Annotated in this window: 52 protein-coding genes (2 of these 52 only partly in view); 25 read left to right on the top strand and 27 right to left on the bottom strand. The window is 40.6% G+C overall.

The features are described from left to right. Window positions 1-53, bottom strand: the 5' end (the start) of a protein-coding gene (locus AACW90_RS03355; protein ID WP_390230738.1) for an SH3 domain-containing protein. Its footprint begins 601 nt before the window's first position; 53 of the gene's 654 nt are visible here — the first part of the coding sequence; the start codon lies at window positions 51-53; the stop codon falls past the left edge of the window. A gap of 364 nt (window positions 54-417) precedes the next feature. Between AACW90_RS03355 and AACW90_RS03350 the strand changes: the two genes are divergently transcribed. After that, complete coding sequence (locus tag AACW90_RS03350; protein WP_390230736.1) at window positions 418-2,298, top strand: methyl-accepting chemotaxis protein; 1,881 nt, start codon at window positions 418-420, stop codon at window positions 2,296-2,298. 824 nt (window positions 2,299-3,122) lie between these two features. On the opposite strand, the gene AACW90_RS03345 is transcribed toward AACW90_RS03350, so the two are convergent. Further along, on the bottom strand, window positions 3,123-3,842 hold the full coding sequence (locus tag AACW90_RS03345; protein ID WP_390230733.1) for a FadR/GntR family transcriptional regulator: 720 nt from the start codon (window positions 3,840-3,842) through the stop codon (window positions 3,123-3,125). 471 nt (window positions 3,843-4,313) lie between these two features. On the opposite strand from AACW90_RS03345, the gene AACW90_RS03340 reads away from it, so the two are divergent. Both AACW90_RS03340 and AACW90_RS03335 read left to right on the top strand, forming a co-directional pair. Then, window positions 4,314-5,030, top strand: a complete 717-nt coding sequence (locus AACW90_RS03340) for a FadR/GntR family transcriptional regulator (protein WP_390230730.1) — start codon at window positions 4,314-4,316, stop codon at window positions 5,028-5,030. Window positions 5,031-5,245: 215 nt separating this feature from the next. Then, the gene (locus tag AACW90_RS03335) at window positions 5,246-5,524 is read left to right on the top strand and encodes an EF-hand domain-containing protein (protein WP_390230727.1); all 279 of its coding nucleotides are present in this window, start codon (window positions 5,246-5,248) and stop codon (window positions 5,522-5,524) included. Window positions 5,525-5,579: 55 nt separating this feature from the next. Here AACW90_RS03335 and AACW90_RS03330 read toward each other — a convergent pair whose 3' ends face one another. From AACW90_RS03330 to AACW90_RS03300, 7 genes are all read right to left on the bottom strand, one after another. Continuing rightward, on the bottom strand, window positions 5,580-6,008 hold the full coding sequence (locus AACW90_RS03330) for a hypothetical protein (protein ID WP_390230724.1): 429 nt from the start codon (window positions 6,006-6,008) through the stop codon (window positions 5,580-5,582). 250 nt (window positions 6,009-6,258) lie between these two features. Next, the gene (locus tag AACW90_RS03325; RefSeq protein WP_390230721.1) at window positions 6,259-7,134 is read right to left on the bottom strand and encodes an L-ribulose-5-phosphate 3-epimerase; all 876 of its coding nucleotides are present in this window, start codon (window positions 7,132-7,134) and stop codon (window positions 6,259-6,261) included. A 12-nt stretch (window positions 7,135-7,146) separates the two neighbouring features. Beyond that, window positions 7,147-7,791, bottom strand: a complete 645-nt coding sequence (locus AACW90_RS03320) for a 3-keto-L-gulonate-6-phosphate decarboxylase UlaD (protein WP_195706249.1) — start codon at window positions 7,789-7,791, stop codon at window positions 7,147-7,149. Between the two features lie 4 nt (window positions 7,792-7,795). Then, entirely contained in the window at window positions 7,796-8,617 is an 822-nt protein-coding gene (locus tag AACW90_RS03315; RefSeq protein WP_390230718.1) for a Cof-type HAD-IIB family hydrolase, read from the bottom strand. Window positions 8,618-8,648: 31 nt separating this feature from the next. After that, window positions 8,649-9,341, bottom strand: a complete 693-nt coding sequence (locus AACW90_RS03310; protein WP_390230716.1) for an L-ribulose-5-phosphate 4-epimerase — start codon at window positions 9,339-9,341, stop codon at window positions 8,649-8,651. A 119-nt stretch (window positions 9,342-9,460) separates the two neighbouring features. Continuing rightward, window positions 9,461-9,925 carry a PTS sugar transporter subunit IIA gene (locus tag AACW90_RS03305; RefSeq protein WP_195706246.1) on the bottom strand — a complete coding sequence of 155 codons (465 nt, stop codon included), beginning with the start codon at window positions 9,923-9,925 and terminating at the stop codon, window positions 9,461-9,463. A 91-nt stretch (window positions 9,926-10,016) separates the two neighbouring features. After that, window positions 10,017-11,795, bottom strand: a complete 1,779-nt coding sequence (locus tag AACW90_RS03300; protein ID WP_195706245.1) for a PTS ascorbate-specific subunit IIBC — start codon at window positions 11,793-11,795, stop codon at window positions 10,017-10,019. Window positions 11,796-12,186: 391 nt separating this feature from the next. On the opposite strand from AACW90_RS03300, the gene ulaR reads away from it, so the two are divergent. From ulaR to AACW90_RS03265, 7 genes are all read left to right on the top strand, one after another. Continuing rightward, window positions 12,187-12,942 (top strand): HTH-type transcriptional regulator UlaR, encoded by a 756-nt coding sequence (ulaR, locus tag AACW90_RS03295; protein ID WP_195706244.1) that lies wholly within the window; start codon window positions 12,187-12,189, stop codon window positions 12,940-12,942. A gap of 40 nt (window positions 12,943-12,982) precedes the next feature. After that, window positions 12,983-14,050 (top strand): L-ascorbate 6-phosphate lactonase, encoded by a 1,068-nt coding sequence (gene ulaG, locus AACW90_RS03290; protein ID WP_347999277.1) that lies wholly within the window; start codon window positions 12,983-12,985, stop codon window positions 14,048-14,050. Between the two features lie 419 nt (window positions 14,051-14,469). Beyond that, entirely contained in the window at window positions 14,470-15,417 is a 948-nt protein-coding gene (locus tag AACW90_RS03285) for a LysR family transcriptional regulator (RefSeq protein WP_390230711.1), read from the top strand. Window positions 15,418-15,714: 297 nt separating this feature from the next. Continuing rightward, window positions 15,715-16,194 carry a hypothetical protein gene (locus AACW90_RS03280; protein ID WP_390230708.1) on the top strand — a complete coding sequence of 160 codons (480 nt, stop codon included), beginning with the start codon at window positions 15,715-15,717 and terminating at the stop codon, window positions 16,192-16,194. Between the two features lie 10 nt (window positions 16,195-16,204). Further along, on the top strand, window positions 16,205-17,131 hold the full coding sequence (locus AACW90_RS03275; RefSeq protein ID WP_390230705.1) for a tripartite tricarboxylate transporter substrate binding protein: 927 nt from the start codon (window positions 16,205-16,207) through the stop codon (window positions 17,129-17,131). Between the two features lie 65 nt (window positions 17,132-17,196). Then, window positions 17,197-17,652 carry a tripartite tricarboxylate transporter TctB family protein gene (locus AACW90_RS03270; protein ID WP_390230702.1) on the top strand — a complete coding sequence of 152 codons (456 nt, stop codon included), beginning with the start codon at window positions 17,197-17,199 and terminating at the stop codon, window positions 17,650-17,652. Between the two features lie 9 nt (window positions 17,653-17,661). After that, window positions 17,662-19,146 (top strand): tripartite tricarboxylate transporter permease, encoded by a 1,485-nt coding sequence (locus AACW90_RS03265; RefSeq protein WP_390230699.1) that lies wholly within the window; start codon window positions 17,662-17,664, stop codon window positions 19,144-19,146. Window positions 19,147-19,496: 350 nt separating this feature from the next. Here the strand turns inward: AACW90_RS03265 and AACW90_RS03260 are convergent, their stop codons facing one another. After that, window positions 19,497-21,647 (bottom strand): heparinase II/III domain-containing protein, encoded by a 2,151-nt coding sequence (locus AACW90_RS03260; protein ID WP_390230696.1) that lies wholly within the window; start codon window positions 21,645-21,647, stop codon window positions 19,497-19,499. Next, window positions 21,647-23,785, bottom strand: coding sequence for a heparinase II/III domain-containing protein (locus AACW90_RS03255; protein ID WP_390230694.1), 2,139 nt, complete (start codon window positions 23,783-23,785; stop codon window positions 21,647-21,649). The genes AACW90_RS03260 and AACW90_RS03255 overlap by 1 nt, the downstream gene beginning before the upstream one ends. Before the next feature lie 358 nt (window positions 23,786-24,143). Here AACW90_RS03255 and AACW90_RS03250 point away from each other — a divergent pair, with 358 nt between their 5' ends. The 4 genes from AACW90_RS03250 (at window position 24,144) to AACW90_RS03235 (ending at window position 27,566) form a co-directional block, all read left to right on the top strand. Continuing rightward, window positions 24,144-24,485, top strand: coding sequence for a cupin domain-containing protein (locus tag AACW90_RS03250; protein WP_390230691.1), 342 nt, complete (start codon window positions 24,144-24,146; stop codon window positions 24,483-24,485). An 8-nt stretch (window positions 24,486-24,493) separates the two neighbouring features. Then, entirely contained in the window at window positions 24,494-25,432 is a 939-nt protein-coding gene (gene kdgK / locus AACW90_RS03245) for a 2-dehydro-3-deoxygluconokinase (RefSeq protein WP_390230688.1), read from the top strand. Window positions 25,433-25,444: 12 nt separating this feature from the next. Continuing rightward, a complete protein-coding gene (locus AACW90_RS03240; RefSeq protein WP_390230685.1) occupies window positions 25,445-26,068 on the top strand; it encodes a bifunctional 4-hydroxy-2-oxoglutarate aldolase/2-dehydro-3-deoxy-phosphogluconate aldolase in 624 nt (207 codons plus the stop codon). A 181-nt stretch (window positions 26,069-26,249) separates the two neighbouring features. Next, entirely contained in the window at window positions 26,250-27,566 is a 1,317-nt protein-coding gene (locus tag AACW90_RS03235) for a ferredoxin reductase family protein (RefSeq protein ID WP_390230682.1), read from the top strand. Window positions 27,567-27,800: 234 nt separating this feature from the next. Here the strand turns inward: AACW90_RS03235 and AACW90_RS03230 are convergent, their stop codons facing one another. The 5 genes from AACW90_RS03230 to AACW90_RS03210 form a co-directional block, all read right to left on the bottom strand. After that, on the bottom strand, window positions 27,801-29,000 hold the full coding sequence (locus tag AACW90_RS03230) for an enolase C-terminal domain-like protein (RefSeq protein WP_390230679.1): 1,200 nt from the start codon (window positions 28,998-29,000) through the stop codon (window positions 27,801-27,803). Window positions 29,001-29,072: 72 nt separating this feature from the next. Continuing rightward, a complete protein-coding gene (locus tag AACW90_RS03225; RefSeq protein ID WP_390230676.1) occupies window positions 29,073-30,176 on the bottom strand; it encodes an ABC transporter ATP-binding protein in 1,104 nt (367 codons plus the stop codon). Window positions 30,177-30,193: 17 nt separating this feature from the next. Next, window positions 30,194-31,081: a carbohydrate ABC transporter permease gene (locus AACW90_RS03220; RefSeq protein ID WP_390230673.1), complete on the bottom strand. Its 888-nt coding sequence runs from the start codon at window positions 31,079-31,081 to the stop codon at window positions 30,194-30,196. A 2-nt stretch (window positions 31,082-31,083) separates the two neighbouring features. After that, a complete protein-coding gene (locus tag AACW90_RS03215) occupies window positions 31,084-31,950 on the bottom strand; it encodes a carbohydrate ABC transporter permease (RefSeq protein WP_390230670.1) in 867 nt (288 codons plus the stop codon). Window position 31,951: 1 nt separating this feature from the next. Further along, window positions 31,952-33,175, bottom strand: a complete 1,224-nt coding sequence (locus tag AACW90_RS03210) for an ABC transporter substrate-binding protein (RefSeq protein ID WP_390230667.1) — start codon at window positions 33,173-33,175, stop codon at window positions 31,952-31,954. 228 nt (window positions 33,176-33,403) lie between these two features. Here AACW90_RS03210 and AACW90_RS03205 point away from each other — a divergent pair, with 228 nt between their 5' ends. Next, a complete protein-coding gene (locus AACW90_RS03205; RefSeq protein ID WP_390230664.1) occupies window positions 33,404-34,414 on the top strand; it encodes a LacI family DNA-binding transcriptional regulator in 1,011 nt (336 codons plus the stop codon). 102 nt (window positions 34,415-34,516) lie between these two features. Here AACW90_RS03205 and AACW90_RS03200 read toward each other — a convergent pair whose 3' ends face one another. Both AACW90_RS03200 and AACW90_RS03195 read right to left on the bottom strand, forming a co-directional pair. After that, window positions 34,517-34,867 (bottom strand): hypothetical protein, encoded by a 351-nt coding sequence (locus tag AACW90_RS03200; RefSeq protein WP_390230662.1) that lies wholly within the window; start codon window positions 34,865-34,867, stop codon window positions 34,517-34,519. A 99-nt stretch (window positions 34,868-34,966) separates the two neighbouring features. After that, the gene (locus tag AACW90_RS03195; RefSeq protein WP_390230659.1) at window positions 34,967-36,277 is read right to left on the bottom strand and encodes a peptidoglycan DD-metalloendopeptidase family protein; all 1,311 of its coding nucleotides are present in this window, start codon (window positions 36,275-36,277) and stop codon (window positions 34,967-34,969) included. A 298-nt stretch (window positions 36,278-36,575) separates the two neighbouring features. Between AACW90_RS03195 and AACW90_RS03190 the strand changes: the two genes are divergently transcribed. From AACW90_RS03190 to AACW90_RS03180, 3 genes are all read left to right on the top strand, one after another. Further along, window positions 36,576-36,974 (top strand): GFA family protein, encoded by a 399-nt coding sequence (locus AACW90_RS03190; RefSeq protein WP_390230656.1) that lies wholly within the window; start codon window positions 36,576-36,578, stop codon window positions 36,972-36,974. Window positions 36,975-37,232: 258 nt separating this feature from the next. Next, the gene (locus AACW90_RS03185; RefSeq protein WP_390230653.1) at window positions 37,233-38,603 is read left to right on the top strand and encodes a YjiH family protein; all 1,371 of its coding nucleotides are present in this window, start codon (window positions 37,233-37,235) and stop codon (window positions 38,601-38,603) included. Window positions 38,604-38,752: 149 nt separating this feature from the next. Continuing rightward, a complete protein-coding gene (locus AACW90_RS03180) occupies window positions 38,753-39,244 on the top strand; it encodes a pilus assembly FimT family protein (RefSeq protein WP_390230650.1) in 492 nt (163 codons plus the stop codon). A gap of 205 nt (window positions 39,245-39,449) precedes the next feature. Here the strand turns inward: AACW90_RS03180 and AACW90_RS03175 are convergent, their stop codons facing one another. The 3 genes from AACW90_RS03175 to AACW90_RS03165 all read right to left on the bottom strand — a co-directional run bounded on the left by AACW90_RS03175 (window position 39,450) and on the right by AACW90_RS03165 (window position 42,641). After that, window positions 39,450-40,448 (bottom strand): S1 family peptidase, encoded by a 999-nt coding sequence (locus AACW90_RS03175; protein ID WP_390230647.1) that lies wholly within the window; start codon window positions 40,446-40,448, stop codon window positions 39,450-39,452. A gap of 293 nt (window positions 40,449-40,741) precedes the next feature. Then, a complete protein-coding gene (gene gcvT / locus AACW90_RS03170; RefSeq protein WP_390230855.1) occupies window positions 40,742-41,869 on the bottom strand; it encodes a glycine cleavage system aminomethyltransferase GcvT in 1,128 nt (375 codons plus the stop codon). Window positions 41,870-42,017: 148 nt separating this feature from the next. Next, window positions 42,018-42,641: a helix-turn-helix domain-containing protein gene (locus AACW90_RS03165; RefSeq protein ID WP_390230644.1), complete on the bottom strand. Its 624-nt coding sequence runs from the start codon at window positions 42,639-42,641 to the stop codon at window positions 42,018-42,020. A 441-nt stretch (window positions 42,642-43,082) separates the two neighbouring features. On the opposite strand from AACW90_RS03165, the gene gcvH reads away from it, so the two are divergent. From gcvH to AACW90_RS03150, 3 genes are all read left to right on the top strand, one after another. Further along, window positions 43,083-43,463 carry a glycine cleavage system protein GcvH gene (gene gcvH, locus AACW90_RS03160; protein WP_390230641.1) on the top strand — a complete coding sequence of 127 codons (381 nt, stop codon included), beginning with the start codon at window positions 43,083-43,085 and terminating at the stop codon, window positions 43,461-43,463. 60 nt (window positions 43,464-43,523) lie between these two features. After that, complete coding sequence (gene gcvP, locus AACW90_RS03155) at window positions 43,524-46,388, top strand: aminomethyl-transferring glycine dehydrogenase (RefSeq protein WP_390230638.1); 2,865 nt, start codon at window positions 43,524-43,526, stop codon at window positions 46,386-46,388. A gap of 223 nt (window positions 46,389-46,611) precedes the next feature. Next, window positions 46,612-47,088 carry a peroxiredoxin gene (locus AACW90_RS03150; protein WP_390230635.1) on the top strand — a complete coding sequence of 159 codons (477 nt, stop codon included), beginning with the start codon at window positions 46,612-46,614 and terminating at the stop codon, window positions 47,086-47,088. Window positions 47,089-47,519: 431 nt separating this feature from the next. Here the strand turns inward: AACW90_RS03150 and AACW90_RS03145 are convergent, their stop codons facing one another. Continuing rightward, window positions 47,520-47,972 (bottom strand): Lrp/AsnC family transcriptional regulator, encoded by a 453-nt coding sequence (locus AACW90_RS03145; protein WP_390230633.1) that lies wholly within the window; start codon window positions 47,970-47,972, stop codon window positions 47,520-47,522. A gap of 164 nt (window positions 47,973-48,136) precedes the next feature. Here AACW90_RS03145 and AACW90_RS03140 point away from each other — a divergent pair, with 164 nt between their 5' ends. Both AACW90_RS03140 and AACW90_RS03135 read left to right on the top strand, forming a co-directional pair. Beyond that, window positions 48,137-49,027: a DMT family transporter gene (locus AACW90_RS03140; protein WP_390230630.1), complete on the top strand. Its 891-nt coding sequence runs from the start codon at window positions 48,137-48,139 to the stop codon at window positions 49,025-49,027. Window positions 49,028-49,550: 523 nt separating this feature from the next. Further along, window positions 49,551-50,675, top strand: a complete 1,125-nt coding sequence (locus AACW90_RS03135) for a M14 family metallopeptidase (protein ID WP_390230627.1) — start codon at window positions 49,551-49,553, stop codon at window positions 50,673-50,675. A 114-nt stretch (window positions 50,676-50,789) separates the two neighbouring features. On the opposite strand, the gene AACW90_RS03130 is transcribed toward AACW90_RS03135, so the two are convergent. From AACW90_RS03130 to trhO, 4 genes are all read right to left on the bottom strand, one after another. After that, on the bottom strand, window positions 50,790-52,322 hold the full coding sequence (locus AACW90_RS03130; RefSeq protein WP_390230623.1) for a phospholipase D family protein: 1,533 nt from the start codon (window positions 52,320-52,322) through the stop codon (window positions 50,790-50,792). A gap of 143 nt (window positions 52,323-52,465) precedes the next feature. Continuing rightward, a complete protein-coding gene (locus tag AACW90_RS03125) occupies window positions 52,466-53,263 on the bottom strand; it encodes a hypothetical protein (protein ID WP_390230620.1) in 798 nt (265 codons plus the stop codon). Between the two features lie 321 nt (window positions 53,264-53,584). Beyond that, complete coding sequence (locus AACW90_RS03120; RefSeq protein WP_390230617.1) at window positions 53,585-53,929, bottom strand: DUF3316 domain-containing protein; 345 nt, start codon at window positions 53,927-53,929, stop codon at window positions 53,585-53,587. Between the two features lie 275 nt (window positions 53,930-54,204). Next, a complete protein-coding gene (gene trhO / locus AACW90_RS03115; RefSeq protein ID WP_390230614.1) occupies window positions 54,205-55,194 on the bottom strand; it encodes an oxygen-dependent tRNA uridine(34) hydroxylase TrhO in 990 nt (329 codons plus the stop codon). Between the two features lie 266 nt (window positions 55,195-55,460). Here trhO and AACW90_RS03110 point away from each other — a divergent pair, with 266 nt between their 5' ends. Then, window positions 55,461-56,414 (top strand): hypothetical protein, encoded by a 954-nt coding sequence (locus tag AACW90_RS03110; protein ID WP_390230611.1) that lies wholly within the window; start codon window positions 55,461-55,463, stop codon window positions 56,412-56,414. 156 nt (window positions 56,415-56,570) lie between these two features. Continuing rightward, window positions 56,571-57,125: a hypothetical protein gene (locus AACW90_RS03105; protein WP_390230608.1), complete on the top strand. Its 555-nt coding sequence runs from the start codon at window positions 56,571-56,573 to the stop codon at window positions 57,123-57,125. Between the two features lie 178 nt (window positions 57,126-57,303). Here the strand turns inward: AACW90_RS03105 and AACW90_RS03100 are convergent, their stop codons facing one another. Continuing rightward, window positions 57,304-57,671, bottom strand: partial view of a hypothetical protein gene (locus AACW90_RS03100; protein ID WP_390230606.1) — the 3' portion only. 187 nt of this gene lie beyond the right edge of the window; only the last 368 of its 555 coding nucleotides appear in the window; its start codon lies off the right edge, out of view; its stop codon occupies window positions 57,304-57,306.

Genomic DNA, 57,671 nt, shown 5'->3' with positions numbered 1-57,671 from the left:
CCTGCCCCTGCTAAAAGTAGAAGTACTACAATAATTATCACAATTTTCTTCATAAATTACGCCTATTTATACCCACACTTGAGCTTTCGTTTATAGCAGATAATTGTTCATTCAAATCTCGAGTCCGTCTATTTATTTCGGCCACATCTCAAATTACTTTAGTCGGCTAAGATTAGCAAATTAGGCTACCTAGCTTGCTATGTTGTTTAGTATTCAACGTTTTTTCTTTGTATTTTCATTTATTAGCCGTTTGGCCTACTTCTAATAAAACTATCATTAACATGAGCTAGGCTATAAAGTCTCTTAACTAATTTCGACCAAGTTCAATTAGAATGACTACAATTAAGCTTGATTATCGCCACAACATGCAACCCACTAAATCACATATATTTTCTATGATTGAGTACGGACATACTTATGAGTGCAAAAATAAAATTACTTAGCTTTATTGGTATCTTGTTCACCTTCGCCATTCTTTTAGTCACTGCGGTGAGCTTTTTCAATTTCAAATCTACATCTGTTAGCGGCTATACCCATTCACTTGAAAGACAATCTTTTTTGATAAGCAACGCTCTTGACGAAAAAATGCAACGCTATTTTGACAGTCTCAATTTGATGAGTGCTGGTTTGAGTATCGATGACCAAGGCAATATTGAAGTTGAAAGCGTAACAAAAACACTCAAAACCATCGAAAAAGACCTAGGCGTTCTTGCCTCCTATGTTGGTCTTAAAAGCGGTATCACCTACCTACCGAAAGGGGAGATACCTAACTTTAATGCAAAATCATTAGGTAGGGAGTGGTATAAAAGAATATTCGCGGGTGAAAGGAATATAATAACCACGCCTTATACTAGTAGCACTGGAAACTTGGTTATGGCGCTGGCTGTTCCAGTGATAAGAAGCGACAAAGTCGTCGCGACTCTCTCTGTCAATCTTCCCGTCGATGGCATCACTCAATTTATAGAGCATTTATCACACGATAATCAACTTTTTGTGAGTCGAACTGATGGTTTTATACTCGCGGCAAAGTACCCCGATTATATTGGTAAAAACCTATTCGAAATGCGCCCATCATATAAGAAATACCAAGACAAAACCGGAAGCAGCCATTCTTATCAATTTGAAGGTCAAGATTATTTTGTCGTTAACGCTGTTGCGCAATCTCTGGGTTGGAGTGTATGGGCATGGGATACCAGCGGCAATATCAATGCCGCGTCCAACGACAACCTAGTACAAAGCGCCTCGATTGCGATAATTCTTGTGCTTATTTCGTTGGTCGTAGTATATCTACTCATCACAAAATTGATTTATGTTCCAATTGGCGGGGAACCAAAAGAGATCGAGGATTTGGTCCATAAGGTCGCCAATGGTGATCTATCTTTGCAGCATGCTACTACAGGCAACGAATCCGGTGTTTATGCTGCAACCTTGTATATGACCAGTAATTTGAGATCTATTATCCAAAATATTAACCATGCGGCGGAAGAACTTAACACCTCATCTGTTCAAATGTCCTCTTCCGCTAAAGAAGTAAACCTGAGCTCTGAACAGCAAATGATGCAGTTAGAACAAGCATCAACCGCGATGAACCAAATGACAGTCACCGTAGATGAAGTGGCAAGAAACGCATTACAAGCCTCTAGTGCTGCGCAAGAAGCTAACGATTACTCCGACCGAGGAATATCCGTTGTCACTGAGATGAATCAGAATATTAACAAACTCGTTCAAGGAATAGAAAAGGTCGTTGTTGTCACCAACAAACTTGAACAGGAAACGCAGAGTATTGGCCACATTTTGGAAGTAATCAGTAGTATATCAGAGCAGACCAACTTACTTGCACTGAATGCGGCTATCGAGGCAGCTCGGGCAGGTGAACACGGTAGAGGTTTTGCCGTCGTTGCTGACGAGGTTCGAAATCTCGCCAATAGAACCAAAGAAAGCACCAGTGAAATACAAGAAATGATCACTAAACTTCAGGTAGAGGCTAAACAGTCTGTTGAACTAATGGAAGTGAATGTTCATGATGCTCGATCTACATCTGAGAAATCAGATAGCGCTAATGATGCGCTTCAAGCTATCCGCGATTCTGTATCGATTATTTTGGATATGAACAATCAAATAGCCACCGCTGCAGAAGAACAAACTCACGTTGCAGCAGAGATTAACGTTAACGTAGTAGAAATCAATGATATAGCAAAAAGCACCTTTGACCGTTCCAAGAATAATACACGTATGGCCATGCAACTTACGGATATTGCGTCTTCTCTCAATCAATCCGTCGATAGCTTTAAGCTCTAGTTGTTAAGTTTTTATTCTTTAACTCTCTTTAGCAACCAGCTGCCATCATATGTAAACATCCCGCTTGCAGAGCTGGTGGGATATTTACTTTTCGATTAAGAGCACCCCTACCGCCCGCTTAAGCAAAAAAAAACCATAAACTCACGATCCTTCCAGCATCATCTTATGTCTAATTTATTGGTTTTGACTTATTCGGTACAACCTGCCAAAACAACTTTTTTGGTTTCGATAGATTCGCTTTAGTTGAGCCAGCAACAATTCAGCCGTTGCAACAGAATCTATTAACGCCCCATGAGCGTTGTACTCAGGTAAACCGTACCTGTGCCTCGTAGCACACCGTTCTTTAGCCTTTGCTCAACTGAACCAGTCCTGATGATATAAAGATACCTGTTCTCTTTATCTTCCTATCTATCACCTCTCCTATTCCAAGATAAGTAATCTGGATTGTAATGAGAGTTCTCTAACAATTGTGATAGAAAGTTTATCAAAGGGGTCAGTTTGAGCAATAAACTGAACGATGTGAGGTAATAAGGTTTCTGGCATATTAAGTTATCGAACTACGATACTGTTTAATATTATTATATACTCAGATATTCAATTGATCACTAGTGTTACTTTCATGATATCGAGATAATTTATGTACAAAGGATTCGTCACTCACATGAAATACGCAGCCATATCCATTATCATACCCAACATCAATAATATTAAGTTGAATACAAATTGGGCAACACGACGTGTTAAATAGAGTAATAGCTTAATAACATGGAATTTATTCAAAAAAAACCAGTGCTTAAAGCACTGGTTTTTAATAATTGGTTATACTAACTTGTTGCAGGTAAACGGTGCTTATCCGATTGCAAATGTTCTGAAGACACTTTTTTCGCTTTTTCAGCATTTCCAGCCATTATTGCTTCATATATTTCACGATGTTCGCGCAGGCAAACATCCCCTTCTTTTGAAGAGTGTGCAAAGAAGTTGATAAACATCGACTGTAAAATGTTCCCAAATGGCAGATAAAAATTGTTTCCTGTCGAATTGAAGATTAGATTATGAAACCTCATATCTATTTCTATCCAAGCTTGCTGATCAAATTCAGTCGCATTTGCTATCTCACACATCGCTTGAAATGTTTCAGACAATTCTATTCGTTGATCCGCACTTGCGTGTAAAGCAGCTAACGCGCATGCTTCAGGTTCTATTGCCTTACGTAATCCAAGGAATTGCTGACAAAACACGTCAGTATCAATCAATCCGTCCATCCACTCAATTAATTGTGGATCTAAAAAGTTCCAGTGAGCCCGAGTCTTAACCTTGGTACCAATCTTAGGCCGAGATTCTAACAGACCTTTTGAAGTAAGTAATTTAACCGCTTCTCGCAATGCCGTTCTGCTGATACCAAATTCTTCACAAAGAACCATTTCACCGGGTATAACCGAACCTTCAGCCAAATCTCCTGATAAGATTCCACGAGCAATTTCTCTAGCAACTTGAACGTGTAGACTACGTTTTGAACCCGAGATTGAATTAAATGTACTGGCCATGAGACTCTTCGTAATAAGTGATTATGTATTATTTAAGGAAATGTAACATTTTTTACCTTGCTTACCAATGGATAACTGATTAAACGTGATGACCAGCATGTTATTAATCGCAAGCTTTTGTGATATTAACATCCCTATAACTATGTACATCAATATTTTCCATGAAGGTTTGTAATAGCATGTTCATGATCTAATTATTGATAATAATGTTAACTTAACCCTTGCTGCAATTCCTTTATATTGTATGATTATATAACAAATAAATTACTATAATTACCCGTTGTATCACAAACCAAGTACTTGATATCCATGGCAGGCAAATCACACCCTGATTACTTAATCATGGTTAATATCACGCGGAACTAACCTAACACGTGATTAATTTCTCTCATGACCATCGGTACATATAAAATACGACACCATAGCAATTGGAACGGCAAGCGTCATTCGCTCACCCGTTAGGAGTTAACAATGGTCACTTTTACACTCGTAGCTGAATCTAGCAAAAAAATCCATGTGCAAGTCGCAAAGCAAATCGCCAGAAAAATATTGTCCAGCGAACTTGAGCAAGGAACAAAGCTACCAAGCGAACTCGAGTTATGCGAACTTTTCGGGATCAGTCGTACAGCGTTACGTGAGTCGATGAAACTGCTTACCGCCAAGGGGTTAATTACCTCTAGACCGAAGGTTGGAACAAAAGTGCTAACAAAAGAAAACTGGCACTTTCTAGACCCTCAATTATTGGAGTGGATACAAGATATAAAGGGTACGGAGATTTTTTTGCACCAATTTCTTGGACTCCGAAAAGCGATAGAACCTGAAGCTTGTGCCCTCGCATCTATGAATGCGACGATTGAACAAAGAAAAGAGATCTCAGTTTTATTCCAAAATATGAACAAAGCGGCGTTAGAAGATGACGAACTGTCCTGGATTGAAAACGACTTGCAGTTTCATTGTGAGATATTTCAGTCTACAGGCAATAACTTTTTCATTCCTTTTGGTAATATCCTCTCTACTATTTTTAGGCGTTTCATCGACCGTTCAGCTGAAGGCGGTCATTATTGTTTGGATGAACACAGAGCAATATACGAAGCGATCATGGCTGGAAACTCAACACAAGCCAGACTCGCTTCTGTTGCTTTATTGCAAGACCATAATCAACGGCTGGCCGCAGTCTCTGACTGTTAGCTAGTCCGCTTCTTCACCTTTCTATGCCTGTCTCCTATTTCTCTCCATATTTGCTCCTTTATTAGGATTTATATTCGTAGGCAGTAGAGAGCATTGCGACTCTACTTAAATAGACACTCATTTGCGTTTTTCCGCCTAGAGGCACCCTTTCCCTTACATTAAGGAACTCTAGGCGTTTTTTTAACATTTCAATGTATAAGATTAGTGAGTCATATATGAATAAAGTTGTTCCAATCAAAACCGCAATAATGGCCCTAGCGGGTTGCATAATTGGCCTAACCACTCTTTTCTCTTACGCCAATACAGACATGCCACAAAGGCAGATGCCACCAACTTTTGAAGAGATGGATGCAAATGGCGACAATTTGTTGAGCCTAGATGAAGTTAAAGGACCGCTGGCAGATGATTTTGATAAATTTGATAAGAATAGTGATGGCTATCTTGCACAAGATGAGCTTCCGCCGCCACCAGGAAAAGGTCAAAAACCTCAATAAAAGATACGTTTTTTGAGTAGCTTTAACGCTGCTCATTCACGCCCAATTTAACCAATTAATGTGGTTTAGTTTGAATGAACTTCATATAGGCATTGGGTTTTCCATTGACATATTCGGCTGCCGAGTGTGTATTGCTATCCGCATTGCCTATAACACGGTACTCAATGAAGTCTGCGCCATCTTGAAATACAACAAATAAAAAACCCTCCACTATTTTCCAAGATCCTTTTCGTTGCTGGGAACCAAACATATCTTGTTCATAAGCTTTTCCGTTAGGCCTAAGTATCACTTCCGTCGATTCACCATCACTCGTAATTTTCACCCAGGGTTGTAAATGAACCTCAAAATTCAGGATTTTTCTGCGCTTTTTGCACCACGATTCTAACTCCTCTTTCTGTCTTTCCGACAGATGAGGCAGATTATCAAGCGACAGAAGCTTGTACTGATTTTCAACCCAAAAAAGTTGTATGTGAAGAAGTGTCATTTTAGTGCTCAAAAATAACCACAAAATTGTGATTTATATCTAAATATTTTAATCTACTTTGATACAAACCGGTAAGTATGTCAATTAAGCACCGTTGATTGACAACAGGGAACCGTTCAAAACGTATTGGATTTATTGATCAATGGGAAGGTATTGCGTGTAACTGTTTAGGAATCGAATTGAGACAAGTTATTAAAAAACTTTTGCAGCAGAAAGCAAACGCCTATAACTTAATATAGGCGTTTTTTAGTTAGAACAGAGTTGGTAAACCAGCCGCTTCACACGCTTGATTTAGTCTTACTTGGGCCGTTTTAATATTCTCTTCCCATTTCTCATCTTGTGCCCACATCTCAATGACAAGGGGAACGACAATGTTAGACTTTTTAATGGTTTTGAATATGGCGTCAAAATCAACTTCACCCTCACCAATAACAAGGTCACGGAACTGTCCTTTATATCCTTCTTTCACTTTGTAGGTGTCCTTCAAGTGAATCTGAGTGATATTTGGAGCACTTAACGCAAGCTCTGTACAGGTATCATAGTTCCAACCATTAATATTGCCGACATCCGGGTAAGCGGTAAAAAATGGCGAGCAAACCGCTCGATTAAGGACTTCAAACTTACTTAACGAGTTAAGGTATTCGGTGTCCATTATCTCAACAGAGAGCATCACGCCTGCTTTTTCAGCCAACTTAGAACAATAACGCATGCCTTCTATAAAGCGTTTATGTGTCTCTTCATTAGCAGGCTCATAATAAACATCATACCCAGCAAGCTGAATGTTACGCACACCTAACTTATAGGCCAGCGTTATCGCTTTTTGCATATGGAGCGCAGCTTGGTCCCTAACTTCAGATTGAGCGGAACCAAAAGGAAACTTTCGATGAGCGCTTAAACACATTGATTGAAGCGGTATACCATATTGTTCGCACAGATGACGAAGCCCATAGATCTCTTCATCACTCCAATCCAATCGACTGCGGCGCTCATCCGATTCATCTATTGATATCTCAAGAAAATCGAATCCCAACTCTTTGGCTTTCTTGAGCCTACTCTCCCAAGAAAAATCGTTTGGAAGCGCTTTTTCATAAAGCCCAATACGGTGACGTTCTAAGTTATTAAACATACCCTTCCTTACTTACCAGTAACGGTTAATCTGCTTACGCAATGCTTCTGCGGTCTCTCTTCCTTTATCTCCTGCAAGCGCACGGCCGGCAATGAAAGTTTTCGCTTTAATACCTTCAAAAAGATGCAGTTCTTCCGGTACAATGCCGCCCGTAATAGATAGCTCAATACCTAAATCCGATAATGCACGCATTTTGTCTAGGTCAGCATCCGTCCAACCAACTCCAGCGAGTTCTGCGTCACGAGAGCGATGGTAAATAGCTTGCTTAATGCCTAGGTCAACCCACGCCTGTGCATTTTCCATGGTCCAATTACCGTAAATTTCGATTTGAATTTCACCGTTGAACTCATCCGCCACTTTTTTACACGCTGCAATTGTTGCAATATGCGCCGCTGCAGACACTGTTATCCAATCAGCTCCAGCTTCAAAAGCCATACGCGCAAGAATGGCACCGCCATCCGTCGTTTTCATATCACAGACTAAGATATGGTCGGGATGATTCTTTCTCAGCGTTGCAACAGCGGTCATGCCTTCCGCAAAGGCCAGAATAGTTCCTACCTCTATAACATCAACAAAGCTTTCAACGTTATTGGCAACAGCGATGGCACTCGTTAGGTCAGTTTGATCTAGTGCGATTTGAATCATTGGTTTAGTCATAATTTTATCCTTTAATTTTCTCACGAATAAGATGGGCTAGCCCACCTTGGTTGTTATCTGATTGACACACGAGATTAGCGGTAGCTTTAACTGTCTCATCGGCATTGCTCATTGCAACACCTAACCCCGCTAGCGTGATCATGGAAATATCATTGTGGTTGTCACCCACCGCCATTACTTGCTCTGGCAGGTAACCATGTTGCTTTAAATATTCAGCTAATCGGCTGCCTTTTGAATTGCCTTTAGCGGCAAAATCGACCCGATTGGACCAAGAACGTTCTCCGGAAAAGTTATCGCTTACAAAATTTAACGACTCTAATTCGGCGATATTTTTCGGATCTCCTTCGATGACAAATTTCCATATATAATCGGCTTCATCTATCTCTTCTTCGAAAGAATCAACACGTTTGATACTTGGCCGTAGATGTTCGTCAAAACTACCTGCCCAAGACTCTAATGCCGTCATATAGTCAATGGGTTGGTGGCGTGAATAGACCATAGAGTGAGTGGTATAAAGCACAACTTTCATGCCATAACCTTGAGCCAACTGTAAAAACTTTTTCGCGTTTCGTTTGGAAATAGCGTTTTCTATGAGCACTTCATGATTGCGATAATCATAGATATAAGTTCCATTACAACAGATGGCCGGAGTATCCAATTCAAGTTGTTCATAATAAGGTTTTGCAGCAGTATGATGACGACCGGTTACCATCAATACGTGGCATTTTTCCTTCGCTTCTCGAATTGCTTGTACAACATCTGGATGAATACCATGTTGGCTGTTGAGTACTGTTCCATCCATATCGAGCGCAAGAACCTTATACATGACTACTCCTCCTCATTACTGATCGTTAACGTTATCGCTGTCCATAATAAGCATTGGCACCATGTTTCCGGTTGTAATGTTTATCTGATAACTCTGATTGAATTTTAATATCGCTATTGAGAGAACGAGTCGCAAGAGCCATTGCAGAGACCTCTTCTAAAACGACCGCGTTGTGAACCGCATCTTTGGCGTCTTTTCCCCAAGAAAACGGAGCATGACCAGCAACAAGGACACTTGGTACCGCTTGAGGGTCAATATTTCGGCTATGAAACTCTTCAATAATCACATGACCCGTATTTTTTTCGTATTCAACGTCTATTTCTGCAGGCGTTAAATTACGCGTACATGGGACATCACCGTAAAAATAATCCGCATGAGTCGTCCCAAGAGCGGGAACATCTAAGCTAGCTTGTGCCCAAACGGTTGCACTTCGAGAGTGGGTATGAACGACACCACCAATATTTGGAAACGCTTTGTAGAGCTCAATGTGAGTATCGGTATCACTTGAAGGGTTCAAAGTTCCTTCAATTCGTTGACCTTCAAGGTTCACGACAACGATGTCATCAACACCCATATCGTCATATTCCACACCTGATGGTTTGATCGCGATAACACCTAATTTACGATCGATTTCAGAAACATTTCCCCAAGTAAATGTTACCAAACCGTATTTAGGTAATTGCAGATTTGCATCTAATACGCGTTGTTTAAGTGCTTGATACATATCTTTTAACCTTATTCTGGATGTAAAGAATCACTCGGCATCTGCGTTGAGAAGCCGACCTTTACATGAATGATATTGTGGTACTAAAGCCCGATTAAGAGCGCTTTAGCTAATTGAATTTATTCCGCTAACGCGGCATCTATCACTTGATAAACGTCTTCCACTGATTGGCAGGCCAAGAGCTTTTCAACATCAACGCCAGATTCGCTATCTTCATCATCAAGTACTTGAGTAACTTCCATCAGCCCTTCCATATGCTCATCAGATGAGCCTCCTGCAAGTGTTACCATCACTCTGACTTGTTCACCTTCAATATCGAGTGGCGTTGCCAAAGTAACCAATGCGAAAGCCGTTCTGTTTACACCATCTTCAGGGCGAGCATGTGGCATTGCAAAGTCTGGAGCGATACAGATATAAGGGCCTAGTTTTTCAATACTACGAACAATTGCTTTGTAGTAACTGGGTTCAACCGCCCCTGATGCTTCAAGCATATCAGTGCCGATTTTAATCGCTTCACGCCAGTCCGACGTCTCTACATTTAACTTAATTGAATTGTTTTCGATTAGTGATTGTTTAAAACCCATTATACATCTCCAGTAAAAAGGGTTGCTAGAAAGGGCTCCTAGCAACCTTTGTTTCTTATTATTTATTAATATTTATACATTTTAACACGGCTTAGTTGGTTCTTTGAGCCGCAAATGTTTTGTCAATTAGCTCTACCAATTCATCACCAAATGTATTCGGGTTAAGCATATTCTGGACACCTAGAATATATTTGCCTTCACCCACTTCCATTTCGCTTGAAAGGTGTTTAGAAGAAACGATGATATCGGTTGAAGATAATTTCGACTTATAGTCCGATACCGCGCAAGAATCCATCACATGCGGGATACCTTTCTTCTCTAGATATTTACCGATTTTCATTTTCATCATCATTGATGAGCCTTGACCGTTACCGCAAACCGCTAGGATGCTGATAGGTCTAACGCCATCTGATTGTGCGACAGCTTGTTGTACTGCTGCTATCACTTCTGGTGCTTCTTGTTGTAAGTCGTTACCACCATCTTGCGCCTGTGCATCTTCTTCCGCACGTAATTGCTTAGATGCGAAGTAGAAGTATACGAACGCTAATGCAACCAATACCCAGATGAATGATTTAGACGCAGAGATACCAGCAAAGATAGGTGGGAAGACTAATGCCCAATCGGCCATGCCCATCCAACCGCTAAACTCAACACCATGACCACTGATTAATTGAATTGCCCAAGCTGAACCAACCACTTCGATAATACCCATCACGAAGCAGATCTTCATCACGGCTTTCCAACCACCGAAGTGGTTTGCAAAAACACCAATCGTTGCGTTAGAGAAGAACATTGGGATAAAGCCAGGAATAATCATGATTGGCGAGTCAAACGCCAACATAGCAAGTACCGCTGTAAACTGACCAATCGCACCCCACATGAAACCAAACACCATCGCGTTTGGAGAAAATGCATAGATAGCCGCACAGTCAATAGCAAGTACCGCATTTGGAATAACGCGCTCAGAGATACCTTTAAATGCTTCAGACAATTCCGCGACGAACATACGTACGCCAGCAACGATAACTTGAATAGCAACAGCAAACTTAAGACCGGTTTCTAGAATATAGATAGACCAATGCGTTTTGCCAGCCATTGATTGAAGGTTATCAAGACCGAAAGAAAGAAGAATGATACCAAAGAAGACTGTCATTACGATGGCAGTAGCGGCAATACTATCGTGGAAAATATGTAGCCATTTTGGTAACTCAATATGATCTACGCTATCGTTTTTATCGCCTAGTTTCGGAGCAATTTTAACCGCAATCCAAGAGGCAACTTGTTGTTGGTGACCAATAGAGAACCCAGCACCGCCGGTTACTGCTTCAGTGGGCTTAAACATGATGTTGGCTGAAATGCCCCAATATAGAGCCATCAATATTGCTGAGTATATGATGGTTTCCCACATTGTATAATCAAGAATATAGTAGAAAACAGCAACAAGGCCGGCTTGCTGGAACATGATGTGTCCAGTAAGCATGATAGTACGTACGCCTGTGAAGCGGCGGAACAATACCATCACAATATTAAGACCAAGCGCTAAAAGAACGGCGTAACCAACCCAAGAGTAGTCATCACCCATGTTCTCCATTGTCGCCATCATTGTGGTGTATGGGTCGATAACAGAACCAGTCAAACCATGGAATTCAGAAAGTTTTTCTATAACAGGTTTGAATCCCTTAACTAGCGTTCCCGCACCCACTTGTACCAGCATAAAGCCGACAATTGTTTTTATAGTACCTTTAATGACTGTCGTCGTATCACGTTTCAACAGACAGTAACCGATGCATGTTACCAAACCAAGTAGTAACGGTGCTTTCGTCATTACTTGACTGTAAAAAATATAGAATACGTCGTATAAAAACTCCATATTTTTACCCCTTTTCATTTTTTAATAGTTTTGTATAGGACAGAGCTAATTGATCTATTATCTGATAAATTAACTCACGATTGTTTTGCTCACGTCACTAAACATAACAATCATAAATAATCATTCAATGCTCATTCGTGATTATTTTGATTTAAATCAATAGTACTCACCATTGACCATAAAAAATGTTGTTTTGATCCACAAAAATGACCAAAAACAATCACGATCTATATAAAACAATAACTTACATGTTTTTTATGACGAGATTCAAACTTTACAACTAGTATGATTTGACATGACAACCCGTGACCGTTAGACTCATAACGAGTCAAAAGTAATCACGTAGTAATCATTTTGTGATTTGCACTGATAAAATAGTTGGTACCATAATATGAACGAAGTACAACGACACAACGGCATTCTTTCTTTACTTGATGACAAACACGCCATCAAAGTAAGCACTATTATTGATACTTTTAATGTTTCTCCAGCAACAGCAAGAAGAGATCTCTCTAAGCTTGATGATTTGGGAAAATTAAGAAAAGTTCGTAACGGGGCTGAACGTATAGAGAAGCTTAAAAAAGTTTGGTCACCATTAGGCCCTGACAATACTGAGCATTATGGTGAAAAGACGAGAATCGCTGCTGCTGCCGCCGGTTTATGTGATAGAGGTGATAGCGTCGTTATCAACTGTGGCTCAACTGCATTTATGTTGGGACAAGAGTTATGCGGTGAAGACATCAAAATCATTACCAACTACTTTCCATTAGCAAGCTACTTGATTGAACAAGACCACGACTGCGTCATCATTACGGGTGGTCAATACAATAAATCTAAAAATATCTTCTTAAATCCAACACCTGAATTAACAGGAACGTACGCTGGGAACTGGATGTTTACCAGTGGTAAAGGCTTTACCGAACAAGGCCTTTATAAAACAGATATGCTCACAGCGGTCGCTGAACAGCAGATGTTGGAACAAGTCGGTAAATTGGTTGTGGTGGTAGACAGTTCTAAAATTGGACAGCGCTCGGGCATGTTATTTTGCACCACTTCCAAGATAGATATCCTAATCACAGGCAAAGATGCTGATCAAACTGTTATCGCAGCACTGCGAGAGAAAGGCATCGAAGTCATTCTAGTTTAATGAATCAATACGGTTATTAACAAATCAATAGGGTTATACGATGAGCAAAGTAAACGAAATCACTCGCGAATCTTGGATTTTAGACACATTTCCAGAATGGGGCACTTGGTTAAACGAAGAAATTGAAAACACAGAAGTACAACCAAACACGTTTTCTATGTGGTGGTTGGGTTGTACAGGTGTATGGCTTAAAACGGAAGGTAACACAAATATTTCGATGGACTTTTGGTGTGGTGTTGGCAAAAAAACACAAAAAAATAAGTTCATGAAAAATCAACACCAGATGATGCGTATGGGGGGTGTTCGTGAACTACAACCTAATCTTCGTACTTCTATTTTCCCACTCGACCCATTTGCAATTAAAGAAATTGATGCAGTATTGGCATCACACGATCATGGCGATCATATCGATGTTAACGTTGCGGCTGCTGTGCTTCAAAATTGCGGAGATCACGTTAAATTTATTGGACCAAAAGCCTGTGTCGATCTTTGGCAAAGCTGGGGAGTGCCAGAAGAGCGTTGTTTAGTTGCTAAAGTTGGTGACGAAATTCAAGTCGGTGACGCATTAATCAAGGTACTTGATTCGTTTGACCGTACAGCATTAGTAACATTACCTGAAGGTACTTCATCTTTAGATAAAGATATCCTTGACGGAATGGATGATCGAGCAGTCAACTACTTAATCGAAACTACTGGTGGTTCTATGTACCACTCTGGTGATTCACATTATTCAAACTACTATGCTAAGCACGGCAACGATCACAAGATCGACGTTGCGCTGCTTTCATATGGTGAAAACCCACGTGGTGTTACGGACAAGATGACCTCTTCCGATATTCTTCGCGCTGGTGAAGCACTAGATTGTGAAGTTGTTATCCCTTTCCATCATGATATTTGGGCTAACTTCCAAAACGATCCAAAAGAGATAGAAGTCTTATGGAACATGAAAAAAGATAGACTTCAATACGGTTTTGCTCCGTTCTTCTGGCAGGTAGGTGGCAAGTATACTTACCCTACAGACAAAGGCCGTATGCACTATCAACATTTCCGCGGATTCCGTGACATCTATACCGACGAGCCAGAGCTACCGTTCAAAGCGTTTTTGTAAGATACACGTATAGCCAATCTGATAATAAAGCCCTCGTTTACGAGGGCTTTTTGGATCTTACTTTCCACTCCCACATGCCTGTCGACATTAAACCGAAGATAAAATCCAACCTAATTGTAGCTAGAAACGTATTAAAGCGACAAGTCGGAGCTTATGCTACATAATTCGTCAGCAGCTCGCTTATGACGTAATATCGTTTAAAACACGCTCAAAAAATTGAACATGGTTTAGGTTAACCTTACCCAAAGCGTTCCGCGTGTTAGACAAAAATAAAAATGACACTATTTTACCAATGAATTGCGTTGAAAAGCGGATTTGTGGCGTTATTTAACCTAACGATAAAACACTCGATACCTATCAGTCATTCTCATAACAACAAAACTTAATTACCACCAAATTTGATAAAAAAGGAACCGTTAATGTCTATTACCAATCAGCTTTCATTATTTATTGATGTTGTTCAGCAAGGTTCTTTTGCAAAAGCGGCCACACTGCATGACATGGATAACTCTTCGCTTTCCAAGCAGATAAAAAAGCTAGAGATGACGTTAGGTGTTCAACTTCTCAATAGATCAACGCGATCTTTTTCTCTGACATCCGCGGGTGAAGAGATTCTCAAACAGACTCATGTCCTAGTTAACACTTTAAATAATATCCACAACATCGCCGATTCTTATCGTTCTGAGCCAAAAGGTATCATTCGGGTCGCTAGCTCGATCTCTTTTGGACAAGAATATTTACAGCCAGCGATCACCAAATTCATGCTCAAGTACCCCGAAGTGAAAGTGACGCTTGAACTAGAAGATAAAAAAACGGATATTATCTCAAATCAGTTTGACCTAGCATTTAGAGTTGGAAAACTAGCCAACTCTAACCTTATTGCAAAAAAAATTGCCAGCACCAATTTCGCATTGATCGCATCTACGTCTTTTTTAAAAAAATATGGTCATCCGAAAACCCCCGAAGACTTAATCGCCTTACCTGCTGTTGTTTATAGTAACGGAGAGACAACACTAGACTTGATTCAAATGAGCGATTCGCCGCACGGCAGCCAATTGAAGAATTACAAAATGAAGGGCAATTATAAGGTTAGTGATGCCCGAGTTTTGATGAGCGCTGTTAAAGATGGATTAGGGTACTCTATGATTGATCTATTTAACTTAGACCGTCCACTGTCCGAATCCGACCTTGTGCCATTACTTACTGACCATACAATATCTACAATGAACACGGGTATCTACGCAGTCTACCCCCATCGAAAACAGACGATACTTGTAACTGAGTTCATTCAATCGGTTCAAGATCACATTGGCACACCTCCCTTTTGGGAAGCTTACATTTCTAACTATAAAAACCTCTACAAATAAAGCTCAGTTTCTGGTTTAAGGGGCATGCCGCCCCATTGAGTCATGCCTTCCTGAATACCAACAATATTTCTTAATACAATATTTAAAATGCTGCTATCAGAAATTGTCAATGAGCAATTTTGATAAAGTGTGCGAATAATGTATTTAAACGTCGATAAACCTGTTAATAACATGACCTACATCAAGGTTCTGACGAACGTATGTGATCGGGTTATCACTCAGAGATATTCCTCTTTGATGGGCATATAATAATACAATATACTTTTTACATCATTTGAAGACACATGGATTTGAGGTATGAAAAGTCATATAGAGATCGCGAAAGACGCTATTTCAGTTGTTACCCCATCTATCGAAAAACTTTTCGAGCGAACCAATCGTCAAGAGCTTCACATCGTCATTATGGATCCAAGGCTAAGACCGTGGGATAGCACATTTGAAGATGCCATTCTTTATCAAACATCACTAGGTCAGCCTGAGTCATGGACTATTCCATTTGATAAGCTTGCTCGTAAAAAAGCAAAACAAGCGTGGTGCAACAATAGCGCTAACATCCAAACTCAACTAATACACCCCTCTTCGCTCCAAAAAGACGATATTCTCTATTTCGGTTCTTTTGTATATGGAAATGTCGTCGTTGGCTGCAGCGGAGTTCAACAATGGTACGACATGCTCATCAGCGGTTGGATAGCTGTTGCGTTCGAACAACTCGCAATGCATGAGTATCAAACATCAAAAATAAACAACCCTACCCAAACCTACAGAAACTACGAATAAAGGTATAAATATGAGCAAGTTATTAAAATCCTTGATGATCGCCGCGGGTATTCTAGCATCAGCATCGACATTCGCTGCTGATTATCCAAGTAAAAACATCCGACTTATCGTTCCTTTTGGTGCTGGTGGCGGTACAGATGCAGTGGGTCGTACTATCGCAAACAGTGCGAAAGATATTTTAGGTCAAAACTTTGCTGTAATGAACCGCACAGGTGGCGCTGGTGCAGTTGGAATGAGCTTTGGTGCTCAACAAAAACCGGATGGCTACACACTGACTGTCGTTACCCGTGAAATAGCATCTCTTCCTCAAATGGGATTAATGCGCCACTCTGCAGAAGACTTTAAACTTATTCGTTTGGTTAACTTAGACCCAGCAGTCGTCCTTGTTCCTATTGATAGCCCTTACAATACAATCAACGATTTAATCGCAGAGGCGAAAAAGGCCCCTGGTAAAGTTAAATTTGCCTCTACAGCAAAACCTAACTTCTATTTGATGGCACTAGAAAAGCATGAAGGTATCAAGCTTAATGCTATCCCTTACAATGGTTCTTCTGAGGCGATACCTGCCGTACTCGGCGGCCACACTGATGTAACAATGGTGACGCCTGGTGAAGCTATTTCTCAACTTCGTTCAGGCCAGTTGAAAGCGTTGGGTGTAATGTCTAACGACAGAATTTCTTACATTCCTGACGTGCCGACACTTAAAGAACAAGGCGTTGATGTGACAACAGGAACATGGCGTGGTATCGGTGCGCCTAAAGATACGCCAGATGAAGTTATCGAAATTCTTGGTAAAGCGTTTGACGAAGCAATGGCATCAGCTGAATTCAAAGACTTTATGGAAAAAGGCGCAATGACTATCCATAATATGAATGCGGAAGACTTTACTCAATTTGTTAAAGATGACACCAAAGCGCTTGGTTCACTGATTAAATAACTTTCTATTTTGGGGCTGACCATTAGCCCCTTTTCTTTTGCGATATTATTTTAAGGATGGATTCTATGCTAGATAGAAACGTCATTTTCCCGTCCATAGTTATTCTTTTAAGTGCAGTCGCATTTTTCTTTATTGGCCAGTTTGACGAACCCATGTATCAGGAAGCAAGCGTAGACGCTAAATTCTTCCCACGAGTGATCGTTATCGGTCAAATAATTCTTTGTCTCGCTTTGATATTCCAGCACAAAGCGAAATCTAGGTTAAACGAACCCCAAGATACAACCTCGATTTTTTCAAAACTCTCTATTTTCGGACTTGGGTATTTAATTGGATACGCAGTAATAATGAGCTTCGTTGGTTATTTAATTGCCAGTCTACTTGCTTTTATTAGCTACCTTATTTATTTCAAAGTAAAAAAACCACTCTACTATTTTGTCGCTGTTGGTTTTGTACTTGGTATTTATTATCTTTTCGGCACTGTGTTTCTCATTGTTTTACCCGAAGGGTCTTTGTTCTACTAGGAGTTTCTCATGATTGAGCATTTATTAAATGGGCTGCTCACAGCGTTCAGTCCTGGTGTTCTACCCGTTCTCATTTTTGGTGTATTGGGTGGCGTAATTTTAGGCGCTTTGCCTGGCTTAACCGCGACGATGGGTGTGGCTATTTTATTACCGTTTACCTTTGGTATGGAACCAACAGCTGCTCTTGTCATGCTTATTGGCGTGTATATCGGTGGTATCTATGGTGGTTCCATTGCTGCAATACTATTGAAAACACCGGGGACGCCGGCTTCCGCCGCTACAGTATTAGATGGTCATACATTAGCCGTGAGGGGTGAAGCCGCCAGAGCACTTAGTATCTCAGCGGTTGCTTCATTCGTTGGTGGGTTGTTAAGTACGATCGTGCTTATTGCTATCGCTCCAATGCTCGCTAAATTTGCTCTAAAATTTAACGCTCCTGAATACTTTGCACTCGCACTTTTTGGTTTAACTATCATTGCTAGTGTATCGGGTCAAAACATTCTTAAAGGGTTACTGGCGGGAACTATTGGTCTACTTATTTCAACCGTTGGCCTTGACCCTATCAGTAGCGTTCCTCGTTTTACTTTTGATGTTATGGATCTCTATAGTGGTATTAACGTAATTCCAGTGTTGATTGGCTTATTTGCTATTTCTGAAGCACTCAATCAACTAGAAAAATTACTCAGTGAATCACACGTTAAACCACCTAAATTTAGTCAAAAATTACTTAGCAAACAAGATCTAAAAGATATGATGCCGACAGCAATAAAAAGTGGCCTTATTGGAACAACAATTGGTTCCGTACCCGGGGCTGGTGCCGATATTTCGGCATTTGTTTGTTATAACGAAGCAAAACGGTCGTCTAAAAATCCTTCAGAATTCGGTAAAGGCTCGGTACGCGGTTTAGCCGCTGCAGAAGCAGGAAACAACGGAGTCACAGGGGGCTCTTTAGTTCCGCTACTTACATTAGGGGTCCCTGGAGATGCGGTTGCTGCGGTATTGTTAGGCGCTCTCATAGTCCAAGGTTTAACACCTGGTCCACTGCTATTTAGCCAAAATCCAGAAATTGTATATGGTATCTTTAGCTCAATGCTCGTCGCTAACATTGTGATGCTTTTGGTCGGTTTACTTGGTATTAGATTCTTCTGCCGTATTATAGAAGTGCCTAAAATGCTAATGATCCCTATCATTATTTTCTTATCTATTATTGGTGCTTACGCGATAAATAATTCAATGTTTGATATCGGTATCGCTATTAGTTTTGGCTTGTTAGGTTTTGTACTAGGAAAATTAGACATACCGTCTTCACCTATTTTGCTGGCTATTATCCTTGGCCCAATGGCAGAAACTAACCTTAGGAAAGCACTACTCATGTATGAAGGCAGCTGGTCATTCTTATACGAAAGACCCATTGCGCTTGCTTTCATTCTGCTCGCCATATTCTCTGTTTATTCAACAATGCGATTAAAGAAAAAGCAAGCCGCAGTCACTTAATAACCATACAAGAAAACAAAAACAACCTATCCGAAGCAGTTGGATAGGCTGTTTTTATTAATATGAAAATATCAAACTGTTCTTATGATGATCGGCCCAATAATAATATATTCTTACTTTGACAAATATATACCTTACTCCTTGCAAAGATAAGAATAATCACGCTATCTCATTGTATTTATACTAAATAATCTTCGGTTAGTAAACATAATCACATTCATATTGTTCTCAAACTTACTTAGCTCTACATAAATTTCTAATCAATAATTTCTCGTTTGATATTAGACCAAAATTTTGGTCGTAAAAAAACCGAGCAATAAAGTGATCGGCTTAGACGGTCTAAATATTGGCTATACTAGCGCGAATGGACCTTGCCATTCGAACGTCTCACCATCAAACGAAATGCTCTGTTTCATTGCGTGATGTTCTTCGGTTAGGTTAGATATTGCATAGCGATAACAGTTTCCAGTAGTGGTCTTAATATTCACTACTGTAGCCTCATCGTTATGTCCTAACACTTCAACCGATGTCACCAAACCTCGAGCTCCAATTGACGCTTCTATCGACTCATTAAAATAACCATGTGTTTCTAGTACAGAGGCAAACACATGGTTTTGGCCGATCTGACGCTGAATCAAAGCGGGTTCGCTACGTAGGTTAAAATCATGATCTTTTGCACCAGTACGAGCAAAAATGAGTTCCGCATTATCGCAACCAGAAGTAATCAATGAATAGTAGCTGTCACCTTGTAACCAGGTGATTAGCGAACCTGCGTCAACACAGCCTTTACCTACATTCCACAAGTGCTCGTAACCATTGTCTTTACCCAAAGGACGTAACTTAGAGGCAACCTGGTATTCAAAATCGGTACGAATTATCTGACCATTGTAGTGGACTGGCAGGTCATATTGATGCTCTCTGCCTGCGACAATTCTATAGACGTCAATGACCAATGGTTTTTCAAATTCAGGTAATTCGACCAACAAAATACTACGCTGCATATCAATACCGTCATAGTACTCTGATATCGTTCCGCTCATCCCCTGAAGAGACTCGTCTTCAGTCACGAAGAAATGCTTTTGGCCAAAACGTGATTCAGCCGTAGCCGTATCAAAATTGTTCTGCGTTTTTTGATCAACCGTTACCGTATTGTGCGCGACAGTTTGCTTACAATATGATTTGTTTTCTGGGATATAACGTCCACCAAATTTTGGCTCTACATTTACCCAACGACCAAAACCATAGTCATTTAGCACTTCCTGACCACGATTAAACACGCTTAAATGCAAACCGTCGTAATGCCCATGATCGAGTGCTGAGTGATATTGATGATCACTGCCGTGTTGACCAAACCATAATAACGCCATGGTATCGTCATCTTTCTTATCTCGGTGGCGAAGAATACTCACACCACCCATCTCACCTTCTGGCCCATCAGTAAGAAACAAGCTTCCCCAACTGAATGGTTTGATATCGGTTGCTTCTGCTACGGAATTAGATAGGTTTTGACCACATGCATGAACCCAAACATCTTGTTGATGGTTGGCCATACTTTGTAGCGTATCGCTTTGTTCATAGCGTTGAAAACAGACGCTTGTTGCGATAATAACGCCTTCATCATTGATACTAATCGTTTTAGATGAGTCATTTAACGCTGGCAATGTTCCGTCTGGAAACGCTGTTGCCATCACTGAATAAGTCGTTGTTTTAATTACTGAATCATTATAATGGTAGATGTCCAAGTCTGGCTGACGACGTTCAATCGCTTCCGCAAACAAGAATATTGGACGTAAGGAAAAACGATGATAATACGGCCCTTCCATGTAATAACCATCTGGTGAGAATAACTGGTCTAATTGCGCGAGAAAACCACCACTCACCCTGTCCATTTTTAAGCCATATAGCGCTTTGTCTACCGCCGATTGATCGTTTATCGCATAACCACAAATGCCGACTGCAGCTACTGCCCATAAGCCGTGATTATGGACAATATCAAAATCATGTGCATAGGTGATTACAAACATATCAATCATCTGTTTAAAAAGGTCATCTTCTAACTGACGTTTCGTTTCTTCCGTTAACGTGTGAAATACACAGCTATATGCACAAGATGCATACAGCATCCACATATTTTCATTCAGCGTTTGATGAAACAAACGACCCGGTGGATTGCTATCTCGACTGACATTGCTTTCTAATGTTGGATATACCGTCGCGTAGGCCGTGAGCATTTCAACAATGTAGCCACGGTATTTGTCATCTTGAGTGATAAGGAAAAGACGACCGGCTAAATCCATATGAATGTAGTTTTGCTTATGGCGATTATGTTCGTAGCCTCCTGCTTCACCATGCCCTGGTACCTCTATTCCTACTTCATTAACATAAGATTCAACAAGTGCAATATCGCGATCAAGTGCTTTGCCTAATAGCGTATCCTTGCCTAGATCTTTACTTAATTCAGCCGCCTCTTCGAAGCTTAACAGTAAGGGTTGGTAGCTCATTATAGTGTCTCCTGCTTGACAGCAAAGTAACCTGACCAGCTGTGGATTTTGTCTTTTATAGTGATTGTATGCGTCGCGTTTTCGTCAGAACCTTGTTCATTGCAGAGCATCAAGGTGAGTCGAGTTTTATCCGTCATAATTTCGATAACAGAACCTTCATTGTTAAAACCAACAACATTGATACCTTGAACCTTGCCTCTAGCATTTACAGATTGCTCGAACTCTTCATTGAAGTAGCCATGCGTCTCTAACACAGAAGCAAATAATGTGGATTCACCGTTTGAACGTAAAATGAAACTTGGTTCACTTCTAAGGTTGAAGCTAGGGTCTTTCGCGCCACTACGGGTGAATATCACCTCATCGTGTTCATTAGAACTTGTACCGAGCCATGTGTAGTAGGTGTTACCCTGCAACCAACTCACTAATGCAGTCCCATCGATCGGTCCGCGGGCGACATCCCACAAGTGGTCATAACCGTGTTTATCACCCAAGGTGGCAAGTTCTTCCGGGCTTGTGTATTCAAAGTTAGTACGAACAATTTGACCGTCATATTGCTGTGCAAGGTCGTATTGGTGTTGACCTTCCGCATTGATTCGATAAAGGTCGATAAGCAGTGGCGCTTCTAATTCGTCAGTTTGCAGCATAAAGACACTGCGTTGCATCTGAGTATTGTCATAATGGTCATCAGCAAACGCACTCATTCCCTTAAGAAATGCACTTTCTACACTGAAGAAATGCGGTTTTCCATGAATACCGTCAGCACGCTCTACATCAAAATAATTTTGACAAGTTTCATCTATTGTCACCACATTATGCGCAATCGTTTGTCGAGAGTACGATTTGTTCTCGTCTAAATAACGGCCACCAAATTTTGGTTCAACGTTAACCCAACGACCAAAACCATATTCGCGAAGCACTTCCTGCCCACGGTTAAAATAGGTAATGCCAAGCGTATCAAAATGGCCATGACCCATTCCGTGTTGGCCATAGTTCATACACAACTGGAACACATCTTTGGTTTTGTCTTGCATACGGACAAAGCCTTGTGCTCCTTTGTCTCCATCAGGGCCTTCATTCAACTCTGTACTTGGCCAAAACGGCATACCAATACTCTCAGATTTTTCTAAAGCACGAGACAGTTCTAAACCACAAGAATGCATCCAGACTCTATTCTGAATTTTGGCCATGCCGACGAGATTATCATCCAAACCGTAATGTTTTGCATATTGACTAACCGCAACTTGAACGCCCATGTCCCTAATACCCATCGTACGAGAGGCATCATTAAGCGCTGGGAAGTCTCCATTTGGATAAGCGGTTGAAAGTAGGGCCTGTACCGTATTACCAATAACGCCATCTTTATAGTTGAAGATATCCAATTCTGGCATATGACGATGTAATACTTCTGCAAACACACACGTTGGACGTATCGCATAGCGATGATAATACGGGCCTTCCATATAGTAACCAGAAGGAGCAAATAATTGGGAAATTTGAGCTAAAAATCCGCCAGTCCCATCGTTGTCGATACCAAATACTGACTTTTTCAGATACTCAGTTTTACCAATCGCTAGTCCACATATGCCAACAGCGGCAACGGCCCAAATACCATGGTTATGTATACGATCGAAGTCATGTGCATATTTTACCGTGAACATCTCTAACATCGGATCAAAGAGTCGGTCAATAATATGTTGACGTTGCTCTTCATTCATCGTTGAGGCAACACAAGAAAAGGCGATACTGGTATAAAACAACCAAACATGTTCATTCAAAATTTGATGAAACAAGCGTCCTGTTGGATTGGTATTTTTCTGAACGTGATAATTGAAAGTAAGATATTTGTCTGCATACAACGCCAGTAATTTAGTCACAAAGTCGGCGTATTTTTTCTCTTCTGTAATGAGGAAAAGACGTCCTGCAAGATTCATATAAGAGTAGTTTTGCTTATGGCGATTATGTTCGTAACCACCTGCTTCACCATGGCCGGGAACATCTGAGTCTAGCTCCATAAACGCCTCTAGTTCACCTATATTAGCTGCGATGGTTTTACCCATTAAGCTATCACGTCCTACCTCTTTTCGTAATTCAACTATTTCTACTTTATTCAGTAATATTGGTTGGGTAATGACGTTCATTATTATCCTCTATCGTTTCCGGCTTGAGCTCAACATCAGGACAAACATTGTTTAAGCACTAAAACCTAAAATTTTCATAAAAATACAAGTATAAAGTAATACAATTGAATTAAAAAGTCTCGATTTTCTTATAAAATAAGGATGTAAATCACACTACCTCTATCCATTTACATCATGAATATGGCATTAGAAATATATGAAAGACATAGTAAACACCTGATTAATAATACTTTAGAAAAATACATTCGATTGACATCACAAATATTCCGTCTATTTGTATGACAATATGTCTTTTGAGTAGTATGATATTGCGATAGAGTTGAGAACATTGTTTACGCATTTCTTAGGAGAGTTAAGTATGAACCGTTTTTTTAAAATTTCCGAAAATGAATGGGAAGAGCTAGGTGGAGGCATCAAGCGCAAGATAGTCGGATACACTGATGATCTCATGGCTGTCCACCTAAACTTTGACAAGGGCGCAGTAGGAGCTCCTCACTCCCACGACATCCACGACCAAATTGGTTATGTCGTTGCAGGCAGTTTTGAAGCGGAAGTAGACGGGATAAAATGCATTTTAACCGCTGGTGATGCGTATATCGCTCCCAAAAATTCTATTCATGGCGCCGTCGCACTTGAAGATAATAGTATCCTATTTGACCTATTTTCACCCCTACGTAAAGATTTTCTTACCAATAAATAAGGCATTCTATGGCATCTTTAAACATTGCTGTTTTGGGTGAATGTATGGTCGAGCTGCAACAGCAGCCCAAAAACCTTCTCAAACGAGCTTTTGGTGGCGACACACTAAATACCGCTTTATATCTAACGCGTTTAACTAGAAAGCATTCTATTAATGTGAGTTACGTTACCGCCTTGGGTAACGACCCTTTTAGTCAAGACATGATTGACCAATGGAATAGCGAAGGTATTGACACAAGCTTGATCCTACGTTTGGAAGATAAACAACCGGGTCTTTATTATATAGAAACCGACGACACTGGTGAAAGATACTTCCATTATTGGAGAAACGATGCGGCAGCTAAGTACATCTTTGACCAAATAGAGTCAAAAACTCTACTCGACAAACTATATAGCTATGACGCTATCTACCTAAGTGGAATTACGCTGGCTATCCTAACCGATAGTGGACGAGAAGTGATGTTTACATTCTTAGACCGTTTCAGAGAGAGTGGCGGCAAAGTTATTTTTGACAATAACTATCGACCAAAACTCTGGAAAGACAAGGTTACAGCGATAGAAAACTATGTGTCAATGCTGCATAAAACAGACATCGCTCTACTCACTTTTGATGACGACCAAGATCTTTATGGTGATCAAGATCTAGATGATTGTATCTCTAGAACGACAAAAGCCGGTGTAAAAGAAATAGTTATAAAGCGAGGCAGTAAGGCGTGCCTGGTCATCACTGATGATACAGCAGAATACGTGACGGCAACGACGGTGTCTAACGTTGTTGATACTACCGCCGCGGGAGACTCCTTTAGTGGCGGCTATTTGGCAAAACGATTTATCGGCGGCACAGCTGTTAAGTCTGCAGAAATCGCACATAAAGTGGCAGGAACTGTCATTCAATATCCTGGCGCTATTATCCCAGCAGAGGCTATGCCCTCTATAGAACTAGATTAATTAGGTGGACAAATGACAACGTTAAACGAACAATTAGCTGCTTTAAAAGTAATACCCGTCATTGCAATAAACAAAGCTGCAGACGCTATTCCATTAGGCCGCGTTCTGGTTGAAAACGGTATGCCATGCGCAGAAATCACATTTAGAACGGAATGCGCAGCAGAAGCTATCGCACTAATGCGCAAAGAATTTCCCAAGATGTTGATTGGTGCAGGTACAATTCTGACCAATGCGCAGGTAGATGAAGCGATAGAAGCGGGTGTAGACTTTATCGTTAGCCCAGGATTCAACCCTCGTACTGTTCAATATTGCTTAGATAAGAAAGTTACCATCATTCCAGGAGTAAACAACCCTAGTTTGGTTGAACAAGCCATGGATATGGGATTGCGCACTCTAAAATTTTTCCCTGCAGAAGCTTCTGGTGGCACTGGAATGTTAAAAGCACTAACCGCGGTCTATCCAGTTAAGTTTATGCCAACTGGTGGTGTTAGCGTTGACAATATAGGCGAGTATTTGTCTATTCCATCCGTGCTTGCTTGCGGTGGAACGTGGATGGTCCCTACCAAATTGGTTGATGAAGGCAAATGGGAAGAACTCGGTAAGTTGATAGCAGATGCAGCAGTAACCGTCAATTAAGCCACAAGCCTAAACCCTATTTCATCATCCTAATTAAGCGCCTATCTCGGCGCCTTTTTCATTCTGTAAATAATTGTAAAGTAAGATAAAGTTGCGTAAAGAAACTGTCATCTAATCGGCTTGGCCTTATGATGTGCTTATACATACATTCGTACCGTTTACTCACTTTGGTCAACACACTATGCTTAAATTCACCGCTCTACTTACCCTTCTTTGGCTACCAGCCTTGCTTGTCGGCTACGACAAATTTGGTGACTTTTTCTTCTGGCGATCACAATTAACCATGTATACAGGGATACTGAGTCTGGGCTATATGAGTCTGGCCGTATTGCTTGCTGCACGTTTTAGTTGGGTTGAATCTAAGGTAAAAGGATTAGATAAAGGTTATGCGCTGCATAAAACATTAGGCATAGGCGCCACGATTGCGTTGATTTTACATTGGGTTACCGTAAAAAGTGCTCACTGGCTTATTGATGCTCAACTAATAGCAATGCCAAACCGCGGCCCACGACCAACATTAGAAGGCATTGACTGGCGCGGAATTGCAGAACAAGTCGGTGATATTTCATTTAAAGTATTTTTAATATTTAGCCTGATTTCCCTAGTACAAGCCATAAGCTATAAAAAATTCAAATTTACTCACAAACTGGGGGGCATACTGGTTCTTGCTGGTGTATTCCACTCTATGATGTTGCTCAACTGGGATATCGCTTCTATCCCAATGAACAGTGCTATTACGGCTTTATCGATTATCGGAGTGTGGTGCTCCTTCATGTCACTTACTGGTAAGATCGGAAAGATCAATAAGACAAAAGGCCATCTATCTGAAGTAACCCAATTTTCGATTACAAACGACAGCCACTCTGTGGTTCGTTTTTCGGTACAACTCGACAATGAAATAAACTATAACGAAGGCCAGTTCGCCTATCTAGATTTCCACGATGGTGAAGCTCCCCACCCGTTCTCCATATTAGATTATGACAAAGACAACCGACTCGTTTCATTTGGTGTCAAAGACCTTGGGGATTACACTCATCAACTCGTCAATAAATTAGAAGTAGGTCAAGCCGTGACAATTGAAGGCAGCTATGGTCGCTTCCAGATGTCAGGTCATGAACATCAGGTTTGGGTCGGTGCTGGTATTGGTATTGTGCCGTTTATTTCTCGCTTATATTGGCTGAAACGCAAATCGGACAAGACTCAACCTTCATTTAAGAAAATTGAACTCTTCTATTGTGTGAATAGCAAAAAAGAAGCCTTTTTTGAAAGTGAGATAATTAAGGTATTAAGTCATCTACGTTTTATTGAGTTCCACCTGCTAGATGCGGAAAAAGGTGAATTGCTAAATGGCGACCAGATTGCGTCGAAAATGGCTGGCAAAAAATACGATGTGAGCTTTTGTGGCCCAAAAGCGTTTGGTCAAAACCTACAACAACACTTAGCGTTGACGGGATTACCAAAGGAAAGGTTTCATAAAGAGATTTTTAAGATGAGATAGTTTTACCAGCGTCAGTAAACCTGAGCCGAAATACCAAACTGAATAGGTTTTTCATTATTATAGATGTAATTACAGCGGCCGTTTTAGGCCGTTCAGCAATCGGCATCCATGCCCATTGCTGTCTACTCCATTACAACCCTATTATTAATTAATTGATTTTCCTGAATGGTGCAAGCTCCCAACGCATGTGTAGGAGAACCCGTCTTGGTTTACAGACGCTTAGTTTTACAGAAACTATGGTGTATGGATCACGCCACTTGGTAGACGCGATTGTGTCCATTCTTGAACCGAAAGGTCCATTTCAAACGTTTTGGCTAATTCAACGTCTAGATCAACCCCTATACCCGGAGAATCTGATGCATAAAGGTATCCATTTTCGGTTTCTATTGTACCTGGAAATACATTACGAATATTCTCATTAGGTGCATCCCATTCTTGAATAGCTGAGTTCGCGAAAGCTATATTCAAATGTAAATTTACACTATGGCCAATCGGAGTCATATCTTGAGGACCATGCCATGCGAGTCTAACACCATGCGCTTCGCAATATGCCGCTAATTTTATCGCTGGAGTAATCCCACCTATTTGACTTATATGGACACGGATATAGTCGAGTTGCCTTTTTGCGACAATACTTTTCCACTCCATAGGATTATTAAATAGTTCACCGATAGCAATAGGGGTAGATGACTGAGCGCGAATCATTTCCAACCATTCCAATTGATGCGGTGGTAGAGGATCTTCAATGAAGAATGGTCTGAATCTTTCCATTCTTTTCACAAAATCGACCGCTTGTATCGGAGTCAGTCGTTCATGAACATCATGCAGCAAATGAACACCATAACCAATGGTTTCTCTAAGGTGTTCAAATAACGTGATCACGCTCTCCATATAGGTTTCTTGATCATAATATGCACCAGGAGTAGGGTCTTTGGTCAAATGCGGGACCGCCTCTTTACCGCCATATAAACCCATTTGGCAACGAACATAACGATAACCTTCTTTTATATATTGGCGAACGTTTTGTTCAACTTCTTGAATTGTCGATCCATCCGCATGCCTATAAACCGGAATCGCATCCTTAGATTTCCCGCCAAGAAGTTGATAAAGAGGCATACCAGCAAGCTTGCCTTTGATATCCCAGAGCGCCATATCGATACCACTCATCGCATTGTTGAGCACTGGGCCATTTCGCCAATACGCATTAACCATCATTACATTCCATAGATCGTTAATATTATTCGCATCTCTGCCAACTAAAAGCGGCACTAAATATTCTTCAATTACCGTTTTGACTGCATACGGCCTTTGTTGGAACGTCGCGCATCCTAATCCATATACACCATTATCCGTGTGTACTTTTACTGCGACTAAATTATGTTCTTTTGGTTTGGTCAAAACCACTTCTATGTTAGTTATAATTGTCGGCTTCATTTTGATCTCTTGATTAATTTCGTTGTTAAATTTTTATCTACAGTCTCGTGCTGTACTGTCTTTCTGATCGAATTACAGTAGAGCGCCGCTAGTTGGGTTAAACACCAACAATTTCCTCTTATCGAAGGCCAGCGATATACACTTTTTACCTTCTATTTTTTCGAAGAAATCGTAAGAAACTCTAGAAATAATATTATTGCCCTGGATAGCACCCTTCAGAAGTACGCTGTATCCCAATGGTTCTACCAACTGGATATCCACTTCAAACTCTTGCGGACAATCAATAACTTGCAAGTCATTGATATTCTCGGGCCGAATACCTAAGACCAAAGGGTCGTTCAACATAGGTTCAGTAGTAAATGAATAATTTGAAAGGCCTACTTTAAGTTCTTTACTACCATTTAGAACAAAGTACGGTTCACCATCTTCTTTGGTGAAATACCCTTCAAGCTTATTCATTGGAGGGGAACCTAAGAAACCCGCTACAAATAAGTTTATCGGTTCACTGTAGACTTTCTTTGACGTGTCAGCCTGCTGTATAACACCTTCGTTCATTACTACAATTTTAGAACCCATCGTCATTGCTTCTACTTGGTCATGAGTCACATAAACCATCGTTTTGCCGAGTTTTTCATGCAACATCTTAATCTCACTGCGCATTTCAGCTCGCAGCTTTGCATCAAGATTTGACAACGGTTCATCAAACAAGAAAACTTTTGCATCTCTTACCAATGCCCTTCCAATCGCAACACGTTGACGTTGGCCTCCAGATAGTTGCGATGGTTTTCGATCTAAGAGATTGGTGATTTGAAGTAATGAAGCAACCTCTGAAACTTTCTTATCTCGTTCATCCTTAGGAACTCCCGCCATCTTCAAACCAAACTCCATATTTCCACGAACAGATTTGGTTGGATAAAGCGCATATGATTGGAACACCATTGCAATATCTCGGTCTTTTGGTGCAAGATCCGTTACATCTTTACCGTCGATATAAACACTTCCGCCTTCAATTTCTTCAAGACCCGCAATAATGTTGAGAAGTGTAGATTTTCCGCAACCAGATGGACCTAGCAGCACAGTAAATTCGCCCGATTCAATCTTATAGCTAACGTCCTTCAATACGTGGACCTTGCCGTCATAAATTTTATCAATGTTTTTAATTTCAATAGTTGCCATTATTAATCCTTAAACCCTTAACCTTTTACTGCGCCGTTAGTGATTCCACGGACAAAGAATTTGCCTGAGCCGAAATACACAACTAGAGGAAGCATGGCCGTAATCATCGTAACGGCCATATCAACGTTATATTCTTTTACACCAAATGTTGAATTCACAATATTATTGAGCATTACTGTCATTGGTAAGTTATCGAGTCCTGCAAATGTCAGCCCTATCAAATAATCATTCCAAATCGCCGTCACCTGAAGAATCGTACTTACAATCAAGATGCTGGAAGACATCGGAAGTATTATGTGGAAGAAAATTCTGAAAAAATCACCGGTATCAATTAAGGCGGCCTTCATTAAATCATTTGGCAAGCTCATGTAATAATTTCTGAAAATAAGTGTATGAATCGGCAATCCAAATAAAACGTGAACTAAGATAACCCCGGGTAATGAACCGTATAGTCCAGCAAATGCCATCAATTTTACCAATGGGTATAGAAGAATTTGGTAAGGCACAAACGCACCAAGCATTAATGCTGAAAGCAGCATATTTCCCCAGCGAACCTTCCACAAAGCAAGTGCATACCCAGTAATGGCAGCAAGAAAAACTGAAATAATTGTCGACGGAACGACGATTTTCACTGAGTTCCAAAAACCTGAAGAGATGCCTTCACATACCGCTCCAGAACAAGAACTGTTCCATGCTTTATCCCAAGCATAAAACGTTATTTCGTTAGGTAGTGCCAGTATATTTCCTGCTCGAATCTCACTCATATCCTTTAACGAAGTAACAAGCATGATATAAAGTGGAACGAGGAAATATAAGGCAAATATCACTAAAAAGAAGTAAACGACTATACGCTCAACACCAAATTTCTTCTTTTTGTTTCGCGGAGCAACAACAATAGCATCCATGATTATTTACCTTTTCTTAGCTTTTGTACGATGATAAATGGAGCTAACACCGCAAACATGATGAGAAGCATATTGACGGCTGCCGCACTGGCAAACCCGATATTTGCTCTATCAAATAAATAGTCGACAATGAACTTACTCGGGATGTCTGAAGAAAACCCCGGCCCACCTTTAGTTAATGCCACCACCAAATCGTAAGACTTAAGCACATGAGTTATTAGGATAATGGTACTTGTCAGCACCATCCCTTTTATCATTGGAATAATGATATGAAAGTACATTTTGAGCTTTGGGATTCCATCTATCATGGAAGCCTTCCAGATGTCGTTGTCTATCCCTCTTAATCCAGCCAACATCAATGCCATAACTAAACCTGAGGAATGCCATACAGCTGCAATGACTACAACGTAAATAGATTTGTCGTAACGTGTTAACCAGTCAAAAGTAAATGACTCGAAGCCCATTCCTCGGACTATATTCTGCAATCCAATTTCAGGATGCAATATCCATTGCCACACCAAACCAGTAACAATAAAAGAGATAGCAAGCGGATATAACATCGCCGTTCTGAAGACGCTTTCAAATCTTATCTTTTGGTCGATTAGAACCGCTAACAAAAAGCCTATAATTAAACAAAAGGTTACGTATAGAAATCCAAAAATAAACATGTTTTCGACAGCGGTTTTCCATCTTAAATTCCTAAACAAACGTTCATATTGTGCGAACCCTACAAAGTCGTAGGTAGGTAGAACCTTTGACGACGTAAAAGATATCAAGGTAGTCCAAATTAATGGGCCGTAAAAAACAAAAACGATAGCAATTACTGTCGGAACAAGTACTACATTCTGACTTTTTGATAAGCGGATCATATTATTTCGCCATTTCTACTGCATCAATAATTGACGCGATACCATCTTCGTTTGAGATATTTTTGTTATTCCAAAAATTAGTGATTGCATCCATCAAACCACCCATAGCATCAGGTGACATAACCTGAGTAGGGTTAAGAGATTGTTTACTTGAATCGCCTAATAAATTGAAGGCATAACTTACACATTCATCTAAATGAGAAACATCAGCATCTTTACGAATAGGGAGCGAACCTTTGTGAACACTAAATTCCTCTTGAGATTTAGCTGAAGTCGCTGCTTTGATGAATGCATTTTGTGCATCAATATTACCGCTGCTTGGTGCAATGAAGTTATCCACTTGAACCATCAACGCCTCATAACCCGGAGCAACTCTACAGCCATAATCTGAGCCAATTTTTTGATCCGAGGCCGAAAATTCGCCCTTCGCCCAATCGCCCATAAACTGGAATGCTGCTTTATCTTGGATAAGTAATCCAGTAGTGTCATTCCAATTCCGTCCCGGAGATCCTGCATCAACAAATTCATTCAGTTCTCTGAACATTGTTATCACGCGTTTACCCGTTGGGCTATCTAACTTCTCAATATTGCCCTTAAGAAAAACATCTTCAAACCAAGTCTTACCACCTTCTCCAAGTGCGATTGACATAAATAGAATTCTCTCTTGCCACGCTTCTCCACCAAGTGCCAAAGGAGTAAAACCAGCCGCTTTGATTTTAGGAGCGGCCTCTAGGAATTCGCTCCACGTTGTTGGAACTTCAACACCGGATTCGCTTAACACATCCATAGAATAGAACATCCAATTAGCGCCATGAATGTTGGTTGGGATAGAGTAGTACGAGCCTTTATACTTACTAAGCTCCTGAACCGATGAATAGAAAACACTATCCCATTTTTCAGCTTTAGCAATATCATCTAAGTTTCGAACTTGATTGGCATCTACCATCTCAAACAATCCAGGTCCTGGTTGCCAAATAACAGCATCTACAGCTTGGTTTGCCGCTCGCATGTTGTTATAAAGTGACATAGCAGTACTTCGATTATTCCCTGAAATATCCTTCCAATCGTAACCTTGTTCTTTCACATTATTAATTATCACTTCAAGGGCTTTGGATTCACTGCCTGTAACCCAAAAGTGAACCACTGACACTTCCTCACTCTGTGCTAAAAAGGAGCTGCTTGCCAATAGTGATGTAAGAAATATTCCTTTAAGTTTTGTGCGCATTTCTAATCTCCGTAGGGTGTGTTTTTGAATGCTGAGGCAACTATAGGCAACATAAAAGTAGTCGTCAACGCGAAATGATATCGTTATCATTGCAAATGAGATCGTTATCACTCTCTATGATATCGTTATCATCAATAATGAGATCGTTATCATATTCACTTTGACATTAACCGAGTTTAGATTAGAATAATAAGCCATTTCCAAATTGGGTTATCGGAGATTAATACCTTGACTAAACCTGTCACACTTAAAGAAATTGCTCAAAAGACTGGGCTTTCTGTTGCTACCGTAGGACGTGTTTTTGCATCACCTGAAAAAGTAAAACAAAGTACAATCGACACCGTTACTTTGATTTCAGAACAGTTAAATTACCGCCCCAACTTAGCTGGAAAATCTTTAAGAACAGGTAAAAGCTACGAAATAGCGATGATGCTACCTTTCGATAGAAAAGATTCCGCATCGGCGATGGGGGCTGGTCAATACAATTTAATCTCAAGCTTTATGAGCAATCTTTCCAACAGCGGTTATTCGCTAAAACTGCTTCCATACACAAGTAAACATGAAGCTAAACAACTGTTTGATGATTACTTAAAAAACAACACACCCGATGCTTTCGTTGTTACTCAATTAGAGCCGCTTGATGCACGTATAAATCGTTTAGATCAATTAAACATACCATTCATAACATTTGGCAAAAGTAATGCAAAACTGCCACATAATTACTTTGATTATGATAACTATTTATTTGCTTACCAAGCGACTAAAAATGCATTAGACAACGCGGCTAAAAAAGTCATCTTATTAACGCTCAACGACAACTATATACATTATCTTTTACAAATTTCTGGATACGAAGACGCCTTAAATACACATGATAAAGAAACAGATAATTGTATTGTTCGCGTAGATGCTAATGATGATAGTTCCACATTAGCGAAAATTGAGGCTGTTTTAGATAGTGCTGACACCGTTATCACAGTATCTCCACACTTAGTCTATTTGACGAAAAAAGCAGCAAAAAATATGGGCATTGTTATCGGGGAAAATTTAAGTATCGTATGCTCATCAGCTTCACCTAGTCTATTACAGATGCTCGAAATACCTATCACCTGTTACTATCAAGATTTTGCGAAGGCTGGAAGTATTTTGTCAGAGTCCGCGCTACAACTTTCGAACAACAAAAACTGCGACATCATATCTATACTAGAACCTTACGAAGTCATAGATATACATGGATAGGAATAGTCCAAACTGCTCATTTTATGACCAGAAAAAGGTCCTTTAATCAGGAGTTTGGACATCAATTAAAGGTTATTTAAAAAGGAATGACCAAAATTCAGATCAGCTACGTTTAGGCTGCTTGTAGGTCTTACCTGCAGCTTGAAACGTCTCTTTGTGTTTAACATCAAACATAGCAAAAAAGAACCAAGCAACAAAATTAACAACATGATCGCCTTCATTCATCACGTGCTCTACAAATTCCTGTTCTTCACCAGTGTCATTCTCTTGCAATGTCACGTGATAGATACGTTTTTCACCATCGACGTCGGCCAAAGAAAACTGTCCTGATAATGATTCGGCAGCCTCTGCTATCTCTTCATCTTCACTACTTTTCAAGTGTTCTAATACCTGAGGTAGATTTTCTAGCTCACAAAGTACATTAACTAGGGTCTCAAATTCATTTTGAAGCATGCTCTAATCTCTATTTATAGAATTGCGTTGATTGTATGTGACAATGAAAAAAGAACCAACCTTAGGTCAGTTCTTTTTAATATCATTTAGATTATCGACTTACTTGGTAGTACTGACTAAAAACTGCTGACCTAGCAACTCATTGTATTCAGCTATCCTAGCCTTAAATTCCGTCATCTCTTTTTTAGGCACCGAACTCGCCATTGGTATCTTCGCCTTCATTGCATTGACCGCTTTATTTCGGATCATAAATTCATAATGCAAATGTGGGCCCGTTGAACGCCCAGTATTTCCAGAAAGTGCAATCTTCTGTCCTCGAGAAATCGCCTGGCCTTTTTTCACCAATATTCTACTCAAGTGTAGGTACCGAGTTTTGTAGCTACTGCCATGCTGAATGACGATGTACTTACCTGCATATGGGTGGTTTCGAGTCAGTATCACTTTACCATCCCCTGTAGAATAAACAGGTGTACCGATAGGGGTTGCGAAGTCGGTGCCATTGTGAGGCGATGTTCGACCGGTTACTGGATGTTTTCGATTGGGATTAAATGAAGATGAAATTCTATACCTTTTACCCGTTGGATACCTTTGAAATGCTCTTTGTAAACTCTTACCGTCTTTGTCATAATACTGACCATCTGTGTGTAAAAAAGCCGTAACAGTTCGTCCTCTATTATGTATTCGAATAGCCTGAACTTCTTTCTTCCCCGTCGTTTGATCACCTACATACTGCCTATTTTGAACAATCTCGAACTGATCACCCGCTCGTAAATCACGAGAAAAATTCAGCTTATCCTTCAATAAGGTATTGATCTGCTCTATCTCGTTATTCCCAACACCGACCTTGTTCGCAGACTGAGAAAAACTACCATGGATCTCGCCAACATATGGTTCTAGTTTCCACTCTCCAGGTACCGAGATATCTTTGAATTGATAGCTCTCATCTTCATGCCTTGTATATAGCACTTTGTCAGCAATATTGAATTGTAGAATCATCTTACTAAGGTGATTTTGTCCTTCCGTTCCCCAAAAAAGCAGTTGATTTCCGGGCTTTAACGTATCCAACATCAGATAGTTGAGATCGGCCTCCATAACCTTAAGTAAATCGCTATAAGGAAAGCCTAACTGATCAAATATGGAGCTGAGATTATCACCTTTTTGAATGGTATAACTATAGTCGGGAGCCGAATCAAGTCCCTCTGATGCCACTTGTGTTTCGGCACTATCGTAGGTGGGCATTTCTTTGAGTTGAATCGGGACAAACTTTCTATCTTCGGTTCGAGAGTCAATACCTAAGCTTACCAGCGTGATAACCGCAACCAAAGGCAACAGGGTCGCGAACAATCTTTTTTTGAAAGGTACATCCTGAGACAAAATATAACTTACAGGAGAAAATAGTTTTCTAAACACAATACATCCAATCGTTCTTTTATCATTGATATGCCACTGAAAGCGCTATAACACTAGCTTAAAATGATCATCCATTTCCAGTGGGGTTATACTACAATAGGTGCATGTTGAGCACCATTGAACTAAAGTCAATTTTATGACAATTGATATAATATAACAATTCCTTTGAGGTGCGCTACTAACTTTACAATTGTCAACACTTTGACACAGTATGCATAATTGATACAAAACACTGTTTTAATTTGAGAATTATTATTAATCCGTTAGATTGGAAATATCACTGTTGAAGGAAAAAGCTATGTCTATAATTCGCACTGCGTCGTGTTCCTGCAATCTCGTGACTATTCGTTGTAAGGGTGAACCTATTAGAACGGCAATTTGCCACTGCTTTGAATGCCAAAAGCGGACAGGAAGTGTGTTTGGTGTGCAGGCCCGTTATCTGACCGAAAATACCGTGCTAGATGGCGAAGTCGTGTCCTATTCCAGAATCGCCGATTCTGGAAATCAAGTTACTTATGACTTTTGTCCCCGTTGCGGAACTACGATGAGACTGAAACTGAACGCCGTACTTGATGCCACCATCGTTCCTTTAGGTTTATTCAAAGAACAAGACTTCGCAAGCCCCAGTTTTTCTGTTTATGAGCAAAGAAAGCGTGGTTGGATATCGTTTGACTGCGAAATGGACCACTTTGACTGAATGGCCCTTATAGACGCAAAACTCAGATCAAACATACCTAATTGATATGTTGCGAGGTATCGGTTATGCAACATATTTATCCATAGCAAAGGGCAAATACAACCGTGCTTGCTGAATATAACCCATATACAAGTGAATACTATTGCAATTCGAGACAACAAACGCTAACCTTGCCCCATTCTGACTAAATACGGACATTTAGTGAATAACTATGCCAAGGACATCGGCGGACAACACCAAAATATTTAGAGACTTCAGATGCCAAATAATACCCAAGCTAACCAGCTTGAAAAAAGAAATAGCACCTTTTGGATTTTTTTCATTCCCTCTCTTTTGGGCCTATTTCTATTTATGGCTCCCATCAGTTATGAAGGTGACATTACCATCCCTGTGGCGATACTCGCTAAGGGCTTAATCGCCTTACTCGATGAATACTTGATTCCAATCGTCACCATTATTATTTCATTTATGGCCGTTGCGTCACTACTTTATAGAGCCGTCAAACCCTCATTTATTAAAAACAATTTATTTTTTGACCGCCTATTTAACCCTTCTCTACTATGGCTTATCGTTCGAGTCATTGGTGGGTTAGCAGTCATCATGACCTATTACCATCTAGGTCCGAAAGCGGTATGGGAAGAGAATACCGGCGGCTTAGTACTAGAAGGCCTACTGCCAACGCTTTTTTCAGTCTTCATTTTTGCTGGATTATTATTGCCACTTTTATTGAACTTTGGACTGCTAGAGCTTGTGGGCACCTTACTCAGTAAAGTGATGCGACCGATATTTAACTTACCGGGTAGAAGCGCAATAGACTGTATTGCCTCTTGGTTAGGTGATGGCAGCGTTGGTATCTTGTTGACCAGTAAGCAATACGACAACAAATTTTATACTCAAAGAGAAGCTGCGGTTGTTGGCACCACCTTCTCTGCCGTCTCTATTACGTTTAGTCTCGTCGTATTGGCTCAGGTAAAGTTGGAAGCGTATTTTCTACCATTTTACGGCTCGATCTGCCTCGCAGGTATTGTTGCAGCGATTATCATTCCACGTTTACCACCATTAAGTCGTAAAAAAGACATCTTTGTCGACGGTTCGGCTCCAGACAAAGATATCGACCTCGTTCCAGACAATCACAACGCTTTCTCTTGGGGCTTAAAGCTTGCTTTAAACAAAGCATCTCAGGTCACCAGCGTTAAGAAAGTCGTTAACGATGGTCTAGAGAATGCGGTTGATATGGTTTTTGGTGTATTACCCGTTGTTATGGGTCTTGGTACCGTCGCGCTTATCGTCGCAGAATATACGTCAGTGTTCTCTATTTTGGGTACACCGTTTGTTCCCTATTTAGAGTTGCTCGGCATACCAGAGGCGGCCGCAGCATCGGAAACGATGATGGTTGGCTTTGCAGATATGTTCCTACCTGCCATCATTATATCTTCTGTAGATAGTGAAATTACCCGATTCGTTATTGCCGCTATGTCAGTTACTCAGCTTATTTACATGTCAGAAGTGGGCGCATTGCTTTTAGGTAGCCGTATTCCAGTTAACTTTATCGAACTTTTCATCATATTTATATTGAGAACACTCATCACTTTGCCGGTTATCGCAGGTGTCGCACATTTGGTATTTTAAGCGAATTGGTTTTTTAGAACCGTTTGGATTATTGAAACAATCAAGTGATTAAAAATGATGTTAACTACCCCCGCATTCGCGGGGTTAGTTGTTGATTATAAAACCTATTCGCACTATATTAACCGCAATTCCAATTATAAATAACTCACATGAAAAAGAATGGTTTTACTCTCATCGAATTGGTGATAGTCATTGTTGTCTTGGGTATTCTCGCGGTGACAGCCGCTCCTCGTTTCCTAAATTTACAGCAAGATTCTAGAATTAGCGCCTTAAACGGTGTTAAAGCTAGCATGCAGTCTGTTAACAATATCGTTTTTGCCAAGTCTCAGCTCGGCTATGTGAAAAGTCGAGATGGAGCGTCATTAGCTCGTCATACCTATATTGACCTCAATAAAAACAACATCCAAGATGATGACGAATGGGATCTCATTTGGAACTATATTGATAATACGGATATTGGCAAAGCTATTTTGCTGGATGGTGATTTAGTGACCGAAGAGGAAGGTGCTTACTATCTTTATGTCGGATTCGATACGGATAACACCGGAACACCGAAATCGGGAAACTGTTGGATCAAATACACCCAAGCCATTGATGAAGGTGGCTCCCCTGCATATGAATTAGAAACCACTGGCTGTTAATCTTTTTAAAAAACGATACAAAAAAGGAAGCAATTACGCTTTAATCGCTATTCAATTAAGACTTCAAACTCCGTCATCATTACAAAAGTGGGAATCTAAAACCCACACAGATTCCCGTTTTCACGGGAATGACGACTTTTTCCTAAATGATCAGCATTAGCAAATACGCCTTCCTCTTATTTATAATCGACTAATAAGAATCGGCCTAAGAGCGCTTCTTCCTAAAAATAGCCATTCCTAACATAACCAACGTAGACCAAAGCGGGACACTACCGCCACCGCCGCCACCAGAACCTAAAACATCGGATACCGCATCCGGTAAGCGCCCATTTAGCCGATAGTATTCTCTATCACTTTCACTCGTCGTATAGGTTGCTGCAACCAACCCATTTTTGACATTAGTTATCCAACCTGAATAATCAGCAACTTCAGTAAATACCGATGTTGCGGTTATTGTCGCAAGCCCACAACCAGCAAGAGGCCCATAACTTGTAATACCTACCTGATTACCATTCCAATACAAAGGGCCGCCCGAATCGCCTTGGCAAGTCGAATTACGTAAACCACTTCCAGCATCAATGTCACCTGACATACATAGTTGGGATTCAGATGCACCACCTACTTTGTATTCAGTACATGAACTGTTTGCAATATATGTCAATGTCGCCTCTTGTAATAAGGTAGTGCTGTCTTCACCTGTCTTAGTATTACCATGGCCGACGGCAACAAATGTCTCGTTAACACCATCCGCTCTATATAGATTTTGATCGCTAGCAAACTGCGTATATGAACTTATATTTACGGCTGATTCCAGTTCCAAAATAGCGATATCATTTAAGAAGACTTGATCAGGGTCGTAATTTTCATGAATGTAGAATTTGGAAACATAATATTTAGTTGCATTGGAAGCATCGTCTTCATCATCTAAATTAGGTATTGCCACCGTAAAGAGGAGGTCCACTTCGGATATATTGTCGGCATTTTGGTCGACACAATGTGCAGCCGTCAGTACATGGGTAGCGTCGATAAACGTGCCGCCACAATAGCCATAATTGCCGTACTCATTATAATAAAGACGAGCATAAGAAGGATAAGTAGAGGTAGAGGTATCTGTACCGTTGACAATATAGGAGTCAACTTCTAGTGCGCTGAGAGACAACGAGAACAGTGCGGTGGATATCCCTAAAGTCAGCTTTGTTAACATATTAGCTACCTTTTTAGCATGTATATAGTTAAATAATAGTCTTTTTGGACCACTTAAGGAATATAATTAATAGGTTAGAACCTTCAAATTTTGTCCTTAAATAATCGACAAAAGTATTAATTTACTCAGCACAGAAGTCTCCACCTACAAGAGGTTGTGCTCGTCTAACGAGTTAAAGCAACGTTAGCGCTAATGTAGTCACGAAGAGATGAGAATAGCGAACTTTCTGATAATGAAAGCTCGCTATGCATAATTGAGAAGCTAAGCGTAGGTGATAAAACAGAAAATATTTATTAACCTCGATAATACCTTTGCGGTACAAACGGCATTTTCTCCACTGTCATAGCCAGTTTTTTACCTCGAACTTCGGCAAAGATTTCGGTTCCTATTACGGAAAATTCCTTCGCAACATACCCCATCGAAACAGGCTTTCCTGCATTGGGCCCTGCCGTTCCACTCGTCACTATACCAATTTCGTTATCCTGCGCATCAAACAGTTTGCAGCCTTCACGTACCGGTGCTTTGGTTTGCCCAACGAGTCCTATGCGCTTACGTAGAACGTCTTTAGTTTCGATTTGTGTGAGAATAATATCAGCGCCTGGGAAACCACCCGCTCGTTCGCCGTCACGACGACGATTCTTACTAATACCCCAAAGCAAACTCGCTTCTACTGGTGTTGTTGTCGTATCCAAGTCATGGCCATACAGGCACAATCCGCACTCTAAACGCAATGAATCACGCGCACCTAAACCGATCCATTCTACGTCGTCAACCGCCGTAAGCTTACGAGCAAGCTCATCCGCTTTATTTGCAGGAACGGAGATTTCATAGCCATCTTCACCCGTGTAACCAGAGCGACTTACATAACATTCAGCGCCGTCGATATCGATAATCTGTGCGTCCATGAATACCATCTCGGCAACCGCAGGTTGGAAAGCAGACAATATCTCAACCGCTTTTGGACCTTGAAGCGCAAGCAGAGCCCGGTCTTCAATTATTTCTAATTCGACACCGTCAAGTAGGTTCGCTTGCAGATGCGCAATATCTTGTTCTTTACATGCGGCGTTTACAACGACGAAGATATGGTCACCAAAATTGGTCACCATTAAATCATCGAGAATGCCACCTTGTTCATTGGTAAAAAAAGCATAACGCTGTTTGCCAGCAGGGAGACCAATAATGTCGACAGGAACAAGTGCTTCCAATGTTTTTGCTGCGTTACTGCCTTTTAAACGAAGTTGCCCCATGTGAGAAACATCGAAAAGCCCGGCTGCATCTCTAGTGTGTAGATGTTCCTTTTTTACACCAAGCGGATACTGGACTGGCATATCGTATCCGGCAAAGGGAACCATCTTAGCACCCGCTTCTATGTGCAGTGCGTGTAAAGGGGTTTTATGTAATTCGGTCATCACTTTCTCCATAAAGATTTGGACTATTGAAACAGCGCTGTTTCCAATAATAAACATTGTTTACTATGCAGAGCATTAATAACAGATTGTTTTAAATTGTTCACCTATTTATTAACAAAAATGGCACAAGAATGATGACAAACAGCCGAGACGATTGTGGTTATTTTGCCGTCACCCAAAGGATCAAAGCGTCCTCATCACTGACAGACGTCAACATATGTCCCATGTTTGCATCGTAATAAGCACTATCACCCTCTTTGAGATTAATGGGCTCGTAATACTCAGTATAAAGAGTTACCTCTCCTTCTAAAATCAGTAGAAACTCCTCTCCATCATGCTTGACCCAGTCACCAAAGTCTTCAATTCTACGGGTGCGAATACGGCTTTTAAACGGCATCATTTTCTTATGCATTAATTGGGTAGCTAAAAGTTCATGTTCATAGGTTGGTGTCGGATGAGGCTTGCCCTGCCCTTGCATAGTCAGATCTCTACGCCCTGTAGCCATTGTTGTTTTTGGCGGTTCAAAAAGTTGAGGCATATCTATTTTCAATCCGGAAGCGAGCTTTTGCATTGCTTGGAACGTCGGGGATATCTGTTCATTTTCTATCTTTGAAAGCGTAGAGCGGGCCAAGCCTGTCCTCTGGCTTGCCTCTTCTAATGTTATCCCTAAATTAGATCGTATGTCTTTAATCTTTTGCCCCAGCTTCAAAGGTTCAATACTTTCACTAACCCCATCTTTTTCTAACTTAATCGAAGGATATTCGTCTAGGTTTTCAATAGGCATTCGTAATCCATCCATTATTGTTATGCTTTATCTTATTGTTGCATGAAGCCTAATAATAAGGAAACAGCAACATTTTCACTTCAATTTATCAAACCATACGAAATTATGTTTCCTATTGGAAATTTTTGATTGATTATTGAAAAAACAATGGTTATGTTACCAACATGTCAATGGCGTCGTCCCTCGAATGCAATCGATTGCGGAAACGACGACTGACCATTAATACACGACAATTAAATACATTAGAGTTCACTCAAGCAGATTAAGAGTATTAAAATGAAATCTTCATCTTCTTGTGCATATTCTACGCTTATACTGAGAACATGCTTAAGTTCGCTCTTCTTAGCGACAATTGCTTAAACGATTTTGGCTGCGAGCGAATGACGTTATAAACGTAACCAGTTTTTCAATTATTGATATTAACAGTTTGGAGACAATAAGATGGACAACACCCTGAAATTTACAGAAAGCCATGAGTGGATAAAAGACAATGGTGACGGAACTGTAACTATCGGTATTTCAGAGCACGCACAAGAGATGTTAGGCGATGTCGTATTTGTAGACCTTCCTGAAGTTGAAAGTGAAATTGAAGCAGGCGAGAGTTTCTCTTTGGTTGAATCTGTAAAGGCCGCTTCTGACATATATTCACCTATCACGGGTGAAATTGTTGAAGTTAACGAAGAACTCGACGACAGCCCAGAACTTATCAATGAAGAACCATATGAAGGTGGTTGGATTGCTAAGATTAAGATGTCTGACCCTTCTGAGTTAGATAACTTAACCAACGCAGAAGAATACTTAAGCAGTATTGAAGAAGATTAATTTGGAAAAATAAGAAAAAGCTGCTCTAACTGGGCAGCTTTTTAACAAGGTACAAAGGAAATGACTGAACTACTTCAACATCTAAGCACACAAAACGAATTTGTTTCTCGCCATAACGGTCCAAACAAAACCGATCAACAAAAAATGCTGAAAACTGTAAAGGTACAAAGCCTTGAACAGTTAATTGATCAGACGGTTCCGGCAGCCATTCGATTGGAGAAACCTCTTTCATTGGATGCGCCGATGAGCGAATCTGATATGTTGGTTAAGCTTAAGAAAATAGCCGAACTCAATCAGATCAAACGCACCTTTATCGGCCAAGGTTATTACAATACCTTTGTACCCAACGTTATTTTACGTAATGTACTTGAAAATCCAGGTTGGTATACCGCTTATACCCCTTATCAACCTGAAATTTCACAGGGTCGTTTAGAGGCACTACTAAATTACCAACAAATGGTAATGGACCTTACAGGTATGGAGATCGCCAACGCGTCACTGCTTGATGAAGCGACCGCCGCAGGCGAAGCGATGACCCTCTGTAAACGTGCAGGCAAAAGCAAAAGTAAGGTATTCTTTGTTGCCGACAATGTTCATCCGCAAACCATTGAAGTGGTCAAAACCCGTGCAACCTTTATCGGCTTTGATGTTGTCGTCGGTTCTGTAGACTCTTTAGCTGAACAAGACGTATTTGGTGCCTTGCTTCAATACCCCTCTACTTCCGGTGACGTCACCGACTTAACCGACGTTATTGCCGCCGCTCAAGCCAACAAAACGCTCGTCACAGTTGCCACTGATCTTCTTGCTTCAACGCTTATTAAACCTGCTGGTGAAATGGGTGCAGATGTAGTCATTGGTAGTGCACAACGTTTCGGTGTGCCAATGGGTTACGGTGGGCCACACGCCGCATTTATGGCAACAAGAGACAAACACAAACGTACCATGCCTGGTCGAGTTATTGGCGTCTCGATCGATTCAAAGGGTAACAAAGCGCTTCGCATGGCAATGCAGACTCGTGAGCAACATATTCGTCGCGAAAAAGCGACATCCAATATCTGTACGGCACAAGCACTACTTGCCAACATGGCGTCATTTTATGCGGTATTCCACGGTAGCGAAGGGCTTAAAACGATTGCGCGTCGAACTCACCATATGAGCGCAATTTTGGCATCTGGATTAACCAAGTCTGGTTATGAATTAAGCAATAACCACTATTTTGATACGATTACCATCGAAACAGGCGATGCCACCGACACATTGTATACCAAGGCACTTCAAGCAGATATCAACCTACGTAAGTTAGATGGAAAAATAGGGGTCAGCTTTGATGAGACCACCACAACACAAAACATTGCTGATCTATTTGCCATTTTTGATGTTAATGAAGATATCAATGCATTGTCGACGGTTATTACACGCAATGAGTTTGCGGCTATTCCTGAAACTTGTCGCCGCGAGACTCGCTACTTAACACACCCAGTATTTAATACGCATCATAGTGAAACACAAATGATGCGTTACCTAAAACAGTTAGAGAATAAAGACTTCTCGCTCACCCACGGTATGATTCCACTTGGTAGCTGTACGATGAAGCTAAATGCTGTTGCTGAAATGCTTCCCGTCACTTGGCCTGAATTTGGGTCACTGCATCCATTTGCACCTAAAGAGCAAACCAAAGGGTACGGCAAACTTGCCACATCTTTGAAAGATATGCTGTGTGAAATTACCGGCTATGATGAGTTCTCTCTACAACCAAACTCTGGTGCTTCTGGCGAATATACTGGTTTGATCGCCATTCAACGCTACCACCAAAGCCGAGGCGATGAGCACAGAAACGTTTGTCTTATCCCTAGTTCGGCCCACGGTACAAACCCGGCAACAGCTTCAATGGTTTCCATGAAGGTGGTGGTAGTTAAATGCGATGAATCTGGCAATATCGACATCACAGACCTCGCTGACAAAATCGAAAAGCACCGCGATAATCTATCTAGCATTATGATCACCTATCCTTCTACCCATGGTGTGTATGAAGAGCAAGTGCAGCTCGTATGTGAAATGGTTCACGAGGCGGGTGGTCAAGTTTATCTCGATGGCGCGAACATGAACGCGCAAGTCGGGTTAACGACGCCAGGTTTCATCGGATCGGATGTCTCTCACTTAAATCTACATAAAACCTTCTGTATTCCCCACGGTGGCGGTGGTCCGGGCATGGGCCCTATCGGTGTAAAATCTCACCTAGCACCTTTCCTTCCGGGTCATATTGAAGGGGGCCTAGAGGGTGAGGACTTCGCAGTTTCTGCAGCCGATTTGGGTAGTGCGTCTATCTTGCCTATCTCTTGGGCCTATATTGCTATGATGGGTGAACAAGGCCTAACAGAAGCAACCAAGGTCGCTATCTTAAATGCCAACTATGTGATGGAGCGTTTGACGCCTCATTATCCGATTCTGTATCGCGGTACCAACGGCCGTGTCGCGCACGAATGTATTATCGACATTCGTCCACTGAAAGAAGAAACGGGCATTAGCGAAGAAGACATCGCTAAACGTTTAATGGATTACGGATTCCACGCACCAACTATGTCTTTCCCGGTAGCTGGCACACTAATGATTGAGCCAACCGAATCGGAAGATTTGCAAGAGTTGGATCGTTTCTGCGAGGCAATGATCGCGATTCGTCACGAAATGAACAGTGTGAAAAATGGTGAATGGCCACTAGAGAATAATCCATTGGTTAATGCACCACACACACAGGTCGATCTTTCTTCTGAAGAATGGGACAGGCCATATTCACGTGAATTAGCATGTTTCCCATCAAAACAGACGAAAATTTCAAAATACTGGCCAACAGTAAATCGCGTTGATAACGTGTATGGCGATAGAAACCTTATTTGTTCTTGCCCTAGTATTTCGGAATATGAAGAATAGAATTTTTTGATGTTCACAGATAACTAAGTTGAAAACTAACTAAAATAATTAAAGGCGGATCATTTGGTTCGCCTTTTGTTATCTTGGGTAATTCATTAGAGTCGGCTGTTTTACTAAATCACTACAATTTTTGACAATATATAATTTCCATAAATTCAATAGATGGTTTGTTTATGCTTTAGTAGCTAAACTGTCTAAAACCAATACGACAAGGAAAGTAGATATGATTCAGAAAGGTCAACCATTGCCAATAGCAACCCTTAGCGAGCTCGGCGAAACAGGAATGTTAACCCACAACACTGACGAGCTGTTTGCAAACAAACGCGTTGTTCTATTCGCTGTGCCAGGAGCGTTTACACCAACCTGTTCAGAGGCGCATTTACCTGGATATGTCGTCTTAGCTGAAGAGATTAAAGCAACTGGTATAGATATTATTGCGTGCATCTCAGTTAACGATGCTTTCGTGATGAAAGCTTGGGGCGAGGCACAAAACGCTACTGAAATTATGATGCTGGCTGATGGTAACGCAAGCTTTACCAAATCTCTTGGACTTGAGATGGATACAGCTACTTTCGGTGGCACTCGTTCACAAAGATATGCAATGGTTATAGAAAATGGCGTAGTGACACAGCTAAACGTCGAAGAACCAAAACAATTTGAAGCCAGTAAAGCCGAAACTATCTTAGCGACGTTGAAATAGTCTCAAGATCATAATGGTTCAGGATAACCTATTCTGAACCATTGTTCGGTGAGATACACATAACACCGCGTGAAGGTGTGAGCAACGCCAACCACCTAATCCATTGCGACGTAAACACAAAACCCAAACTTAATCTGACAATGCCAAGCGTTGAAAGTCGCTCTTAAATATTTGTTAGCAGTTTGCCCAAGTACACGCTTAGCCCTTTCCAAAACATGGTCAAAAGTCATAATTGTCAGGTTACGGTCGCTTGAATTTAAGATTCTAAATATTTCTTTTTGATCAGTATTCCAGTCTTTTTAGCGACCATGAATTAAAGTGCGTCGTGGTTTAATTGTAGTAACACCACTGACTTTCTTAAAGAACTCATGACGTGTTAACTGAAACAACCTATCAAGGTTAATATGTTAAAAACACAGTGAAAAATTTGTTCAAATTGGAATATTTAACCCGATTTTTATATCCTTCATAACCACATTAGTTCGAAATTTGTGTATGGTACTGTCATTCAAAAATAATTCTCTCGTTATTTCTTCATATTTCTTCATGTTTTCTGCAGTGATGATTAAGACAAAATCAGTGTCTCCAGCTACGTAATAACATTGTTGGACTTCTGGACATTTCTCAACTTTATCCTTAAACCCGTCCATTATTGTAGCCCCACCTCTAATCATCAAAATCTCCACTATTACGGTTACATAACCACCAACCTCAGTACCATTGAGCACCGCAATCTCTTTTGTTATCACTCCTGATTTTCGTAACTTATTGATTCTTCTTTGCACAGAAGACGCAGATAGTCCTAATTCAAATCCAATCTCTTCAGATGTTTTGCGTGTGTTAGATTGCATGATTCTTAATATTTGCCTTTCAAACTCATCCATTTGCATAAAACCTTCACCAAACTCAAAAACAAGCAGATATTCTGCAATATTGGGCCATATTAGCTGCGTAAAATAATGACTACAAGTCTAAAATAAAGTCACGAATTAAAGTGATAAATATTGAGGTCATATGGTAAGTTCAAAAAAGAACGTATGGGGGGGGGGTGGTCCTTGGACTAATTGCATCACTTATTTGGGGGAGTTGGCCAGTTATTTCTAAATTAGCAACGATTCAAAACTTGTCTGCTATTGATATTACATTAATAAGATTCACCATCGCTGGTATAGTCCTATTTCCTGTGCTCATTTATAAATCTATATCAGTAAAAATGATTACTAAGAAAGGTGTATTATTAACTATTGGAGCAGGGGCTCCGTATGTTTTTTTAGCGATAACTGGAATAAAATATTCAAGTAGTGCTCATTTTGGAATGATCGCCCCTAGCACAATGTTGCTTTTTTCAACAATTGGCAGTGTCATATTTTTTTCCGAGTCAATTAAGCCAATAAAAGCGTTTGGGATTATACTGATATTATCTGGCGTTTTAATTATTGGAATAAATGGCATAAAAAGTATTGATTTAAGAACCTTATTTGGTGACATAATGTTTGCTTTATGTGGATTCCTTTGGGCTTATTATACACTTTTAAGTAAACATTGGTGTCTCAATTCTTGGGTTTCAACTTCTTTAGTTTCAGTAGTATCTTGTATGGTTTGCTTACCTATTTTAACCTTTAATCTAGCGAGTATAATGGAAAAGGTCTCAGCATACGATTTACTTGTACATGGAATATACCAGGGTATTGTGGTCGCGATTGTTGCTTTATACTGTTACTCAAAGTCGGTCTTTATATTAGGGGCAGCAAAAGGAGCCATCTTTGCCTGTTTAGTACCACCTTTTTCTCTGATTTTAGGTGTATTTTTTCTTGATGAATCATTAGGAAAATCAGAGCTAATCGGTATCATATGTGTTTTTTCTGGGATGATTTTAAGTCTAGAAATAATATCATTACGTCGTATAAGACATAAAACAACAACAATTAGTCGCTATTAATACCAAATATGTAATCTACTGAATTGATCTTCAATATTTTTGTATAAATGCAGGGTGAAAACATGAACAACTACTATCACTATATACCTATTTTTCACAGTAAGAATTTTCAAGAAAACCGAGACACACTTTCTTTATCACACAAAAGAAACCAGCACTCAAAAAACAATTGAACAAATAAATCAGCACTAATATTTATCACTTTATTTTTACCTTTTTTCTAATTTAATTACAACCAGCCTCACAAAAAGCACTGATATATACTATTTAAAGCAAACTAATAACATTGTGTATATAAAAATATTTACGCACATAGCCCATTATTTTATCTCGCATGATATTTAATGGTTGGTTTATACTGAAACTCAAACAACGAATAGGACTCAATGAAAATCTTAAGGTTAATCGTCCGATGATATAAAAGCTCAATTGATGTTAAGTACATTTATTGAATGTACTTAACATCAGTCTCGAAATAAAATGTGCTAACCTTACTGCAACTCACCACGAGATAACAACTACAATGAAAATATTCAGCAACTTCGAAAGTGGCAACATTCACGTCGTTTCAGCCGATTCGCCACAAAACATTCAACTGACTATTCCTGCAGATAACCAGACGAAAATTTCACAATGGTTCTACTTCCGATTAGAAAGTGAAGCTCAACAGGCACACCACTTTACAATCAATGAACTGGCAACGTCGGCCTACCCAGAAGGCTGGACTGATTACGATGTAGTTGCTTCTTATGATCGTGTAGAGTGGTTCCGCATCCCTACTAAGTTTGATGGCAACACACTGACGTATGAAATAATTCCAGAGCATGATTCGATGTACTTTTCTTATTTCGCACCATACTCATACGATCGCCATCAAGATCTTTTACACAGTGCGCAAATGCACCCAGCGTGTAAGTTAGAAACACTAGGCCACACACTAGACAACAATGACATCAGCTTACTGACGCTAGGAGAACCAAGTCCTAAAAAGAAAAACATTTGGATAATTGGACGTCAACACCCTGGTGAAACGATGGCAGAATGGTTCATCGAAGGCATCTTACAACGCTTACTTGACGAAGCAGATACCGTTGGCCGTTCATTACTCGACAAAGTAGTTATTCATGTTGTTCCTAACATGAATCCAGACGGCAGCATTCGCGGTCACCTTCGCACCAATGCCATTGGTGTGAACCTAAACCGAGAATGGCAAACCCCATCGGTGGAACGCAGCCCTGAAGTGTACCTTGTTCGAAAGCGCATGCTAGAAGCGGGTGTCGATATGTTCTTAGATATCCACGGTGATGAAGCTATCCCGTATAACTTTGTTGCAGGTAGCGAAGGAATCCCTTCTTACGATACGCGTATCGCTCACTTGGAGAACCACTTCAAACAAGCATTACTAACGATTACGCCTGAATTCCAAGATACAGTAGGTTACGACAAAGATGAACCAGGTAAAGCTAACCTAACCGTTGGTTCTAACTGGGTTGGTGAGCAGTTTAATTGCTTGTCTTACACCATCGAGATGCCGTTTAAAGATCACATCAGCCATGTCGATGAACGTTACGGCTGGTCTCCAGATCGCAGTGCTGCATTCGGCCATGATATGCTAGCAGCAGTTTGGGCGACCGTTGGTGAGTTGTAAGTTATTTAGTTTAAATTCAATGAAGGACTAACGAGCTGGTCCTTCATTTAAATGACAAAATGCATACTGTCACAGGTATCAGATATTGCCTTTTACTTTCCAGTGTCACTAGCGTTACAAATATTTCTCTATCGGTAATAGCTGCAAAAAACGTGATTTAGCCCGTTCCCACTGACCCGTTTCTGGGTCACTCTCCCAGATTTCTGTACCGGAATACCAACGGAGATCTCCTTCAAGTAAATTCAGACGCCAGCTATTGTCCTCGTTCATCGCCTGCTCCATATCGTCCGCAAGATTTTCAGCAACACGTTGATTTTCAATCACGAGTATAGACTCAGTATTGAGATAGGTTGAACGTAGATTGAAGTTAAAAGAACCGATGCCAACCACGCGCCTGTCAAAAACAATCGATTTGGCGTGTAGGCCATAAGCCGTTGTCGGTGCGCATTTAGACGAATCTCTCGTAGACTCCTCACACAGTTCCGTATCTGGTTTCATCTCAAATAACTGTATACCATTGTCAAGCATGTCCTCGCGTCGACCCGCGTAACCAGAGTGATTCGTGATAAGGTCATTCGAGATCATTGAATTGGTCAATGCTTTTATCTGAACACCACTGTGGGTCAATACCTTCAATCCTTCTAACTGGCGATCATCAAATATTAGATAGGCGGATTCCAATAAGATTTCTTGGTCAGATTGGCGAGCCAATTCTGCCATTAACCTGGCTGTAGCTTTCGGTTCACTGGTGTTTTCTTCATCGATTGGTACTGGTCGGTCAGAAACAAAACGAGCCTTAACCCAGATCATCTCCTCCATTAAATCCGTTAAGAATCGATTTGCTTCCATCTTTCCTTCTGGCAAGGAAGGATAGTGCTTGTAAACGGGCGCTGCCACCACATCTAACATCGGCCGATCCGAGGCGGCTTTGCCGCCCAGTAAGGTGACAGGGTAAGACCAGCGACTGTCCCAGTATTCTCCAAAACTCGCTTGGATATCCGTTACCACGGAACCCATTACCAGTACATCACGGTCACGGAAATTAATTTCATCAGAAAGGTCAAAATATTCATCGCCGATATTACGCCCTCCGACAACGGACAATACACCGTCTACGGTAAAAGACTTATTATGCATACGACGGTTTAAACGAGAGAAATCACTTAATACATTTAACCACTTTACTAACCCACGACGACTGGGGATAGGGTTGAATATACGGATCTCTATTTGAGGATGGGAATCAAGAGCGGTGAGTAGGTCCTCTCGTTCGTTAAGATTGATATCATCAAGCATTACGCGAACTTGGACACCACGATCTGCAGCCGCTATCAAGCGGCTTGCCAGATAGTGTCCAGAAGCGTCTGAATTCCATATGTAATACTGGATATCAATGCTGTGTTCAGCGGTTTCAATTAACGCCAATCGTTGAGCCAATGCATCCCAGCCCGTGTCTTGCAACAGAACCGCACTCATCCCTTGAGCCGGCGGTTCAAGCCGATAAGTGTCACTCAATTCAGACAACGTAGTCGTCGGCCGGGTAATAACTGGTTCTATCGAATGCTTAATCTCCTCAGGGAGTGATGCACACCCTGTGAAAAGAACGACTAAAAGCATGGTGACACTAATGCGTTGAAGCACAGGCATTTATTACACTTCCTTTTTAATTGCGAATAACCAGTTCTGGCTCTATCAGTTCATTATTTCAGGTAAAGCCTAAAATTTATAGCGACTTATCTATGCGTTATAGTATACCAAACTGACGATATTCCCCCGCACTAGCTCAATATCTACAGGTATAAGCGTACTTTTTTTACCAACGGTTTAGTGACATCTTTATCTGTCCAGTACTTACCATGGCTCCATGGGTTCCAACTCGAAAAGATACCGCCTGCATTAATACAATGGTCCGTAACCAATTTGCTATACGAATCACTTAGCGGGGATAAAGGCCAACCTAATACATCATCTTTATCAAAGTAGTTGTCCCACGTAAATTTATCCGACGGTTTTTCAATGGCTTTTATTGGATCTAGTCCACCAACAAACATAGGTATATTACAGCCCGTTGTGATTAAGTGAACACAGCTTTTTAATCGTCTAAACTCTTTTTTATTGTCATTTCCTGTCGGTTCAAAGCCGTTGAAAATGCCTGTATTATTTTTGGCATCCCAAATATAGTTAGAAATAACCTGACACCCTAACGACTGAGCAATAATTAAAACCGGTTTATTTTGATTCCCAAGCTTCAGGTACGCTTCGTCGAGGGCGCGGACAACCTCATTCTGAACCTGAATATACTGGTCACTGATACTAGAGCGAGCGCTGTATTCGAGTGAGCCCGCATCGGAAAAACCATATAAAAGGAAGCGACGAAGTATCGCACCATCTAATGGAAACTCGTTCATCCTTTGCCAAATGTTGTTTTGATTGTGTTGAAGAATGGGTTGATATTGAATAGGTACAAAAGCAATCTTGGACCAATCATCACCGAAGCTTTTCATCAGTTTTTTCTTTAGGCCTTGAAAATAGTTAGGTTTGTAATCACCCATCCCATGTAAAGTAATAATGGCTAATTCTTTGTCCATGTCGATCACCTCCATTGATGTATACCAATACAGTAAAGTCAACGGAAACGAAAATAGCCTACTCTAATGTGAATTTTGTGAGGTGCTATTAAATTAAAAACAGTTTACCTGTTGGCTGATAACCAAATTTGAGGCGGTGAACGACCATTGTGGGCAGAAATATACCAGGGCATGGTTTACGAAAAGCTATTAGGTAAAAAATTAACAGGAAAGCTAACAGAAGGAGTTAACAGGGACATACATATCAAATAGACATTAATCAAGACAAAAAGCCAACAGTTCGAGAACTGCTGGCTTTAAAAATTCTAAAACTACGAGATATTAGTCGTTGTTGTTATCGCGGGCATCAAAATGATAATCAACATTCACGATAGCGCGGTAAGAGATTTCACCGCGAGCTTCAGAGAACTCTTCAATCGTCACAGCGGTGTCGTCCAGTTTAAGATTCGAGACCGTATTTTCTCCGATGGGTGCCAATTTGAAACGCAATTCAGAATGGCTCGCCGCTTCTAGCGCATCAACGTAATCGAAACCCGCTTCATACGCGGCCGCTTTAGAAGCGAAACTGGCTGTGGATAGATTTGCTTCGCTATAAACCGTTTGAGTACCTGCAAAGGCGGTGGCGCTAACGAGTAGAGTTGCGGCTAAAACTGTTAATTTTTTCATCTTATTTACCCTTAAAGTGTCTGTTAAAAATGAGTGACTACTTGTTGGGGTTACTGCCCCTCTCACTCGATGATGCTATTATTCACTATTAAAACGTGATGTACATCACGAGAATTCGCCATTCATTATGGACGATTTAGCATCAATAAAATGAAAGTTTTTAAGAAGATGGATTTTGTAACGGAAAGCTAGCTGGAAAACACACCGATGTGTAGAGAGAAATCGGCAAAGAAGAACAAGCTCTTGCCAAAAGGACCGACAAGAGCTAAACCGTGTTATTTCACTTTTTTTCTTGAACGTTGCTGCTCTTTTAGAGCCAGTTTTTCTTTTTTACGTTGCTCTATTAAGTGAGCGGCTTCACCGCCAACGTGGGTTTCTCCGCGTGCGTTAGCCAGTTGCACTTGCTTTTCGCGTTCTCGAAAGCGGGCTTTTTGTTCGTCACTGTGTTTATCCACGCACTTAGGGCAACTGACACCTTTCTCGAAATGCTCAGACTCTTGCTCTTCACTTGTGATAGGTAAACGGCATGCATGACATACGTCATAACCACTTCTTTCTAACTGATGGTTAACAGCAACGCGACCGTCAAATACATAGCAATCGCCTTCCCACATGCTTTCATCTTCAGGTACGTCTTCTAGGTACTTAAGAATACCACCTTCAAGATGGTACACTTGGTCAAAGCCTTGTTCTTTCATATAGGCGGTTGATTTCTCGCAACGAATACCACCCGTGCAAAACATCGCTACTTTCTTATGCTTCGCTGGGTCTAGATTATCGGCAACATATTGTGGGAAGTCCCGAAATGACTCGGTGTTAGGGTTCACAGCATTTTTGAATGTACCAATGTCCACTTCGTAGTCGTTACGAGTATCAACTAAGAGTACCTCCGGATCAGAAATTAGCTCATTCCAATCGTTAGGCTTAACATAGGTCCCAACAACGTTAAGAGGATTAATGCCTTCTACTCCCATTGTCACGATTTCTTTTTTCAGTTTTACCTTGGTGCGGTTAAAAGGCTGTTCCTCACTGAATGACTCCTTGTAAACAACATTGGCAAGACGAGTATCTTGCTTGAACCATTCAAGCAAAGCATCTATCGATTCACGCTTACCTGCAACGGTGCCATTGATGCCTTCACTTGCGAGTAGCAAAGTACCGCGAATTTTTTTCACTTCAAGAAATTCAGTTAGAGGTTGGCGAATTTCTTGATAATTATTGAGTGTTACAAACTTATATAGTGCACATATAACATATTGAGACATGGTTTTTCCTTCAGCGAGCTGGAACGTAAATCCAGAGCGTATCTTTACAAACTAATTAAAATCACGCGCAGTATAACTAAGCGTAGGTATGACAAAAACCAACCAAAGATAGGGTTATATAACAAGACACGAGACATCGTTTATTAGCGTGTCGGAAATGGCAGCCTTTTCATACAGTGACTGTCCTTTCTGTGTTTTGTGTTATACGGTGACTGTCCTTTCTGTGTTTGGTAGACTGCTTACATCAGAATAAATTCTAAAGCACTATGCAAACCCATTCCCATACAGCGATAGATATACCATTTGATTTTCGACATACATGCTGGTTTTGTGGTGAACCATGCTCTACAAGCCTACATTTTCCTAATAACGCTAACTCAAGCTTGAATTTGGAATACGCCTTATTAACGATACCAATATGTAATGAATGCAACTCTATCAAATATCCTAGCGACTTAACGTCGATTTGGGCGTTGCGTTCCTACATCAAGCAAGCTCTTATATCTAAATACACCAAGCACTTAGCCATAGGAGAAAACTGGACGGAGCAAGAGCTCAAAGACAGCGATTTTTCAGGTTCAATATTGGGTGGTTTTGGTAGAAGTGCATGGCGAATGTATGAAATCGCAAAACAGAGAGTGACGTTTCAAGGCTGGGTCATCAGTATTGACGATCTTCCATTAGATACCATTGATGATACAAGTGGTTTTGAGTTTGAAGGTACAAACTATTCGTCATTAAACACATGTATCAATTTCTTTGCTACTGCCACGGCTGTCGACAAAGAGCTGCTCACTCAACTTGTGGATATTGTTACACCAAGTAGATTTAATTATGCTTTGAAAATAGCAAAATTGAATAAACGTATTTCTAACACTCAGCGCGCCCAAATCATTCGTGAAATTACCGTTCAAGAAACTGAGAAACGGGAAGTTGCTTTTAATAAACACTCTAGAAGTGCCAATAATCAACCCATTATGGAGGTGTCCGTTTCAGGCGCTGTCGCTCCAATATTTGCAATCAAGTGGGCGATAGAGAAAGGCGTTAATACTCTCTCTGATCTGTGCCACTTAGAAGATAATTATTTTAATGAGTTCCAGCATTTAGGTGGAGCCGCTGCATTCGCATCGTATAACGGATTACAACTGTACTTAAACGCTCGAGAAGAACCAGCGTGGGTAGAAAGCAATGATCCAAACAAAGATTGGTGGCCGCAATAAAACCGTTATATAGCTAATTGCTGATCGACATATCCATGTCTCGCTGTGGGATTAGATCTCTATACCATCACTACATTTCACTGATAAATCTCAAGGAAATGCCAGTAAGAGTACCGTAAAATAGACACATTAAAGTCAGGGAGAGATAACCCTAAAATGAAAAAAATATTATTGTTCATTCTGTTCATCACTTTTACGCAAAGTGCAAACGCGACGACATACTACTGCAGTGACAGTAACTGGGATAAGCTTAGTACCTTATTCAGCAAAACCGTAAAGAGCTACAATCAGCTCCTTCGGGAAATTGATGAGTATGAAATAAAAACGAACCCATCAGCGCTTATCCACAATAGATATACGCTAGAAAAGTACAGCGCCATGTGGAACATGAATAATGATGTGGACAGGAAATCCGTTGAAAGATTTATTACCAACACAAAAAAACAAATAGATCGCATTGACGAACTCAATAACGAGATGCAAGCAATAAAAAAAAATGGACGAAACTTAGAATACAATTGGGAGAAGTTGGCCGGTTACTGTGACGATGAAGGTAAATATGATGACTACAAATTAGCCACCAAAAACTACGAATCCGCATCAAAAAATCTAAGAATCTTCAAAGAGAAAATAAAGAACCTTAGAGAAACAAAAGCCAACTATAATACCGAACTCGCGTTTTTTATAAAAACCAAGGAGCTTTCGAAATAGCGTATCGACAAATGCAAATGAAATACATACGTTGGCACTGAGGACTCATGAGTCAACCAAACAGCTCACCGACAACATCGCATTACTAAAGTGTGCTTCCCAAGAGATAGTGAAGCAAGTGAATTGTAGTGATAATGAAATTAAGAAATCAGCGAAAGTAAAGACACACGCTTTAGTTCTAGCTTTTCATCGCGGCCTTTTTGTCTTTAATCCGATTTATTGTTGCTGCGAAGAATGCAAACAATAGCCCCACAAAGAAAACGGTCGTGGTCATACTTTTGCTGATGGTCAGTGCACTTGAGATTGAAACCAAGCGTTCTGGCACTTCTGGATAACTGGCCAGGATTTTGAATATAAAGTAGTTTTCAGAATAATCAAACACACCCACAAGCAATGGGAGTAAAGATAATCCCCTCCATACTATGAACTTCAATCGACCAAATTTTATTACCCATAGCATCAGCAGGCTATAGGTAACAGAAAATAATACGGGGTAAATTGAATCGAGTAATAATTGTGTATAACGATAAAAATTTCGTCCTTCTT

Origin of the sequence: Vibrio frigidus, assembly GCF_042465995.1 — a bacterium.
In the GTDB taxonomy this organism is placed as follows: domain Bacteria; phylum Pseudomonadota; class Gammaproteobacteria; order Enterobacterales; family Vibrionaceae; genus Vibrio.
The sequence above is the reverse complement of the archived record's forward strand: the minus strand, read 5'-3'. Positions and strand labels throughout refer to the sequence as shown.

Bases quoted from the DNA above. Each gene is read 5' to 3' on its own strand.
- AACW90_RS03350 (WP_390230736.1), top strand. From the start codon at position 418: ATGAGTGCAAAAATAAAATTACTTAGCTTTATTGGTATCTTGTTCACC.
- AACW90_RS03345 (WP_390230733.1), bottom strand. From the start codon at position 3,842: ATGGCCAGTACATTTAATTCAATCTCGGGTTCAAAACGTAGTCTACAC.
- AACW90_RS03340 (WP_390230730.1), top strand. From the start codon at position 4,314: ATGGTCACTTTTACACTCGTAGCTGAATCTAGCAAAAAAATCCATGTG.
- AACW90_RS03335 (WP_390230727.1), top strand. From the start codon at position 5,246: ATGAATAAAGTTGTTCCAATCAAAACCGCAATAATGGCCCTAGCGGGT.
- AACW90_RS03330 (WP_390230724.1), bottom strand. From the start codon at position 6,008: ATGACACTTCTTCACATACAACTTTTTTGGGTTGAAAATCAGTACAAG.
- AACW90_RS03325 (WP_390230721.1), bottom strand. From the start codon at position 7,134: ATGTTTAATAACTTAGAACGTCACCGTATTGGGCTTTATGAAAAAGCG.
- AACW90_RS03320 (WP_195706249.1), bottom strand. From the start codon at position 7,791: ATGACTAAACCAATGATTCAAATCGCACTAGATCAAACTGACCTAACG.
- AACW90_RS03315 (WP_390230718.1), bottom strand. From the start codon at position 8,617: ATGTATAAGGTTCTTGCGCTCGATATGGATGGAACAGTACTCAACAGC.
- AACW90_RS03310 (WP_390230716.1), bottom strand. From the start codon at position 9,341: ATGTATCAAGCACTTAAACAACGCGTATTAGATGCAAATCTGCAATTA.
- AACW90_RS03305 (WP_195706246.1), bottom strand. From the start codon at position 9,925: ATGGGTTTTAAACAATCACTAATCGAAAACAATTCAATTAAGTTAAAT.
- AACW90_RS03300 (WP_195706245.1), bottom strand. From the start codon at position 11,795: ATGGAGTTTTTATACGACGTATTCTATATTTTTTACAGTCAAGTAATG.
- ulaR (WP_195706244.1), top strand. From the start codon at position 12,187: ATGAACGAAGTACAACGACACAACGGCATTCTTTCTTTACTTGATGAC.
- ulaG (WP_347999277.1), top strand. From the start codon at position 12,983: ATGAGCAAAGTAAACGAAATCACTCGCGAATCTTGGATTTTAGACACA.
- AACW90_RS03285 (WP_390230711.1), top strand. From the start codon at position 14,470: ATGTCTATTACCAATCAGCTTTCATTATTTATTGATGTTGTTCAGCAA.
- AACW90_RS03280 (WP_390230708.1), top strand. From the start codon at position 15,715: ATGAAAAGTCATATAGAGATCGCGAAAGACGCTATTTCAGTTGTTACC.
- AACW90_RS03275 (WP_390230705.1), top strand. From the start codon at position 16,205: ATGAGCAAGTTATTAAAATCCTTGATGATCGCCGCGGGTATTCTAGCA.
- AACW90_RS03270 (WP_390230702.1), top strand. From the start codon at position 17,197: ATGCTAGATAGAAACGTCATTTTCCCGTCCATAGTTATTCTTTTAAGT.
- AACW90_RS03265 (WP_390230699.1), top strand. From the start codon at position 17,662: ATGATTGAGCATTTATTAAATGGGCTGCTCACAGCGTTCAGTCCTGGT.
- AACW90_RS03260 (WP_390230696.1), bottom strand. From the start codon at position 21,647: ATGAGCTACCAACCCTTACTGTTAAGCTTCGAAGAGGCGGCTGAATTA.
- AACW90_RS03255 (WP_390230694.1), bottom strand. From the start codon at position 23,785: ATGAACGTCATTACCCAACCAATATTACTGAATAAAGTAGAAATAGTT.
- AACW90_RS03250 (WP_390230691.1), top strand. From the start codon at position 24,144: ATGAACCGTTTTTTTAAAATTTCCGAAAATGAATGGGAAGAGCTAGGT.
- kdgK (WP_390230688.1), top strand. From the start codon at position 24,494: ATGGCATCTTTAAACATTGCTGTTTTGGGTGAATGTATGGTCGAGCTG.
- AACW90_RS03240 (WP_390230685.1), top strand. From the start codon at position 25,445: ATGACAACGTTAAACGAACAATTAGCTGCTTTAAAAGTAATACCCGTC.
- AACW90_RS03235 (WP_390230682.1), top strand. From the start codon at position 26,250: ATGCTTAAATTCACCGCTCTACTTACCCTTCTTTGGCTACCAGCCTTG.
- AACW90_RS03230 (WP_390230679.1), bottom strand. From the start codon at position 29,000: ATGAAGCCGACAATTATAACTAACATAGAAGTGGTTTTGACCAAACCA.
- AACW90_RS03225 (WP_390230676.1), bottom strand. From the start codon at position 30,176: ATGGCAACTATTGAAATTAAAAACATTGATAAAATTTATGACGGCAAG.
- AACW90_RS03220 (WP_390230673.1), bottom strand. From the start codon at position 31,081: ATGGATGCTATTGTTGTTGCTCCGCGAAACAAAAAGAAGAAATTTGGT.
- AACW90_RS03215 (WP_390230670.1), bottom strand. From the start codon at position 31,950: ATGATCCGCTTATCAAAAAGTCAGAATGTAGTACTTGTTCCGACAGTA.
- AACW90_RS03210 (WP_390230667.1), bottom strand. From the start codon at position 33,175: ATGCGCACAAAACTTAAAGGAATATTTCTTACATCACTATTGGCAAGC.
- AACW90_RS03200 (WP_390230662.1), bottom strand. From the start codon at position 34,867: ATGCTTCAAAATGAATTTGAGACCCTAGTTAATGTACTTTGTGAGCTA.
- AACW90_RS03190 (WP_390230656.1), top strand. From the start codon at position 36,576: ATGTCTATAATTCGCACTGCGTCGTGTTCCTGCAATCTCGTGACTATT.
- AACW90_RS03185 (WP_390230653.1), top strand. From the start codon at position 37,233: ATGCCAAATAATACCCAAGCTAACCAGCTTGAAAAAAGAAATAGCACC.
- AACW90_RS03180 (WP_390230650.1), top strand. From the start codon at position 38,753: ATGAAAAAGAATGGTTTTACTCTCATCGAATTGGTGATAGTCATTGTT.
- AACW90_RS03175 (WP_390230647.1), bottom strand. From the start codon at position 40,448: ATGTTAACAAAGCTGACTTTAGGGATATCCACCGCACTGTTCTCGTTG.
- gcvT (WP_390230855.1), bottom strand. From the start codon at position 41,869: ATGGAGAAAGTGATGACCGAATTACATAAAACCCCTTTACACGCACTG.
- AACW90_RS03165 (WP_390230644.1), bottom strand. From the start codon at position 42,641: ATGCCTATTGAAAACCTAGACGAATATCCTTCGATTAAGTTAGAAAAA.
- gcvH (WP_390230641.1), top strand. From the start codon at position 43,083: ATGGACAACACCCTGAAATTTACAGAAAGCCATGAGTGGATAAAAGAC.
- gcvP (WP_390230638.1), top strand. From the start codon at position 43,524: ATGACTGAACTACTTCAACATCTAAGCACACAAAACGAATTTGTTTCT.
- AACW90_RS03150 (WP_390230635.1), top strand. From the start codon at position 46,612: ATGATTCAGAAAGGTCAACCATTGCCAATAGCAACCCTTAGCGAGCTC.
- AACW90_RS03145 (WP_390230633.1), bottom strand. From the start codon at position 47,972: ATGGATGAGTTTGAAAGGCAAATATTAAGAATCATGCAATCTAACACA.
- AACW90_RS03135 (WP_390230627.1), top strand. From the start codon at position 49,551: ATGAAAATATTCAGCAACTTCGAAAGTGGCAACATTCACGTCGTTTCA.
- AACW90_RS03130 (WP_390230623.1), bottom strand. From the start codon at position 52,322: ATGCCTGTGCTTCAACGCATTAGTGTCACCATGCTTTTAGTCGTTCTT.
- AACW90_RS03125 (WP_390230620.1), bottom strand. From the start codon at position 53,263: ATGGACAAAGAATTAGCCATTATTACTTTACATGGGATGGGTGATTAC.
- AACW90_RS03120 (WP_390230617.1), bottom strand. From the start codon at position 53,929: ATGAAAAAATTAACAGTTTTAGCCGCAACTCTACTCGTTAGCGCCACC.
- trhO (WP_390230614.1), bottom strand. From the start codon at position 55,194: ATGTCTCAATATGTTATATGTGCACTATATAAGTTTGTAACACTCAAT.
- AACW90_RS03110 (WP_390230611.1), top strand. From the start codon at position 55,461: ATGCAAACCCATTCCCATACAGCGATAGATATACCATTTGATTTTCGA.
- AACW90_RS03105 (WP_390230608.1), top strand. From the start codon at position 56,571: ATGAAAAAAATATTATTGTTCATTCTGTTCATCACTTTTACGCAAAGT.